Origin of the sequence: Methylobacterium sp. 77, from assembly GCF_000372825.1 — a bacterium.
In the GTDB taxonomy this organism is placed as follows: Bacteria; Pseudomonadota; Alphaproteobacteria; order Rhizobiales; family Beijerinckiaceae; genus Methylobacterium.
The window spans coordinates 1-50,000 of the sequence record NZ_KB910516.1 but is presented as its reverse complement, the minus strand read 5'-3'; the positions used below and the strand labels follow the sequence as shown (position 1 = coordinate 50,000).

The 50,000-nt window shown below is 67.2% G+C and carries 45 protein-coding genes, 1 other RNA gene and 1 pseudogene; 20 read left to right on the top strand and 27 right to left on the bottom strand.

Annotated elements, in window-relative coordinates:
* Window positions 1–371: 371 nt before the first annotated feature.
* The 4 genes from A3OK_RS0100230 to A3OK_RS0100215 all read left to right on the top strand — a co-directional run bounded on the left by A3OK_RS0100230 (window position 372) and on the right by A3OK_RS0100215 (window position 4,568).
* Window positions 372–1,049: a Crp/Fnr family transcriptional regulator gene (locus A3OK_RS0100230; protein ID WP_019902927.1), complete on the top strand. Its 678-nt coding sequence runs from the start codon at window positions 372–374 to the stop codon at window positions 1,047–1,049.
* A gap of 55 nt (window positions 1,050–1,104) precedes the next feature.
* Window positions 1,105–1,662 (top strand): FecR domain-containing protein, encoded by a 558-nt coding sequence (locus A3OK_RS0100225; RefSeq protein ID WP_019902926.1) that lies wholly within the window; start codon window positions 1,105–1,107, stop codon window positions 1,660–1,662.
* Complete coding sequence (locus A3OK_RS0100220; protein WP_019902925.1) at window positions 1,662–3,518, top strand: adenylate/guanylate cyclase domain-containing protein; 1,857 nt, start codon at window positions 1,662–1,664, stop codon at window positions 3,516–3,518. Before A3OK_RS0100225 ends, A3OK_RS0100220 begins: the two co-directional genes overlap by 1 nt.
* Window positions 3,519–3,653: 135 nt before the next feature.
* The gene (locus A3OK_RS0100215) at window positions 3,654–4,568 is read left to right on the top strand and encodes a calcium-binding protein (RefSeq protein ID WP_019902924.1); all 915 of its coding nucleotides are present in this window, start codon (window positions 3,654–3,656) and stop codon (window positions 4,566–4,568) included.
* 68 nt (window positions 4,569–4,636) lie between these two features.
* Here the strand turns inward: A3OK_RS0100215 and paoC are convergent, their stop codons facing one another.
* The 4 genes from paoC to ssrA form a co-directional block, all read right to left on the bottom strand.
* On the bottom strand, window positions 4,637–6,841 hold the full coding sequence (gene paoC / locus A3OK_RS0100210) for an aldehyde oxidoreductase molybdenum-binding subunit PaoC (protein WP_019902923.1): 2,205 nt from the start codon (window positions 6,839–6,841) through the stop codon (window positions 4,637–4,639).
* Between the two features lie 3 nt (window positions 6,842–6,844).
* Window positions 6,845–7,795, bottom strand: coding sequence for a xanthine dehydrogenase family protein subunit M (locus tag A3OK_RS0100205; RefSeq protein ID WP_019902922.1), 951 nt, complete (start codon window positions 7,793–7,795; stop codon window positions 6,845–6,847).
* Window positions 7,792–8,427, bottom strand: a complete 636-nt coding sequence (paoA, locus tag A3OK_RS0100200) for an aldehyde dehydrogenase iron-sulfur subunit PaoA (protein ID WP_019902921.1) — start codon at window positions 8,425–8,427, stop codon at window positions 7,792–7,794. The genes A3OK_RS0100205 and paoA overlap by 4 nt, the downstream gene beginning before the upstream one ends.
* Window positions 8,428–8,782: 355 nt before the next feature.
* Window positions 8,783–9,110: a transfer-messenger RNA gene (gene ssrA / locus A3OK_RS23415) on the bottom strand.
* A 148-nt stretch (window positions 9,111–9,258) separates the two neighbouring features.
* On the opposite strand from ssrA, the gene A3OK_RS0100190 reads away from it, so the two are divergent.
* On the top strand, window positions 9,259–9,828 hold the full coding sequence (locus tag A3OK_RS0100190; protein WP_026596780.1) for a peptidase S14: 570 nt from the start codon (window positions 9,259–9,261) through the stop codon (window positions 9,826–9,828).
* 102 nt (window positions 9,829–9,930) lie between these two features.
* Here A3OK_RS0100190 and A3OK_RS0100185 read toward each other — a convergent pair whose 3' ends face one another.
* Complete coding sequence (locus A3OK_RS0100185; RefSeq protein ID WP_019902918.1) at window positions 9,931–12,696, bottom strand: molybdopterin cofactor-binding domain-containing protein; 2,766 nt, start codon at window positions 12,694–12,696, stop codon at window positions 9,931–9,933.
* Window positions 12,693–13,520, bottom strand: coding sequence for an FAD binding domain-containing protein (locus tag A3OK_RS0100180; protein WP_019902917.1), 828 nt, complete (start codon window positions 13,518–13,520; stop codon window positions 12,693–12,695). The genes A3OK_RS0100185 and A3OK_RS0100180 overlap by 4 nt, the downstream gene beginning before the upstream one ends.
* 259 nt (window positions 13,521–13,779) lie before the next feature.
* Here A3OK_RS0100180 and A3OK_RS0100175 point away from each other — a divergent pair, with 259 nt between their 5' ends.
* Window positions 13,780–14,727, top strand: coding sequence for a hypothetical protein (locus tag A3OK_RS0100175; RefSeq protein WP_019902916.1), 948 nt, complete (start codon window positions 13,780–13,782; stop codon window positions 14,725–14,727).
* A gap of 108 nt (window positions 14,728–14,835) precedes the next feature.
* On the opposite strand, the gene A3OK_RS0100170 is transcribed toward A3OK_RS0100175, so the two are convergent.
* Genes A3OK_RS0100170 through A3OK_RS0100155 form a run of 4 tightly spaced genes read right to left on the bottom strand, consistent with a single transcriptional unit; the run spans window position 14,836 to window position 18,254 of the window.
* The gene (locus A3OK_RS0100170) at window positions 14,836–15,693 is read right to left on the bottom strand and encodes an alpha/beta hydrolase (protein ID WP_019902915.1); all 858 of its coding nucleotides are present in this window, start codon (window positions 15,691–15,693) and stop codon (window positions 14,836–14,838) included.
* On the bottom strand, window positions 15,693–16,472 hold the full coding sequence (locus A3OK_RS0100165; protein WP_019902914.1) for an ABC transporter ATP-binding protein: 780 nt from the start codon (window positions 16,470–16,472) through the stop codon (window positions 15,693–15,695). Before A3OK_RS0100165 ends, A3OK_RS0100170 begins: the two co-directional genes overlap by 1 nt.
* Window positions 16,465–17,310 carry an ABC transporter permease gene (locus A3OK_RS0100160; RefSeq protein ID WP_019902913.1) on the bottom strand — a complete coding sequence of 282 codons (846 nt, stop codon included), beginning with the start codon at window positions 17,308–17,310 and terminating at the stop codon, window positions 16,465–16,467. Before A3OK_RS0100160 ends, A3OK_RS0100165 begins: the two co-directional genes overlap by 8 nt.
* Window positions 17,307–18,254 (bottom strand): NrtA/SsuA/CpmA family ABC transporter substrate-binding protein, encoded by a 948-nt coding sequence (locus A3OK_RS0100155; RefSeq protein ID WP_019902912.1) that lies wholly within the window; start codon window positions 18,252–18,254, stop codon window positions 17,307–17,309. The genes A3OK_RS0100160 and A3OK_RS0100155 overlap by 4 nt, the downstream gene beginning before the upstream one ends.
* A 127-nt stretch (window positions 18,255–18,381) precedes the next feature.
* Between A3OK_RS0100155 and A3OK_RS0100150 the strand changes: the two genes are divergently transcribed.
* The 3 genes from A3OK_RS0100150 to A3OK_RS0100140 all read left to right on the top strand — a co-directional run bounded on the left by A3OK_RS0100150 (window position 18,382) and on the right by A3OK_RS0100140 (window position 21,119).
* Window positions 18,382–19,284 carry a LysR family transcriptional regulator gene (locus A3OK_RS0100150; protein WP_026596778.1) on the top strand — a complete coding sequence of 301 codons (903 nt, stop codon included), beginning with the start codon at window positions 18,382–18,384 and terminating at the stop codon, window positions 19,282–19,284.
* 243 nt (window positions 19,285–19,527) lie between these two features.
* Window positions 19,528–20,274 (top strand): PIG-L deacetylase family protein, encoded by a 747-nt coding sequence (locus tag A3OK_RS0100145; protein WP_019902910.1) that lies wholly within the window; start codon window positions 19,528–19,530, stop codon window positions 20,272–20,274.
* Window positions 20,271–21,119, top strand: coding sequence for a glycosyltransferase (locus A3OK_RS0100140; RefSeq protein ID WP_019902909.1), 849 nt, complete (start codon window positions 20,271–20,273; stop codon window positions 21,117–21,119). Before A3OK_RS0100145 ends, A3OK_RS0100140 begins: the two co-directional genes overlap by 4 nt.
* Before the next feature lie 382 nt (window positions 21,120–21,501).
* Here A3OK_RS0100140 and A3OK_RS23405 read toward each other — a convergent pair.
* From A3OK_RS23405 to A3OK_RS0100125, 3 genes are all read right to left on the bottom strand, one after another.
* A protein-coding gene (locus A3OK_RS23405; RefSeq protein WP_155911912.1) for an IS630 family transposase occupies window positions 21,502–22,457 on the bottom strand; the annotation gives its coding sequence in 2 pieces (ribosomal slippage) (window positions 21,502–22,106 and window positions 22,106–22,457; 957 coding nt in all).
* 147 nt (window positions 22,458–22,604) lie between these two features.
* Window positions 22,605–22,862, bottom strand: coding sequence for a hypothetical protein (locus A3OK_RS23825; RefSeq protein ID WP_155911911.1), 258 nt, complete (start codon window positions 22,860–22,862; stop codon window positions 22,605–22,607).
* 217 nt (window positions 22,863–23,079) lie between these two features.
* Window positions 23,080–23,511 (bottom strand): MarR family transcriptional regulator, encoded by a 432-nt coding sequence (locus A3OK_RS0100125; protein WP_019902906.1) that lies wholly within the window; start codon window positions 23,509–23,511, stop codon window positions 23,080–23,082.
* An 82-nt stretch (window positions 23,512–23,593) separates the two neighbouring features.
* Between A3OK_RS0100125 and A3OK_RS0100120 the strand changes: the two genes are divergently transcribed.
* Window positions 23,594–25,414 carry a chloride channel protein gene (locus tag A3OK_RS0100120; protein WP_019902905.1) on the top strand — a complete coding sequence of 607 codons (1,821 nt, stop codon included), beginning with the start codon at window positions 23,594–23,596 and terminating at the stop codon, window positions 25,412–25,414.
* A gap of 467 nt (window positions 25,415–25,881) precedes the next feature.
* On the opposite strand, the gene A3OK_RS0100115 is transcribed toward A3OK_RS0100120, so the two are convergent.
* From A3OK_RS0100115 to A3OK_RS0100100, 4 genes are all read right to left on the bottom strand, one after another.
* The gene (locus A3OK_RS0100115; protein WP_019902904.1) at window positions 25,882–26,958 is read right to left on the bottom strand and encodes a hypothetical protein; all 1,077 of its coding nucleotides are present in this window, start codon (window positions 26,956–26,958) and stop codon (window positions 25,882–25,884) included.
* Entirely contained in the window at window positions 26,955–28,070 is a 1,116-nt protein-coding gene (locus A3OK_RS0100110; RefSeq protein WP_019902903.1) for a glycosyltransferase family 2 protein, read from the bottom strand. Before A3OK_RS0100110 ends, A3OK_RS0100115 begins: the two co-directional genes overlap by 4 nt.
* The gene (locus A3OK_RS0100105) at window positions 28,063–29,172 is read right to left on the bottom strand and encodes a glycosyltransferase family 4 protein (RefSeq protein WP_019902902.1); all 1,110 of its coding nucleotides are present in this window, start codon (window positions 29,170–29,172) and stop codon (window positions 28,063–28,065) included. Before A3OK_RS0100105 ends, A3OK_RS0100110 begins: the two co-directional genes overlap by 8 nt.
* 238 nt (window positions 29,173–29,410) lie before the next feature.
* Entirely contained in the window at window positions 29,411–29,797 is a 387-nt protein-coding gene (locus tag A3OK_RS0100100; protein WP_019902901.1) for a 4-oxalocrotonate tautomerase family protein, read from the bottom strand.
* A gap of 120 nt (window positions 29,798–29,917) precedes the next feature.
* Here A3OK_RS0100100 and A3OK_RS0100095 point away from each other — a divergent pair, with 120 nt between their 5' ends.
* The 5 genes from A3OK_RS0100095 to A3OK_RS0100075 all read left to right on the top strand — a co-directional run bounded on the left by A3OK_RS0100095 (window position 29,918) and on the right by A3OK_RS0100075 (window position 34,590).
* On the top strand, window positions 29,918–30,859 hold the full coding sequence (locus A3OK_RS0100095) for a LysR substrate-binding domain-containing protein (protein ID WP_019902900.1): 942 nt from the start codon (window positions 29,918–29,920) through the stop codon (window positions 30,857–30,859).
* Between the two features lie 316 nt (window positions 30,860–31,175).
* Window positions 31,176–31,370, top strand: coding sequence for a hypothetical protein (locus A3OK_RS24440; protein ID WP_245259285.1), 195 nt, complete (start codon window positions 31,176–31,178; stop codon window positions 31,368–31,370).
* Between the two features lie 338 nt (window positions 31,371–31,708).
* On the top strand, window positions 31,709–33,208 hold the full coding sequence (locus A3OK_RS0100085; RefSeq protein WP_019902898.1) for an HWE histidine kinase domain-containing protein: 1,500 nt from the start codon (window positions 31,709–31,711) through the stop codon (window positions 33,206–33,208).
* A 58-nt stretch (window positions 33,209–33,266) separates the two neighbouring features.
* On the top strand, window positions 33,267–33,872 hold the full coding sequence (locus A3OK_RS0100080; protein ID WP_019902897.1) for a sulfite oxidase-like oxidoreductase: 606 nt from the start codon (window positions 33,267–33,269) through the stop codon (window positions 33,870–33,872).
* Entirely contained in the window at window positions 33,865–34,590 is a 726-nt protein-coding gene (locus tag A3OK_RS0100075) for a ferredoxin reductase (protein ID WP_019902896.1), read from the top strand. Before A3OK_RS0100080 ends, A3OK_RS0100075 begins: the two co-directional genes overlap by 8 nt.
* A 43-nt stretch (window positions 34,591–34,633) precedes the next feature.
* Here A3OK_RS0100075 and A3OK_RS0100070 read toward each other — a convergent pair whose 3' ends face one another.
* Both A3OK_RS0100070 and A3OK_RS0100065 read right to left on the bottom strand, forming a co-directional pair.
* Window positions 34,634–35,719 (bottom strand): NAD(P)/FAD-dependent oxidoreductase, encoded by a 1,086-nt coding sequence (locus A3OK_RS0100070; protein WP_019902895.1) that lies wholly within the window; start codon window positions 35,717–35,719, stop codon window positions 34,634–34,636.
* A gap of 14 nt (window positions 35,720–35,733) precedes the next feature.
* Window positions 35,734–36,840, bottom strand: coding sequence for a calcium:proton antiporter (locus A3OK_RS0100065; RefSeq protein ID WP_051092943.1), 1,107 nt, complete (start codon window positions 36,838–36,840; stop codon window positions 35,734–35,736).
* Between the two features lie 306 nt (window positions 36,841–37,146).
* On the opposite strand from A3OK_RS0100065, the gene A3OK_RS0100060 reads away from it, so the two are divergent.
* Window positions 37,147–38,862 (top strand): DEAD/DEAH box helicase, encoded by a 1,716-nt coding sequence (locus A3OK_RS0100060; RefSeq protein WP_019902893.1) that lies wholly within the window; start codon window positions 37,147–37,149, stop codon window positions 38,860–38,862.
* A gap of 113 nt (window positions 38,863–38,975) precedes the next feature.
* On the opposite strand, the gene A3OK_RS0100055 is transcribed toward A3OK_RS0100060, so the two are convergent.
* Together A3OK_RS0100055 and A3OK_RS0100050 are read right to left on the bottom strand one after the other, a co-directional pair.
* Window positions 38,976–39,659: a hypothetical protein gene (locus A3OK_RS0100055; protein ID WP_019902892.1), complete on the bottom strand. Its 684-nt coding sequence runs from the start codon at window positions 39,657–39,659 to the stop codon at window positions 38,976–38,978.
* Window positions 39,660–39,693: 34 nt separating this feature from the next.
* Complete coding sequence (locus tag A3OK_RS0100050; RefSeq protein ID WP_245259284.1) at window positions 39,694–40,578, bottom strand: hypothetical protein; 885 nt, start codon at window positions 40,576–40,578, stop codon at window positions 39,694–39,696.
* 440 nt (window positions 40,579–41,018) lie between these two features.
* Here A3OK_RS0100050 and A3OK_RS0100045 point away from each other — a divergent pair, with 440 nt between their 5' ends.
* Window positions 41,019–42,497, top strand: a complete 1,479-nt coding sequence (locus A3OK_RS0100045; protein WP_081631135.1) for an ATP-binding protein — start codon at window positions 41,019–41,021, stop codon at window positions 42,495–42,497.
* Entirely contained in the window at window positions 42,494–43,156 is a 663-nt protein-coding gene (locus A3OK_RS0100040; RefSeq protein ID WP_019902889.1) for a response regulator transcription factor, read from the top strand. The genes A3OK_RS0100045 and A3OK_RS0100040 overlap by 4 nt, the downstream gene beginning before the upstream one ends.
* 114 nt (window positions 43,157–43,270) lie before the next feature.
* On the opposite strand, the gene A3OK_RS0100035 is transcribed toward A3OK_RS0100040, so the two are convergent.
* The 5 genes from A3OK_RS0100035 to tsaD all read right to left on the bottom strand — a co-directional run bounded on the left by A3OK_RS0100035 (window position 43,271) and on the right by tsaD (window position 47,224).
* Window positions 43,271–43,687, bottom strand: coding sequence for an EVE domain-containing protein (locus A3OK_RS0100035; RefSeq protein ID WP_019902888.1), 417 nt, complete (start codon window positions 43,685–43,687; stop codon window positions 43,271–43,273).
* Between the two features lie 151 nt (window positions 43,688–43,838).
* Window positions 43,839–44,303, bottom strand: a complete 465-nt coding sequence (locus A3OK_RS0100030) for an opioid growth factor receptor-related protein (RefSeq protein ID WP_019902887.1) — start codon at window positions 44,301–44,303, stop codon at window positions 43,839–43,841.
* Window positions 44,300–45,289: an NAD(P)H-dependent glycerol-3-phosphate dehydrogenase gene (locus A3OK_RS0100025; RefSeq protein ID WP_019902886.1), complete on the bottom strand. Its 990-nt coding sequence runs from the start codon at window positions 45,287–45,289 to the stop codon at window positions 44,300–44,302. Before A3OK_RS0100025 ends, A3OK_RS0100030 begins: the two co-directional genes overlap by 4 nt.
* The gene (locus tag A3OK_RS0100020; RefSeq protein ID WP_019902885.1) at window positions 45,286–46,188 is read right to left on the bottom strand and encodes a GNAT family N-acetyltransferase; all 903 of its coding nucleotides are present in this window, start codon (window positions 46,186–46,188) and stop codon (window positions 45,286–45,288) included. The genes A3OK_RS0100025 and A3OK_RS0100020 overlap by 4 nt, the downstream gene beginning before the upstream one ends.
* Window positions 46,181–47,224 (bottom strand): tRNA (adenosine(37)-N6)-threonylcarbamoyltransferase complex transferase subunit TsaD, encoded by a 1,044-nt coding sequence (tsaD, locus tag A3OK_RS0100015; protein WP_019902884.1) that lies wholly within the window; start codon window positions 47,222–47,224, stop codon window positions 46,181–46,183. The genes A3OK_RS0100020 and tsaD overlap by 8 nt, the downstream gene beginning before the upstream one ends.
* 197 nt (window positions 47,225–47,421) lie before the next feature.
* On the opposite strand from tsaD, the gene A3OK_RS0100010 reads away from it, so the two are divergent.
* Window positions 47,422–48,129, top strand: a complete 708-nt coding sequence (locus tag A3OK_RS0100010) for a uroporphyrinogen-III synthase (RefSeq protein ID WP_026596776.1) — start codon at window positions 47,422–47,424, stop codon at window positions 48,127–48,129.
* Window positions 48,130–48,469: 340 nt separating this feature from the next.
* Here A3OK_RS0100010 and A3OK_RS23820 read toward each other — a convergent pair whose 3' ends face one another.
* Window positions 48,470–49,165 (bottom strand): hypothetical protein, encoded by a 696-nt coding sequence (locus A3OK_RS23820; RefSeq protein ID WP_155911909.1) that lies wholly within the window; start codon window positions 49,163–49,165, stop codon window positions 48,470–48,472.
* 19 nt (window positions 49,166–49,184) lie between these two features.
* Between A3OK_RS23820 and A3OK_RS23815 the strand changes: the two are divergent.
* Window positions 49,185–50,000, top strand: a pseudogene (locus A3OK_RS23815) (translation initiation factor 2); the annotation flags it as partial.

The following is a 50,000-nucleotide window of genomic DNA, read 5'->3' as shown; positions in this document are numbered from 1 at the left end:
CCGTCAATGCCAAAATCACAGACCTCCGAACTTTTCACGACAAACCCATGACGTGAGACCATGGCAGAAGACCATAACGCCCTGTCGCAGCGCCAAAATTCTCCGTCTTCTGAGGCCGCAAATCCACCACGACGTATCGTGAGTGCGATCGAGGGAGCCGACAGGGCAGCCTCAACAGAGGTCAAGCATCCACGCGGATCGCTCGGAGGAGCCCTCATCAAGGACCGGAAAGGAACGGCGCGGCTATGGACTTCGCCGCTTGAGTGACCCGTGTCACAGTATGGCGACGTGATCGTCGTACATGGCATGGCCGGCAGCGGTCACCGGCGGTGCCGAGGCCTGTCACGAATTCGGATGAGGGAGCCGCGAGCATGGCCGAACCATACGATCTTGTCGGGCTTCTTGCGGTGAACCCATTCTTTGCCGGCCTCGGAGACGAGACCCTGCGGGACATCGCCCTTCTCTGCGTCACGCGATCCCTCTCGGCTGGCCAGACGCTCTTCTTCAAGGGCGATGCCGGGGACGCGCTCTATGCAGTACGGCGCGGGCAGGTTCGGATCAGCAACGAGACCGAAGATGGACGCAGGACCACGTTGAACATGCTTGGCCCGGGCGACGTCTTCGGCGAGGTTGCCCTGCTCGATGGGCGGCCCCGGACGGCAAGCGCCATCGCCATCGAACCGACGACGCTTTTCGTCATTCTGCGCCGCGATCTCCTCGCCTTGATCGAGCGCCGTCCCTCCGTGGCGGTGCAGTTCATCGAACTTCTCTGCGACCGCATCCGCTGGATGAGTCAGCGCACGGAGGAAGCGGCTTTTCTGCCCCTCGAACAACGCCTTCTCCGCCGGCTCATCGCCCTCGGCCAGGATTTCGGTGACGAGATCGTCGTGTCCCAGGAAGAACTGGCCTTGTTCGTGGGCGCCACGCGCGAAAGCGTGAACCGGCAGTTGCAGACCTGGAAGCGAAGCGGTCTGCTTCGTCTCGGGCGCGGTAGAATCCAGCTGCTCGATCCCCAGCATATGGCTCGACTGGCGTCGGCAAAGGGCTGACGAAGACAACTCCAACGGTTCGACGACACCTTCGAGACGGCGTGAGGGCATTGCCATGACACCACCTTGCACAGACCGTTCCCGGCTCGGCGCCCATTTCCGGCTCAGTCACATTCGGCTCATCGGCCTGGCGCTCTGCTTCCTGCCGGGAGGAGCGGTGGCCCAGACCAAGGGCTGCAGCCTCGTCGATTACAGCGATCCACCGCGCTCGGTCCTGAGTTGCGACGACGGCCTCAAGCTGGTTGCCGAAAAGGGTGCCGCCTACCGTCTCATCGACGAAGACCGCGATGGCCGGCCCGACGCAGCCGAGTTGAAGAGCAAGGCTCTGCTCATCGAGTATCCGCCGGGCAGGCGTGGTGGGTTTCAGGTCCGAACGCCCCATGCCGTCGCCTCGGTGCGCGGAACCACCTGGATTGTGGATGCCGCCCCCGCCACATCGGCGGTGTTCGTCCAGACCGGACGGGTCGTGGTCGCCAGGGCGGGTGAGACCGCGGGCTCGGTCACCCTCGGAGCGGGGGACGGCGTCGATGTGGGGGCGGCGGACGGGCCACTCGCACCGAAATCCTGGCCTCGTGAACGGCGCCTCCATCTCCTCGCCCGTTTCGGCCGCTGATGCTGCGACGCGTCCCGCCGCATCTCGTCCTCGCCCTGGCGGCGATGGCATTCTGCTGCGGCTGGAGCCTCTGTCTCGTTCTGCCGCATCATCGCGGTGACGCAGCGCCCTTCGACCGGATCGAGGCGGCCCTCACCGATCTGCGTTTCTCGCTCATCGGCCCGAGGCCGGCGCCCGACAACGTGGTGGTGATCGCCATCGACGATGCGACCATCGCCGCCGCCGGGACCTACCCGCTGCCACGCAGCTATGTCGCCAAGCTCCTGCGCGCGCTGGCGGCGAAGGCCCCGAAGGTAATCGCGGTCGATATCCTGTTCGTCGATCCGGGAAAGCCGGAGGTCGACGCGGATCTCGCGGCTGCTCTGGCCGATGCGCCGACGGTCATCGGCATGGCGGCGAGTTTTTCGCGCAGCGGACCGGAAGCGCGGGCCAGCCAGGGCGCGGTCACGAACATCCCCGTCGCGCAGGCGATCCTGCGCCCGGTCGTGCCGTTGCGGGAATCGGCGCGCCTCGGCCTCGTCAACGTGGCTGGCGACGAGAGCGGGACGCCACGACACATCCCTCTTCTGATCGCCGAGGGGAACGCGCTCCACCCTGCCCTGCCGCTCCGGGCCGTCAGCATCGCGACGGGGAGCCAGCCGATCCTGACAGCGGATTCGATCACGCTGGCCGGGCGAGAGACTCCCGTCGATATTGGTGCCGGACTCGCATTACGGTTCTACGGCCCACAGGGCACGATCCGCACCGTGAGCGCCAGAAGCGTCATGGAGGGCGAGAGTGCCGAGAGCCTCGGCGGCAAGCTGCTCTTCGTCGGTTCGACCGCGCTCGCCAGCGGCGACACGCTCAGTACGCCCTTCGACCCGGTGCTACCGGGCGTCGAGCTGCTCGCCACCGCGGCGTCTCATCTGCTGCATGGCGATGCGTTGATGCGGACGTCGAGCGTGCGGCACGCCGATGCGGCCAACGCTTTCCTGCTGCCGATTGTTGTCGTGCTCGCCCTTTCCATCCGCCGGGTGGCCCTCGGCGTCGCCCTGGCGGCGCTCGTGATCGGCGCCGTCGTCATCGTCGCGTTCATCCTGTTCGCGCAGGGCATCTGGCTCGCCATGGCGCTTCCTCTCGTGGCGGTCTCGGTTCCACTCGTGCCGTTCATCGCGGCTCGGCTGTGGCTCGACCGGCACCGCGAGCGTCAATTGACGCAGGCCCGCGACGGCTTGCTGAGCTTCCATCCCCCGGCAGTCGCGGCGAGGCTTTCTGCGCAACCCGATTTCCTCGCGGCGCCGGTGGAGCAACGGGCGGCGATCCTGTTCGTCGATCTCTCCGGCTTCACCGGCATGAGCGAGAGGCTCGGACCCGTGCGGACGCGTGCGCTGCTCAAGGATATGCACGATCTCGTCGAGGACACCGCCACGCGCCGCGACGGTTCGGTGACGAGTTTCATGGGCGACGGGGCCATGATCCTGTTCGGTTTGCCGGAGGCTCGCCCCGACGATTCCGAGCGCGCCGTCACGACCGCCTTCGCCCTCATCACCGATCTCGAAGATTGGATCGGACGGCTCGCTGCCGAGACAGGGGCGGTGACCGGCCTGCGCATCGGCGCCCATGGCGGACCGGTCGTGATCTCGCGACTCGGAGGCGCTCGCAACCAGCACATCACCGCCACCGGCGATACGGTGAACGTCGCGAGCCGCCTCATGGATGTGGCGAAGGCGGAGGGCGTGGCGATCGTCCTGAGTATGGGCCTTGTCGCCGGTGTCGAACTGCCGGAGCCTGGACGGAGAAAGCGTGTCTCCCTGCGCGGGCGCAGCGAGCCGATCGACGTCGTCGGCTTTCGCCCGATTTCACCGCCTGTCGGGTGATGGACGCGCGACAGCGGCTGTCCAAGCTACCCCACCACGGCATGTTTGATCCACATCACGGAATGGTTTTATGCGGGAGTGCAATCTCTGGTCACGGAGATCGATCATCGATCACCGGCCCCGAGGAGGCACATCATGGCGACGATCCGTGGCGATCAGGACTGGTTCTTCAAGGATGACGAGCTCGTCGGCACAGACCGGGCCGACTGGATCTACGGTCTCGAAGGCAACGATCTGCTGCTCGGCGGGGACGGGAGCGACCACCTGTACGGCGGCAATGGCAACGATCGCCTCTACGGGTCGGACGGTCGGGACACGCTCAAGGGAGATTGGGGCAACGACCGGATGTATGGCGGCTCGGGCAACGACACGTTCGTGGACATCCACGGCACGGATGTCATGTCCGGCGGAAGCGGGACCGATCTCGTCGATTACAGCGCGTTCTACGGTCGCGTCATCGTCGATCTCAGGCGGGGCACCGCGGTTCAGGAAGACGCGGTCTACCACCTCGATTCCGGTTTGCTGTTCCACTTCGTCGATACGGATCGCCTCGCCGACATCGAAGACGTCAACGGCGCTCAATACGGTGACACCTTGTCGGGCAACAATTCGGCCAATCGACTGGCGGGCGGTGCAGGTGACGATACGCTGATCGGGAGAGGCGGGAACGACGTCCTGGTCGGAGGAAGCGGCCTGGACGTGCTCACTGGCGGGACCGGTGCCGACACGTTCCTCTTCGACACGGCACCGAACGGCAACAGCCCCGACAGGATCACCGATTTCCGGCACGCGGACGACACGATCCGGTTGGACGACGCGATCTTCCGGGCCCTCGGACGTGGCGAACTCTCGGCCAACGCCTTCAAGATCACCGACACCTACGATGCCAGCGACCTCGATGCGAGCGACAGGATCGCCGTCTCGACCTGGAACAACCTCGTCTATTACGATGCCGACGGGTCCGGTTCCGGCTTCGATCCCGTCGCCATCGCGAGGCTGGATTCGACGGCTGTCGCGTCCATCGCAGCCGATGACTTCTTCGTCATCTGAACACGGTTCACGATCGGGGAAACGATCGAGGGCGCGCCAGGCACGCGCCCTTGGCCGATCCAGTATCCTCAGGCCGCGTCGGGCATGCGGTCGAGGAGTTTGTCGAGGGTAACCGGGTAATCGCGAACCCTTATCCCCGTGGCGTTGTACACCGCGTTGGCGACTGCAGCGCCCACACCGCAAATGCCGAGTTCGCCGACACCCTTGGCCTTCATCGGCGAAGAGATCGGATCGGTCTCGTCGAGGAAGATCACCTCCTGGTGCGGAATGTCGGCATGGACGGGCACTTCGTAGCCGGCGAGGTCGTGGTTGACGAAGAAGCCGCGCTTCGTATCAACGGCCAGTTCCTCCAATAGGGCGGCACCCACCCCCATGGTCATGCCGCCGATGACTTGGCTGCGGGCCGATTTCGGATTGAGGATGCGCCCGGCGGCGCAGACCGCCAGCATTCGCCTCACTCTGATCTCGGCGGTGCTTGCATCGACGCCGACCTCGACGAAATGCGCGCCGAAGGTCGATTGTTGATAGGTCTTGGAGAGATCGCCGAACTCGATCGTGTCCTCGGCGACGATGTCGCCCCCTTTCGCCGCCTCCGCCAACGCGGCGGAGCGGTTGCCGGAGCGGACCTTGCCGTCTTCGAAAACCGCGTCGGCCGAGTTGAAGCCGAGGGATTGTGCCACCGCCTCGCGCAGCTTCACGCATGCCGCATAGACACCCGAGGTGGAGCTGTTGGCGCCGAACTGTCCACCCGAGCCCGACGAGACCGGAAACGTGGAATCGCCGAGCCTGACCATGACCTTGTCGAGGCCGAGTCCCATCATTTCGGCGGCCGTCTGGCCGATGATGGTGTAGCTGCCGGTGCCGATGTCGGTCATGTCGGTCTCGACCGTGACGACGCCTTCGCGATCGAGGCGGACGCGTGCGCCGGATTTGATCGTCATGTTGTTGCGGAAGGCGGCGGCGACGCCCATTCCGACGAGCCAGCGCCCATCGCGGACCTTACCGGGCTTCACGACACGCCTGTCCCATTCGAAGCGCGATGCGCCCTGGCGAAGGCATGCGATCAGGCTACGCTGTGAGAAGGGGCGCTCGGGCTTCTCGGGATCGACCTGGGTATCGTTGCGGATACGGAACTCGACAGGGTCGAGGCCGATCTTCTCCGCCATCTCGTCCATGGCGATCTCGAGCACCATCAGGCCGGGCGCCTCGCCGGGCGCACGCATGGAATTGCCCTCCGGCAGATCGAGCATTGCGAGCCGGGTCTGGGTCATGCGGTTCGCCCCCGCATAGAGCAAGCGCGTCTGCTGCACCGCCGCCTCCGGCTTGCCGCCCGGAAGGTTGCCGGACCAGCTCTCGTGGCCGATGGCGGTGATGGTGCCGTCAGGAGTCGCGCCGAGGCGGATGCGCTGGATCGTGGCGGGGCGGTGAACGGTGTTGTTGAACGTGAGCGGCCGCGTCAGCGCGACCTTCACGGGTCGCTTCGCGGCGCGGGCGCCCAAAGCCGCCATGACGGCTTCCGACCGCAGGAACAGCTTGCCGCCGAACCCGCCGCCGACGAACGGCGAGATGAGACGAACCCTGTCCTTCGGGATGCCGAGGGTCAGGGCAAGATCGCGCGTGCCCCAGGCAATCATCTGGTTCGAGGTCCAGACCGTCAGGCTGTCGCCGTCCCAGGAGGCGATGGAGGCATGAGGCTCCATCATCGCATGGGCCTGATCGGGCGTGGTGTAGGTCGCATCCAGCTGGATGGGGGCGGCGGCGAAGGCCCCATCGAAATCGCCGATGGACGTGTCCGACGGGGCGCCGGCCAGCTTCTCCGGCTTGCCGGTATCCTTCACCGCCGCCAGGTCGAACGCGCCCTTGGCCTCGGTGTAATCGATGCGAACCAGAGCGGCGGCGGCGCGGGCCTGCTCGAACGTCTCAGCCACCACCACGGCCACGGCCTGGTGGTAATGCTCGATTTCAGGGCCTCCGAGGAGCTTGGCGGCGTTGAGCTTGCCCTTGTCGAGAGGACCGGCATTCTCGGCCGTGACGATGGCGAGGACGCCGCGCGCGGCTTTCGCAGCCCTCAGATCCATCGCGTCGATCCGCCCCTTGGCGATGGTCGCACCGACGACGAATCCGTAGACCGCCTTCGATTGCGGATCGTGCCAATCATAGGCGTAATGAGCCGTGCCGGTGGTCTTGAAGGGACCATCGATCCGGTCCGTCGCCTTGCCGATGACCTTGAGCTGGTCGATCGGGTTTCGGCCGGCGGGAGTGTCGAACTTCATGGTTCAGGCCCTCGCTTCGGACAGGATCGCGCCGAGTGCACGCTCGGTGAGCTTTAGCTTGTACGCGTTGTCGTGGGTCGGCTTGGCCCCGGAGAAGAGACGCTCCGTCGCCGCCTTGGCACCCTTCGGCAGCTCCGCTTCGGCGGCCTCATCGCGCCACGGCTTCGGCGCGACGCCGCCCACGGCGATGCGCCCGGTTCCGTCACGCTGGACGATGCCCGCGATGGAGACGAGCGCGAAGGCGTAGGAGGCCCGGTCGCGAACCTTGCGATAGACATGCGTTCCCGCGACCGGCTTCGGGAGCGTGACGGCGGTGATGAGTTCGCCGGGCTGCAGGCTCGTCTCGATCTGCGGCGTATCTCCGGGCAGGCGATGGAAATCGGCGATGGGGATCGTCCGCGTGACGCCCTGGTCGTTCACCGTCTCCACATTGGCGTCGAGAACCCGCATGGCCACGGCCATGTCGCCGGGATGCGTGGCGATACACGCCTCGCTGCCACCGACCACCGCGAGCTGACGGCTGATACCGCCGATGGCCGAACAGCCGCTTCCGGGCTCGCGCTTGTTGCAGGGCTGCGCCGTGTCATAGAAGTACGGGCAGCGGGTGCGCTGGAGCAGGTTTCCGGCCGTCGTCGCCTTGTTGCGAAGTTGTCCCGAGGCACCGGCGAGCAGCGCCCGGCTCAACACGGCGTATCCACGCCGCACCCGCAGATCGGCGGCAAGATCGGTGTTGCGCACCAGGGCACCGATGCGAAGGCCCCCCTCCTCCGTCGGCTCGATCTTGTCGAGATCCAGGCCGTTGACGTCGACGAGATGGGTCGGCGTTTCAACCTGAAGCTTCATCAGGTCGAGAAGGTTTGTGCCGCCGGCGATGAACTTCGCCCCCGGCACACGTGTGACCGCTGCGGCGGCCGCGGCTGGCGAGGTCGCGCGCTCGTAGGTGAAAGACTTCATGCCTGCCTCCCCGCGACTTCCGTCATGGCGTCGACGATGTTGGAATAGGCGCCGCAGCGACAGATGTTGCCGCTCATGCGCTCGCGGATCTCGTCGCTCGTGATGGAGGCCGACGCGGTGAGATCGGCAGTGACGTGGCTCGGGATACCGGCCCTGATCTCGTCGAGGACGGCGATCCCGGAGCAGATCTGGCCCGGCGTGCAGAAGCCGCACTGATAGCCGTCATGCTTGACGAAGGCGGCCTGCATCGGGTGCAGGTCATCCGGCTTGCCGAACCCCTCGATGGTCGTGATGGCGTCGCCCTGATGCATGACCGCGAGGGTCAGGCAGGAATTGATGCGCCGTCCTTCGACGATCATCGTGCAGGCACCGCACTGCCCGTGGTCGCAGCCCTTCTTGGCACCGGTCAGGTGCAGATGTTCGCGTAACGCGTCGAGCAACGTCGTGCGCGTATCGATATCGATCTCGTGCGACGTCCCGTTCACCGTCAGCGATACTTTGGACATGACGGGATCGGACGAATCCGGGGTCGCGGCCCAGGCTGCCGACGGGCAGGCGGTCGCGACGGCACAGGCCGAAGCTCCGGCCATCAGATGACGCCGATTGAGTTCGAGGTCTTCAGGGCCATACATGGCATTCTCCGAACCTGTTCCAAAGACGTAGAAAATCCGTTGGGTCGAGTCGCGGAAGTTCTATGCGAGCCATCGGCAAACGCTCGATGGCGAAGAACTTTCCCTCGCGCTGCGATGTAGCGCAGGGCAATCCGGCAACAACTGGCTGGAAGGGTTCTAGATACTGCGTGTGCGGGCGCACACCCTTCGGTGCGACCAAGATCACACGGAAGGGACGTCTTCAGGATGTCGGCGCATCCAACGATCGCGCCCGTCGTCGATGGACTTGCGAACGCAAACACAGCCCTCTGCGGCATGGCCGGGGCTGTCGACGATACGTTCAAGAAATAATGGGAAAGGTGGGTCCCGGAGCCGAAGCCCCGGGTTCTGTTTCGACGGTTACCCTACCGCAAGATGCTTACGCCGCGAGGCGGGCATCCATGACAACGTTATCGTTGGCATTTAGAGTTTTGGCCAAATACTTGGAACAGGGGTTACCTGCGCCAAACCGGTCGAGTCCTTACCGACGCTCTCGCGATCCCTTTACCGCCCAGTCGATCCTATTTCGCCCCCATCAGAAGCGCATCACGATGCGCTTTTGGTGGAGGCGCCGGAGTACTGCCCTCCGGGTCCTGAAACGTTATTACGAACCGGTCATCAAACGCGGCTTTGATATAGGCGCGGTGGGGCGAAAAGTCCAGATCGGCCACCGGGGGACCGATCCGTTCGCGGACGATCCGGGGAGCGATTTTTTCTCAATCCGCGCAACCTCATGCGGCCCAGACGCTTCTTGATCCGGCACGAGCCATGCGGGGCCGTTTCCCGATATTCACCCATGGCCGAGGATCGATGATGGACACCACACTGCTTTCCGCCGCTGCCTTCAAGGGGCCTGCGATCCTGCTGTCGGGTCCGGTCGATTACGACATGTACCGGGATTTCCGGCGCCAGTTCGACGCCGCCTCGGACCTCGACCTCGTGGTAGTCGAACTCACCACCCTCGGCGGCGACCCGGAGGTCGCCCGGATGATGGGCGAGGATATCCGCTTTGCCAGCGAGATCACCCCGAACCGTCGCTTCGTCTTCCTCGGCAAGGCAGCGATCTATTCGGCCGGCACGACCCTCATGAGCTTCTTCGCCCGTCCCAACCGCTATCTCACGCGCGGCACGCGGCTGATGATCCACGAGCGCAAGATGGCAAAGAAGCTCGAGATCCACGGCCCCCTCACCACCTGCATCGCCACGCTCAAGGCGACCCTGCACGAGATCGAGACCTCCATCGCGATTCAGAACGAAGGCTTCGCCCACCTCGTCATCGGTTCGCAGGTCACCCTCGATGAAGTCATCGAGAAGGCGCCATACAATTGGTACATCGAGGCCGAGGAGGCCAAGAGCCTCGGGCTGATCGAGGCGGTACTCTGAAGGTTACTCGCCGGCAGGCGACGGCGCTTCGAAACCGGGCGGCGATCCTACCCGCCGCCTCGCCCCGATGTGACGGGTCGGAATTTCGAGGTCGGTCGGGATTCAAGCGGCGGGTTTCTCGCGATGCTGCGCAGCCTCCATCACCGCGAGATAGATGCGATCCGGCGCGAACGGCGTCGCGGTGAGCCGCGCTCCGGTCGCGTCGCGGATCGCGTTGGCGAGTGCCGGTGCGACGGGGTTGAATGGGCTCTCGCTCATCGACTTCGCGCCCAGCGGTCCGATGCTGTCATACGTATCGGCGAACATCACACGGGTGCGCGGCACGTCGGCGAAGGCCGGGATATGGTAGTTGCGAAAGGTCTGCGTGACGACGCGGCCCTCGTCGTCGATCCGCATCGCCTCATACAGCGCCGCGCCGATCGCCTGCGCGACGCCACCCTCGACCTGGCCACGGCACTGCATCGGGTTGATGACCCGGCCGGCATCCGCAGCGTGAACGCTGTCGAGGATGCGCACCTCGCCGCTGAGCCGATGCACCGCGACGCGGAACCCCTGGACGTTGAAGGCGACCGAACGCGGCGAGCCATCGGCCTTCGCCGAACACGCGATGATCCCGCCCGAGCAGATTTCGGCAAACCCGATCTCGCCGGCCGGGGTCGCGATGCCGTCGCGGTGTAACCGGCATTCGGACAGCGCCCCCCCTCCCCTCTCGGCGGCGGCCTCGCGAACGGCCTGCGCCAGAGCGAGGGACGCTTTCAGCGTGGCCTGCCCGGCCACCACGATGCCGGTCGAGCCATAGGCTCCGGTATCGTGGCCGACGCCGTCGGTATCGCCGTGGCGAAGGGCGATGCGGTCGGGCGTGGTATCGAGCGCCGAGGCCGCGATCTGCGCGTGGACGGTGGTGGTCCCGTTGCCGAATTCGGCGGTGCCGACATGGAGTTCGTAGATCCCATCCGCTCTCAACGCGATTCGCGCCTCGGCGAAATGTCCGCGCGGCGGGATCGTATCGATCATCGCGAGCGCCATACCCTTGCCGACGAGCCAGTCGGCGGAGGGCAACTCGGCCGGAGCCAGATCGTCCAGGGCTACTGCCGCGAGGTCGAGGCATTGGTCGAGCCCGTAGCTCCCATATTCCACGTCATGAGGCTCAAGGCTGTTCGACACCATCGGGTCGCCCGGCCGAACCACGTTCCTGCGGCGCATCTCAAACGGGTCCAGCCCGAGATCGCGCGCGAGCTCATCCATGGCCGATTCCACTGCGAAGATGGTCTGGCTGAGGCCGTAGCCGCGGAAGGCGCCGCTCGGCAGGGTGTGGGTGTAGACCGCGTAACCGTCGACGCGCTTGTTGGGGCAGCGATAAACGCCGATGACCTCGTTGCAGCCGTGATGGATGACGCCGCCGGCATGATTGCCGTAAGCGCCGGTATTCGACACCACATGCAGCGCAATCGCAGTCAGCGTGCCATCCCGGCGGGCGCCGATCTTCACGCCCACCCGCATCGGGTGACGGGTGGTGGTGGCGGTGAACTGCTCCTGGCGGGTCATCTCCCATTTCACCGGACGCCCGGTGGCGAGCACCGCGAGCGCCACAAGATCCTCGGTCAACATCTCCTGCTTGCCGCCGAAGCCTCCGCCGACCCGGCCGCAGACCACGCGCACCGCATCGCGCTCCAGGTCGAACAGGCTCGCCAGCGCATCGCGGGTGAGAAACGGCGTCTGCGTGCTGGAACGGATCACCAAGCGTCCCGCCTCGTCGCGCCAGCCGACGGCGCCATGGGTCTCGAGATGAGCATGCTGCACGCGCTGGGAGTGATAGGCCCCCTCGTGGATGACGTCCGCCTCGGAAAAGCCCGCCTCCACGCTGCCGACCTCGCCATGCACCTCACCGGCGAGGTTGGGATGCGAGCTGCGCGCAGGAGCATCCTCGCCTGGTCGGTCCGCGCCGTCATGGACGAGGGGGGCCTCCGGCTGCAGGGCGTCGTCCGGATCGAACACCGCCGCGCGAATCTCGTAATCCACGATCAGCGCGGCGCAGCCGGCCTCGGCCGCGGCCTCGCTCATCGCCACGATCGCCGCCACGCGCTGGCCGACGAAACGAACGACGGAATCGAGGATCCGCGTATCCGGGGCGTCGTCGAGCGGATTCTCGTGGCGCCCGGTGGAGAAGCTTTTGGCCGGCACGTCCTCATGCGTGAAGACGGCAACGACGCCCGGAACGGCGAGAGCGTCCGCGCGGTCGATCCGAAGAATGCGGGCATGGGCATGGGGCGAGCGCAGCACCTTCAGGTGCAGCAGGTCCGGCACAGCGAGATCGAAGGTGAAGGCGGCATTGCCCGAAACAATGCCCCGCCCGGCCGGGGCCGGGATGCTGCGCCCGCACAGGTCGCCACGTCCGGCCGATGCATCGCGCTCGACGCGGACCACATCCGCGATGGCATCTCCGATGGCGCCATAGCCGGTGCAGCGGCAGAGGTTGCCCTTCATCGCGGTAGCGAGGTCGCGCTTCTGGCCCTGGTCCAGCGCTGCGGCGGTCATGATCATGCCGGGAGTGCAGAATCCGCACTGGTAGCCTTGAGCGTCGAGGAAGGCCTCCTGCATCGGGTGGAGATGCGACGGCATCCCCTCCCCCGGCATGCAGGGGCCTGCGAGGCCTTCGATGGTGGTGACGCGTCTCCCTTCGGCGCGGAAGGCAGGCAGCAGGCAGCTATGCACCGGCTCCCCGTCGAGATGCACCGTGCAGGCCCCGCAATCCCCGGCATCGCACCCCTTCTTGACGCCGAACCAGCCGAGTTCGCGCAGCAATGTGCAAAGGCACTGGCCCGGTTTCGGTGCCGCATCCCACGCCTGTCCGTTGACGTGGAGGATCATGCGCCGGTCTCGCCATCGAACGCGCGCCGGATCTCCTCGGCGAGGGTGAAGGTCATGTGGCGGCGCCAATCCGGAGTGCCGTGGACGTCGTCGTGATAGAGCGCGGCCGGGACCGCCTCGGCGATCGCCGCCGCGAGGGTCGCGGCACCGGGACAGGCCAGGAATGTCAGGCGCAGTGGGCGCCGCGTGGAGGCCGTGATCGTCAGCGCGAAAGCGCCGCTGGCGTCGAGGGTGCCGATCACCAATGCGCCCGAGCGTCCGTTGGGGCTTAGGGAGACCTGGCGGAACGCGGTCCGGCGCTTCAGGGCGGCGAGTGGCAGGTCGATGCGCCTCAGGATTTCGCCGGGCGCCAGGGAGGCGCATTGCGAACCGAGGATGAGTTCGACGATGGGAACTTGGCGTTCGGTCCCCTCCGGCGTCCAGACGAGGCACGTCCCGTCCAGGGCGGTGGCGAGCGCGATCATCGGCGCGGCCGGCAAGGCGAGGCAGATGTTCCCGCCGACGGTGGCCATGTTCCAGATCTTGAACGACCCGAGCAGGGCCCTGCAGCATTGGGCGAAGAGCGGCGCCGCGCTCCACGACGCCGGGAGATCGAGCCGGAACAGTTCGGCGATGGTGCAGGTCGCGGCAATCGAGAGGCCCTGCTCGCTCACCTCATGAGGCTGCCAGCCCAGGCGCGAGAGATCGACGAGGCGGCGCACGCGCGGCTGCGGCTCCGAGAACAGCCACGTCCCGCCGGCCAGCCACGCATCGCCGTCCTGCCAATCGGACAGATCGGAGCGGTTTCGCGGCACGGCGACGGCGCCGATCGAATTCAGATCCATCGTCGAAATCCATGAGCCGTCGGAGAAGCCGGATGGGCCCGGTCGAGAATGCGAATTTATGGCTTTGAAACAGGCTAGCGCGTCCGTGCTCGGAGCAAAATCAGTGCCGTCCGGAGCCCGGCGTCGCACGCTTCGCCGCGCCCCGTAGGCGCATCATCCCCGAAAAGGGGGTACCGATTTTCGAAACAGACGACGCACCATGACAGCCTGCAGCTTCGTCCCCGATACCGTATCCAGGGCGATGCTATAGGCTGCCACCATGGAGCATGAGACAGACGCGCGTCCTCCGACGTGCCCATCGGCGAGTGCGCCGGAGACCTCCGCCGTCATAGATCTTCTGGCGAAGGCGCTCGGCGATCCGCTGACGACCTGGAGTCTCGGCAGTTTCGGTGCCGTCGCGGCCTTCCTGCGCGACCCCGACGAGCCGAAGACTGCCCTGCCCGATGCCCGCATCGGCCTTGCCACCGCACGGGGGGCCATCGCCCTCGACCCGGCCGCCGCACTTCGCCCGGTGGCCTACGAGACCGGCTTCGCCTCCGGCTGGAGCCACGCTGTGGCCCTGTGCCTCCCTCGGGACGCCTGCGCCATGAACGCTCGGTCCGCTATCACCGAACTCGGCCCGGATCGCGAGGCCGCCCGGATCGAGGATCGCGAGGGCATCGTGTTCGACCTCGGCCTGGGCCTTCTCGCGGTCGATGCCTGCATCAGAACGCGGGATGCCGGGTTGATCGCTCGCCTTCGAGATGTGGCAGGGCGGGGCTTGTTCGACCCCACCCATCCGATGGCTGCGGATCTCGTCGCCGCCGGCCCTCATCGCGTCTTCGTCACCCGGATCGGCCGGATCGAGGTGTTCGCGCCGATCCCTCCCGCCGCGGGAGCAGCCATAGTAGGCCCCCATACCCACATCCTGCCGCAGATCCTGCGGCTCGGCCGGACCCATGCCGCCACGGCTCCGATCCCGACCGGCTGGGTGCCCTGCGGCGCCTTCCATCCGCCTCATCCGTGCAAGGACGTGGCCGGCCGCTGCATCCCGTTCCGACGCGACCGCCACGATGCGTTCCAGGCTCTGCTCGCCGGATGGGGCGATCCGGACCTCCTTGCAGCGAAAACTGCGCCCGGAGGACAGACCGCCGGGCGCCACGCCAGAAGCGCGCGGCGGGCGGCGGACGCGCAGCAACCGTATCTGCGCGGCGAGACCGTTGGCTGATCCGAGATCGCGATCACCGTGGCCTGCGAACCCTGTCGCTCGTCAGGCGGAACGCGATCGAACCGCCGCGCAGCGAAACCCTGCAAGGCAGAGCGAGGAGGGATGACGTCAGCCCCTCCCCGTCGCCGCTCCATGCGCCAGATCCACGGCAAGTGCAGTCAGCGCGCCATCAGGGCGGATGAGTTCGTCGAGAATCGAGAAATGATCGTGGCCGGGAAGCTCCGCATAAGAGCCGGTATTGCCGCATGCCGCCCAGGCCCGGTCATACTCAGCCGATTGGCGTCGCAGTTCCGGCAGTTCACGCGCCCCGCAGACGATGGCGAGAGGCTTGTCGCCACGCGGCACGCACCGGATCGGCGAGAGGGCGGCGACTTCACCCTCGGTGAGATGCAGCCGATCGTCGAGATGGGTTTCGCGGATCGGCGCGAGGTCGAATACGCCGCTGATGGCGAGCCCGGCATCCACGTCCGGCCATGCCATGGCGAGGGCAGCGAGGTGACCGCCGGCCGACCAACCCGAGACGACGAGGCGTCGAGGCCCCCTCCCCTCGTCCCGCTCGCGCAAACAGCGCAGACCCGCTCGTATCTCGGCGGCGATCCCGGTGAGGCTAGCCTGTGGTGCCAGGGTATAGCCCACCAGCGCCACATCGATCCCGTGGGCGAGCGGCCCCTCCGCCATGCAGGCGAAGTCCTGGCGGGAATTGCGCATCCAGTAGCCGCCATGGATGAAGACGAAGAGCGGCGCATCAGCCGCGCCACACCGGAACAGGTCGAACCGGTTCCGCTCGCCTGGTCCATAGGCGAGGTCGAGTTCGCTCGGGTGCACAGCCCGCAGCCCGGCGCTTCTCTCGCGCCAGCCGGCCAGCCGTTCGGCACTGTCGGCGACGGCACCGGTATTGTCGTAGGCGCGGCTGAGCTGCTCGCGATCCATCCGCCGCCAGTCGTCGGAGAGCGACACCGCCTCCATCATGCCGCAACGGGGGCGTGATGGCTGTGGAGTTGGGCGGAGAGCATCCGCCGCACGTCGTTGAAGGCGGGGCTCGACACGTCGCGGCGCCGGCTCAGGTCGATGCCGTGGATCGCGTCGATCCGGCCGGGGCTCGGCGACATGACCACGACCCGGTCTGCGAGGAAGATCGCCTCCTCGATGGCATGGGTCACGAACAGCACCGTCAGCCCGGTACGGCTCCACAGGTCGAGCAACTCGTCCTGCAGACGCTCGCGGGTCATGGCGTCGAGGGCGCCGAACGGCTCGTCCATCAGGACGACTTCGGCATCGTTCGCCAAGACCCGCGCAATCGCGACCCGCTGCTTCATTCCGCCGGAGAGTTGGTGAGGAAAGGCATCGGCGAAACGCTGCAGGCCGACGAGGGCGATATAGCGCTCTACCGTGTCACGGATCTCCGCCGCCGGGCGGCCGCGGGATTTCGGGCCGAAGCCGATATTGTCGCGCACCGTCAGCCAGGGGAACAAGCCGTAATCCTGGAACACCATGCCACGGCTCGGGCCGGGGCCTTCGATGGGCTTGCCCCACATAAGCGCCTCGCCGCCCGTGGCGGATTCGAACCCGGCGACGATGCGCAGCAAGGTGGACTTGCCGCAGCCCGAGGCGCCGAGCAGGCAGATGAATTCGCCCTTGGCGACCGTGAGGTTGGCCCCGCTCAGCGCCTGGACGCTGCGGCCCTGGACGGCGAAGGATTTCGACACGCCGCGAATGTCGAGGATCGGCACGGTGGCATCAGCCATGGGACGGGCTCCAGGCGAGAAGGCGCTGGCCGATCAACATGACGGCACGGTCGCAGAGGAAGCCGGCAACGCCGATGACGATCATCCCGCAAATCACGATCTCGGTGCGCGAGAGTTGGCGCGCCTCCATGATGATCGCGCCGAGCCCGGTGGGGACGCCGGTCATCTCGCTGACGACGATCACGACCCAGGCAAAGCCGAGCCCGAGACGCAAGCCGGTGAAGATCGAGGGTAACGCCGCCGGCAGCACGACGCGGGCGAACTGAGCCGAACCGCGACAGCCGAGCATGGCGGCGGCCTCGAACAGGCGCGGCTCCACCGAGCGCACCCCGAAGATGGTGTTGACCAGGATCGGATAGAACGCGCCGAGGAAGACCAGAAAGTAGGCCGAGCGCGGTCCGAGGCCGAACAGGATCATCGCCAGGGGAAGCCAGGCGGTCACCGGCACCGGGCGGAGGATCTGCAGTGTCGGGTCGAGAACCTGACGCGCCAGCGGCACCCGGCCGATGAGCAGCCCGAGCGGTACCGCCGCCAGAGCCGCGAGACCGAACCCGCCGAAGACGCGGCTGAGCGAGGCGATGAGATGCGTCAGCAACGTCCCGCTGAAGGCGTCGCCGTCCGGCCCGCCGATGGCGAGGTCGACCATCGCCGCCCAGACCTCGGAGGGCGGCGGGATCAGGCTATAGGGCTTGCCCACCGTGAGGAGATGCCAGGCGAACCCCATGGCGACGGGCAGCGCGAGCGCGAGCAGGGGCTGGCGCAGGCGCGCGAGGCTCGGGAGCGCGCGGCGCGGAGAGGTCTCCACCACCGCCGGGGCAGACACGGCCGGGGCGCTCATGAATCCCTCATGGCGTCGACGAAGCGGGTATCGATGAAGGTGGAGAAATCGGGCAGGCGCTTGATCTGCTTGGCCGCCAGCATGTGCTCGGAATAGGCCTTGGCCTGTTTGACCTCGGTCTCCCCGAGCCGCCACTTGAACTCGACATTGGGCACGGACAGCTCGATCGCCTCGCGCTTCTGGCCGAGCTTCTGTACCGCCATCGCCACGGTGGCCTCGCGGTTGGCTTGCGCGAAATCCGACCCCTTGCGGTGGATGTCCAGCATGGTCTTCACCACCTCCGGCCGCTCGGCGAGGGTGTCGCGATGGGCGCCGAAAACCATGTTCAGCGCACCCATTTCGGTGCCGTAGGGATATTCCACCAGCGTGCCGATGCCGGTGGACAGGCTGACGCCGGGGGCGGGCTCGGCGCCGACATAGGCGTCGACATCGCCGCGCGCTAGGGCGATGTGCATCTCGCTGAAGGAGATGCGCACGGGCGTGATGTCCTTCACGCTCACCCCCTCCATGCGCATGCGCTCGAGAGCGAAGACTTCCTGCGTCGAGCCGGGCCAAATCGCCACGCGCTTGCCCTTGAGGTCGGCGACCTTCTCGATGCCGGAACCGGTCTTGGCGATGATCGCCATGCCGCGATTGCAGGTCGAAGCGATGACGACGATGGGCTCGCCGGCCGCCGCTCCGAGGGTGCCGGCGGCGATGCCGAATGTCCCGAAATCCACCGACTTCGTCACCACCGCATTCTTGCACTCGGTGGGGCTCTCGAACGGGATCACCTCCACGGTGACGCCGGGCGGCGCGAACTGCGCGTAGAAATACGGCGCGATCGAGTGGATCAGCTTCAGCGATCCCATCCGGATCACGGTGGGCGTCTCGGCCCGCACGGCGGAGGGCCCGACGAGGGCGCCGGCACCGAGGCCGGCGAGGAAGGTGCGACGACGAATCATCTGTGCCGGCTCCGTGATGCTGCGAACACCAGGAGGTTACGGCGCCAGGCCGTTGCAAACGAGTGCTGCTTATCGACTAATGCGTTGCGATTTTCGCAACAGCCGCCGCACCGTGGAGATCTCGCCGATGAAGCATCTGCGGACCCTCACCTACGTCTCCGAAGTGGCCCGGCGCGGCTCGATCCGTCGGGCGGCGGAGGGTCTCAACATCACACCCTCCGCCCTCACCCGTCAGATTCAGGATCTCGAATACGAGCTCGGCACGCCGATCTTCGAGCGTCTGGCGCAGGGCATGCGCCTCAACGCGGCCGGCGAGCTGCTGGTGCGCCATATCCGCGATCAGGTCTCGGACCTGGAGCGCGTGCGTTCGCAGATCGCCGACCTGTCCGGTGTGCGACGCGGACACGTGGCCCTCGCCTGCAGCCAGGCCTTCGTGAACCAGGTGGTGCCGGACGAGGTGAGGGCCTACCGCGCGCGTTTCCCCCTGGTCTCGTTCACGGTTCAGGTCCGCGACCATGCCCAGGCCGTGGCGGCCCTCGCCTCCTTCGAGGCCGACCTCGCCCTCGTCCTGCAGCCGCCGCCCTCCGCCGATCTCCATGCCCTGTTCACCTGCCGGCAGATTCTCTGCGTCGTGATGCGGGAATCGCATCCGCTGGCGCGCGAGGACGGGCCGGTCCGGTTGCGGGAATGCCTCACCCATCCCCTCGCCCTACCCGACCGGTCGCTCGCGATCCGCCACCATTTCGACGATGCGCTGGCGCGTCGGGGGACGCCCGTCCGCCCCGCCGTGGAGTCGAGCTCGCTCGAATTCCTGCGCAATCTCGCCCTGCGCGAGGACGTGGTGAGCCTGCAGGTGCCGAGCGGCATTCCCAATGACCCGCGCCTCGTCAACCGCCCCATCGACGAGCGCGACCTGTCCCCGATGACCCTGATCCTCGGCCAATTGCGTGGTCGGATGCTACCCGTCGCCGCCGCGAAATTCGCCGACGGCCTCGCCGTCAGCCTGAACGAGCGCTACGGCGCGGCGTGACTTGTTCAGGCGGCATTCCGGTTCGACGGGTTAGGAGATGCGCAGTCACCGGCGCGGGTTTGACCCAGCATGGTCCTCATCCTGAGGTGCCGCAGCGAAGCGGAGGCCTCGAAGGAGACGTCCAGGGATCGCCGCGCGAGCTGGAGGTCTCCTTCGAGGCCGCTTCGCGGCACCTCAGGATGAGGGTCGCGGATGGGGCGGCCGGGTCCAGTCGCGGGTTCTTCGAAAGGTTGATTCCCACTCATGCATGCCGATGCCTTTCTCGCCGCCGCAGAAACCCTGCCCGTCGCCGATCTCGATGCCCTGACAGGGGGACGAGGGCTCGTCGTCGTTGCTCCGCATCCGGACGACGAGAGCCTCGGATGCGGCGGGCTCATTGCCGAGGCCTGCGCGCGCGGCCGTGACGTGCGGCTCGTCATCGTCAGCGATGGTTGCGGTTCGCACACCCATTCCGCGCTCTATCCGCCGCTGAGATTGCGGGCCCTGCGCGAGGAGGAGACGTTGGAGGCGGTCGCGGCTCTCGGCCTCGCGGCCACCAACGTCACCTTCCTGCGCCTGCCCGATGCGGGCGTGCCGAGCTCCGGCCCGGTCGCGCAGGCGGCGGCGGATGCCGTGGCGGCGGCGGCCAGGGAGAGCGATGCCGGTGCGGTCTGCGTGACCTGGGCGCACGATCCCCATTGCGACCATCAGGCCGCAGCGGCCATCGTCCGGCTCGCCCAGCCGAAGCTCGGCACGACGAAGGCCTTTGCCTATCCGGTCTGGGGCTGGACCCTTCCCGAGGGCACGGAAGTCGGCGCCTCTCCCGTCGGTTACCGCGTCGATGTCAGCGCCCATGTGCCGGCGAAAGCCAGGGCGGTGGCGGCGCATCGCTCGCAGACCACCGACCTCATCTCCGACGATCCGACCGGCTTTCGTCTCGCCCCGGAGATGATCGCGCGCTTCCTCGGCCCCTACGAGATCTTCGTCTCGATGCCGGCGGACGCGACATGAGCCCGACCGTCATCACCCTGAACAAGGGCCGCGACGCGCATCTGGCGCGTCTCCTCGAAGGGCTCAGCCGGGGAACGCCGCCGGCCGAATGCATCGTGGTCGAGATGGGGACGGCACCGGCCCCTCTCTCCGATTACGGCTTCCCCATTCGCCGCATCGTCCTCGACAGCGAAGGTCTGCCCCTCGCCCGCGCCCGCAATGCCGGGCGCAAGGCGGCATCGGGCGATCACCTCGTCTTCCTCGACGTGGATTGCATCCCCTCCGCGGATCTCGTCGGCCGCCTCGACGCGGATCTCGGGCAGGCCGATGGCCTGATCTGCTGCGAGGTGAGCTACCTCCCGGCGAAAGCCGTCGCCGATGATTGGACCGAGGCGGGCCTGCGCTCCGTGGGGCACACCCATCCGGTTCGGAACTTCCCGAAGGTCGGTCTCGCCCGCACCGACAATCCCGGCCTGTTCTGGTCCCTCGCCTTCGGCGTTCGGGCAACGACCTTCGACCGGCTCGGTGGTTTCGACGAGGCGTTCGACGGCTACGGCGCCGAGGATACCGACCTCGCCTTCCGCGCCGATGCCGCCGGCATCCCGATCCTGTTCAGCGCCGGAGGCCACGCCTTCCATCAATATCACGGCGCCTTCGACCCGCCGCTCCAGCATTTCGCCGATATCATCCGCAACGCGGCGCGGTTCCGGGCTCGCCACGGTCTCTGGCCGATGGACGGCTGGCTCGACGCCTTCGCCCGCCTCGGATTGCTGCCGCCGCACTGGCGTGAAGCACCGACGATCCTGCGCATGCCCACGGCGGAAGAGATGGAGGCCGCGCGCGTGCCGATGGATCAACCGTTCTGACCGCAGCGTGTCGCGGTCGATGCCGAACAAACGCCGCGTCCCGCCCCTCGGCTCAAAATCTGCGCCCGACTCCGTTCGGGTCGGGACGGGTCTCAAACCCATCGTTCTGTAGCGCGCTTCTTCGCCGAATCCTGAGCCGCTTCGACGGAGAACGTTCAAGTGGTCAAAATTGGATAGGTGGCACCCCTACACTGGGGCCGCTACCGACCCTTCTCGGACCCTCGGAAGGTCCGCTTCCAGGCTGTTGAAACAGACGGCAACGTCCGGGTTGGGTGGATTCCTGCCTGTCCGCTTTCGGGCGATAACTGGGTAAAGCAGAGATCTCAGTCGCGCCGACGTCGCCAACATCACGACGCCCAGGTTCGGCTAGAGCCGTTCCCATTCATGTTGGGTCGAAGGCATCGTATCCGGCGGCAGCGACGTAGTTTCGGCATTCGCGAGGATGGAAGGCTTTGAAGGCGTTTCGGATCGCGCGCCGTAGGTCTGGGACTGTGCGCGCGGCGGCCGTTCGCAGGAGCGCTTTCAGCTTGGCAAAGGCTTGCTCAATCGGATTGAAGTCCGGGCTGTAGGCCGGGAGATAGAGGAGGCGGGCACCCGCCGCCTCGATGGTCTCCCTCACCCCAGCCACCTTGTGGACGCTCAGGTTGTCGAGGATGACCGTGTCGCCACGCTTCAGCACGGGGACCAGCGTGTCGGAGACGTAAGTCAGGAAGCGCTCGCCGCTCGTCGCTCCGTCGAACAAGGTGGTGGCGACGAGGCCGCTCGTGCGTAGGGCGGCGGTGACGGTGATGGTCTTGTAGTGCCCGTGCGGAGCGGAGATGCGGCAGCGCTCGCCCCGTAGGGATCGGCCATAGGGCCTCACCATGTTGGTGGCGGCTGCCGTCTCGTCGATGAAGACGAGGCTGTCCGGATCGAGATCGAGCTGGCCGTCGAGCCACGCGGTCCGGGCCGCCCTCACGTTCTCGCGCTGTTGCTCGTCTGCGTGAAGAGCCCCTTTTTACGGGTGATGCCGTGGCGACCGAAGAACCGCCACAACCCGCTCGTGCTGGTTCGGACACCCCGCTCGGCCAGCGTGTCGCGCAACTCCCGGAGGAAGATCTGCGGATGCGCGCGGCAGATCTCCAGGATCGTCTCGGCATGGGCTTCGATGGCAGGCGGGGACCCGTCGCCGCCCGCGGGCTTGGGCGCGATCTCGCCCTCGTCGCGGAAGCGCGCGTGCCAACGGATCGCGCTGGCCTTCCCGACACCGAAGCGCTCGGCCGCCTGCCGCCGCGACGATCCCGCTTCAACCGCTTCGATGACACGCTCGCGCAGATCCACTGACAGAGCTGACGGCATGGTGCTCTCCTTCGAAAGCAAACCATCGAATCAGAATGCGCCCGTCACCGCTACCCCCGACTCAATCCAGAAGGGAACGGCTCTAGCGTGAGATCGATCCTACCGCAGAGGTTCGGCCATGAGAGTGTGCAAGCATACCTCTCAAAACTAAGATTTTGGAATGCTTTCGTTGCCAGGATCTAGAAATTTTGCATTCCGTAACCAGAGTTTTAAGGCGTTGAGAGCCAGCAAAGCGGCGGTTCTGGCTTCAGTTTGGAAGAAGCCTGTCCGATCCAGATCTTGAGCTAGCGCGTCGGAAGCGTGTAACGCATTCCACACCGCGGTTTCGATGGGAGATGTAATTTGCAACAGACGCCAGAGGAATGCCGCGGTGTTCTCGGCCGTCAGGCGCAGCTGGCTACCCATCCCGGCCCCGCCCATCTCAACGACATCAATCCAAGGCCATAGGGCGGCTGCAGGGGGCCCGGGAAGGGAAGAAGTATCGAGAGCACTCGCCATACCCGCGCACCATTAACGCAACTGCGCAATAAATATGCATGATGACAAATTTCCAGCAGAGCCATTGCTGAAGTTATAGCCAAAATGCGAAAATCAAGGGTACTCAAGCTACCGGCTCAAGCACTCATGCGTCGGCGCCCTGGCGATGCAGGCGCGTCAGAGCCCTGGCGAGGGTAGGTTCCAGCGTCCGAAGCTCCTTAAGATGCACCGCCGTCAATTGCTGCAGGAGATCTGCAGCGCGAGGCGTCAGTGTGAGGGCTGAGCGGCGGCGGTCTTCCGGCGATGTGGTCTTCTCCAGCAGTCCCGCATCGATCATGCGCGAGACGAGTTCGGTCGCGGTGTGGGGCGCGATGAGCAGCTGCTCCGCGATAAATCCGATCGTCGGCGGTCCCTCACATCCGGCGATCGCTAGCAGGGCTTGATGCTGTTGGGCGCGAAGACCGACCTTGCCCGCTGCTGCCTCACTGAAGGCAAGGAAGCGGCGCAGCTCCAGTCGAAACGCTGCGATCGCCGCGTAGGCCTCCCTGCTCAAACCGGACGCCGTTTCCTCGCTCATCGCGCATTTTTCCTGACTGGCCTTGAAGTATCGTATCACGATATATATTCCGATTGCCGCTTCGGTTGAAGGAGGATCCCGCATGGCCATCGAGAAAGCGACCACGCCGGGAGAGCGCCGCGCCCTTGCGGACTTCCGCGCCGACCGGCGGCTGCTCATGTTGGTCGCCAAGGCCGTCGTGATCGCCGTCGCGGGCACGGTGGCGGCCTGGATGCTGCTGGCCCTCATCGCCCTTGTCACTAACCTCTTCTGGTTCGGAAAGCTCGATGCGGGGGCGGTCTCCCTGTCAAAGGCGACACCTTCCCTCTGGATGGTTTGCGTTCCGATACTCGGAGGGCTCGTGATCGGCTTGATGGCTCGCTTCGGCTCCGAGAAGATCCGGGGCCACGGCATTCCCGAAGCTATCGAAGCGATCTTGATCGGCGGAAGCCGCATGTCGCCGAAGGTCGCCGTTCTCAAGCCGATCTCCTCAGCGATCTCGATCGGCACCGGCGGCCCGTTCGGCGCCGAGGGTCCAATCATCATGACCGGCGGTGCGATCGGCTCACTCTTCGCGCAGTTCTTCCATCTGAGCGCGGCGGAACGGAAGACCCTTCTCGTGGCCGGTGCCGTCGCGGGCATGACTGCGATCTTCGGCACGCCCGTAGCCGCAGTGCTGCTCGCCGTCGAGCTGCTGCTGTTCGAATGGCGACCGCGGAGTTTCATCCCGGTCACCGCGGCGGCCGTCACAGCCACGATCCTCCGGCCGGCCCTGTTCGGTACTGGCCCGCTCTTTCCTTTCACGGCCGATCCGACGCTACCCTGGTGGGGTCTCCTAGTCTGCGTCGGCCTCGGCGCTCTGACGGGCCTCGTGTCCTGCGCGCTGACAACATTGCTCTATGCCTGCGAGGACCTGTTTGAGCGGCTACCGATCCACTGGATGTGGTGGCCGGCGCTCGGAGGGCTCATGGTTGGCCTTGGCGGGATGATCGAACCCCGGGCTCTCGGTGTCGGCTACGATGTCATAGCCGACCTGCTGGGCGGCCACATCGTGATGTCCGCCGTCCTGCTGATCCTTTGCGTGAAGACCGCAATCTGGCTCGTCGCCCTCTCCTCCGGAACCTCCGGCGGCGTGCTTGCGCCCCTTCTGATCCTCGGCGGAGCGATGGGTTGGCTGGTCGGATCGGCACTGCCGGGCGAGCCGGGTTACTGGGCGCTCCTCGGCATGGCGGCGATGCTCGGCGGCACCATGCGCGCACCGCTGACCGGCGCCCTCTTCGCGGTCGAGCTGACTGGCGACATGCATGCGCTGCCAGCCCTTCTGGCGGCATCGGCGGCGGCCTATGCCGTCACCGTTCTGCTCCTCAAGCGCTCGATCCTGACCGAAAAGATCGCCCGGCGCGGGCAGCACATCACCCGCGAATACGGCATCGATCCGCATCAGTTCACCCGCGTCTCCGACGTGATGACCTGGCACGTCGAGACCCTGCCGGGCCACATCCCGGTGCGGGAGGCCGTCGCCGTTCTGGAGACCGGTCGACACCAGGCCTATCCCGTCGTGGACGAAGAGGGCCGCCCCATCGGCTTCGTCACCCGCGCCGACGCCTTGCTCTGGGCGACGCAGATCGGCCATGCGGATGAGCGGGTAGATGAAAGGGTGTCGGACGCAGCGCTACCCTTCGTACATCCCAACGACGTGACCGCCCAAGCCATCGATTTTATGCTGTCCTCGGACTTGGGACGTCTGCCGGTCGTTGATCCACAGAGCAGCATTCTGGTCGGTCTCGTCACGCGCAAGGACTTGCTGAAGGCCCAGGCCGCCTTCAGCAGGTCTGAGACCGAGCGCCAGGCTTACTTCGGTGGCTGGAAGATGCGGCCCAGATCGCAAAAGGTGACGGACGCGAAAGCTGCCTCGAGCTCGTAACTTCGCAAACGTGGATCACCGCAGATCCTCATGGTCGGATCTTCTGTGAACGTCGCACCGGATTGGCTCCCCAGTTCAGGTGAGGACCATGCTCTGACGCGGGCCGATGTCTGCGCGGGGATGCTAACGAAGATCGACTAACGCTCAAAAGCATCACGCAATCGCCGAGGTTCCGGGCGCGGGCGCGGGCGCGTCCGCTTGCGGGCGCTATGCAATCGCCCGTGTGCGACTTGCTTTGGTCGAACACCGAACGTCCGCTTCCGGGCGGATGGCTAAAGCCTGCTTCCCACCCCGAGCGGAAGTTGGTGGACGACCGACGAATGGCCACTTTCGGGAAGCGCCGATGGCTGTCGGTACGGCTGGCATGGGTCGCATGCGGAACGTTAGCTTACGGACTCAAGGCCGGGGTCCGCTTACCACCCCTCTCGACCGTTTAGAGTTAGGGACCAAGCGCAGGATCTCAACCACTAGGGTCGCGGCGGGCAGCTTCGCTCGATACCCAGAATGACCTCTTCGATGATCGCAGCCGTGTGGCCGACGGCATCGTCCTCGACCAATCCTCCGATGATGGCCGGATTAAGGGCCAGCCCGGCTCGGACCAGGCCCGGCCATTCAGATGCGTCCGGCCATGCCGGGCGAACGACGGCCGCGCCGAGAGCACCGAGCGCATCGGCTTTCGCCGTCTGCTCATCGAAAGCGCGGGGTTCCGGCAGGCAGATGAAGCGCTTCGCGCGCGTCGCCACCGCCGCGACCACGCCGTCGCCGCCGCCGCCGACGACCAGCGCGGCGCGGTCGAGATAGGGTCCGGTGTCAGCGACCCAGCCATGGAGATGCAGGTTCGGCGGTGCCTCGACGGGACCCCCTTCCACCGGACCGAGCACGTGCCAGTGCCGGTCGGGCACGGCGCGGGCCGCGGCCACGAGGTCCGACGCCGAGCCGCCATCGCCGCCGCGACCGTAGATTACCACGATGGAGCCGTCATCGGGCACTCCGGCACCCGAGGCCTCCGCCAGGAATCCGGCATAGACGGTCTTCTCCCTCACCCAATCCGGTGTCCCGGCCGCTTCTAGCTGCGGCGGATAGAAGGAAAGAAGGCGCGCCGCCGAGCGGAAGGCTTCGAGATGGGGCGTATCGGTTCGATTGCCGGCCAGCCGCACCACGAGCGTCGGAACCGAGAGCAATCGGGCGAGGAGCGCCACTTCGACGGAGACATCGACGATCAGCAGGGCCGGATCGTTCTCGGCCATCCAGGCGGACAGTAGCCCCATCCGGGCGCGGATGCGGTCGATCCCGACGGGCACGTAGTGGAAGCAGTCGGGCCGTGCCGCCTCGCCGTCCTGCCCGTCGAACCCGGAGATGCGGTCGTCGGGCAGGTCGAGGACGGCGCCGTTTGCGGCCGAGGTATCGATTTCCGACAGTGTGCCGATCAGGGTCACTGGCCGCTGCAGGCGGTAAGCGATGAGGTTCGCGCGCTGCCAATGCCCTGCGCCCTGGTGGTGGACGTAGTAGCCGATCGGCCGTTGACTCGCCGCCGGAGAGCTCACGCCACCCGCGCGGTCGGGCGATCGATCATTTCGGCGAGCAGGGCATCGAGCCCAGCAATGGCCTCGTCGAGGGGGACATGCGCCGGCTCGGGGCCGATCTCACCGATCCGCTCGCCGACACGCTCGGCGAAGGCGATGGCGTTGACGCAGGTCGCCGGATCGACGGCGGCGATGTCCGCCGCCGTCACCCCGAGCGCGCGCAAACCGGCTTCCGGGCCGCCTTGAGCGGTCCAAGCGAGACGGAACGCACGCTGCCGCTCGATCACGGCGAGCCAATGGCGGGCCGGCGGCAGGCGATAATCCTCTTCTCCCGCGACGACCCGCGCGCGACGGGCCATCTCGGTGGCCATGCCCCCGGTGACCCGGCCGGTGCCCCGGTCGGAGACCGAAATCGACACGTTGGGGCAGTGGCGGACGCGGCCGCCGGCGAGGCGGACCTTGGCGACGAGGGCGTTGTCTTCCCCGCAAGGGATAGCAGGCAGACCGCCGACCTCGCGATAGAGAGCGGCGCGCAGCGCGATGCTCGCCGCCACATGGTCGCCATGGCGCGGCGCCGGATCGTGGGCCGGCGGATCGACGGCCTCCTCCAGGGCGCGGACGGCGACCCAGTAGCGTTCGATCATGCGATGAAGGGCGTGGATCTCGGGGTCGCGGTTCTCGCTCTCCTCCGTCTCGATGACGAGGCGGCCGCCCACGAGCTCGGCATTCTCCAGCGCCGCCAGGTTGGCGCGCGCCCAGCCGGGTGCGGCGACGGCGTCGGCATCGGTGCTTAGCAGCACCCCGTCGCGGATTCCGTCGGCTTCGAGCCAGTCGGCCCCGGCATCGAGGGCGATGCGGCGCGCGGTGCCCACATGGGCCACCTCGCGCGGAACCACCGCCTCGATCACGCGAAGATCGAGATGCCGGGTCTCGCCGTTCCGCTCCATCTCGCGGATCAACGACACCGTCTCGTCGGTGCAGTTATTGGCCAGGATGACGAGGCGCAGCAGCGCGCCGTCGCCGGAACCGATCTGGCGGTTGAGCGAGCGGACGAGGCGCGGCAGCACCTCCGCTTCGTTGCGGGCGGGGACGCAGACGACGGCCCGGCCGAGGGAGAGCGGGTTGTTACGCATTGTCAAGCAGGGGTGCGCGAGCGCCGGCCGGGACCGGACGCACGGTGACGGGGGTGGACCAACGACGGATTTCGGCATGGTACATCGCCTCGTAGCGGTCGGTCATGGTGTCGGCATCGAACAGGTGCTCGGCGCGACGACGGCAATCGTGGCGGTCGAGACGAATCGCGCGGGTCAATGCCCGTCCGAGATCGACCGGATCGTCGGCCTGGGCGAGGACGCCCGAGGTCTCGTCGAGGATGTCGGGAATGGCGCCGCGGGCGAAGGCCGCGACCGGCGTGCCGCAGGCCAGGAACTCGGCGAGGACGAGGCCGAACGGCTCCTCCCAACGCGGCGTGCACAGGGCCACATGCGCCTCGCCGACGCGGCGGGCGAGATCCGCATGGCCGAGATGGCCGAGATAGGTGATGTCGGGGCCGAGACGCGGCGCGATCTCCGCATCCCAATAGGCGCGGTTGCTCTGCGGGCCGGCGAATTTCAGGGGAATGCCTGCGACGCGGGCCGCATCGATGGCGAGATGCGGGCCCTTCTCGGGAACGAGGCGCCCCATCCAGATCGCATGGGGCTCACCCTTGGGCACGGGCGAATAGGCGAAGGCATCGAGGTCGATGCCGTTGCCGATCACCAGCGGCTCGTCGATGAGCGGCAGCCATTCCCGCGCCAGGGATTCCGACACGGCGGCGAAGGTCATGTCGTTGGCCCGCGCCTTGACGCCGCGCACGAACGGCTCGAACGGCGGGGTGTGCAGTGCCGTCACCATCGGCGCACCGAGGTCTCTCGCACGCAGCAGCGGAAGGAAATGCAGGCTGTTATTGTGGATGATGTCGAAATCACCGCGCGCCACATCCGCCACCATCGCCTCGTAGGCGGCGAGTTCGGCGCGGTCGATGCGCAGGCCGGACTCGTCGTCGAAGGCGCTGCCGGTGGGCGGGCACATCGCCTTCAGGCATCCGCGCGCATCGGACCCTTCCGAGGCGTAGAGCGTCACTTTGTGCCCGCGGGCACGCAAGGTGCTCGCAAGCAGATGAGTATGCATCTCGAGCCCCCCGGAGAAGGGCTGTGCGATGGGGTATTTCAGGTGTGCGAGGAGGGCGATCTTCACGGGGCTGCAGACATCACTTCTCGAGTGTCCCACGCCGCGAGAGACGCGGCCGGAAGACACGTGAGTGCCCCTACGGTCTCGTTCGACGCGACAGTGAGGCCGGCTAGGGCCTCTCTCACCCTCATCTAGGGGAGGACAGGTGAACGTCGCCCGAACGACCTCGCCGATATCGCCTTTGTCCGAACCCGTACTTTTCGCGGGCCAGCCTTCGCGGCTCACTCTCGAGGACGAACCGGCCTCAGCGGGCGACCTGCCGGTGCGCCTGCGTCTGCCCATCGTATCCCCAGGCATCGGCAGCGATCTCGGTGACGACGACGTAGGTCGCCAGGGGCAATTCGTCTCCGAGCACACGATGCAAGAGTTGGTTGGCCTGCGCGATGAAGCGCGCCTTCTCCTCCGCGCTGTTGGTGCCTGCCGTCACCGACGCATCGATATGCGCGGCGCAGGTCACCGGCCGGCCTGCGACCTGCCAGCCGCCGACAGCGACGTCTTCGATCAGGACGGCCGTGAGAGCGGCCTTCTTTCCGAGCACGTCGGCCATCAGCCCTGTCACCTCACGGTGCAGAATGGCGACTTGCTCCGCGGCGAGGCCCGGACCTGCGATTTTCACGTTCACGAACGGCATGGCCGCTTCCTTCTGCTCGTTCTCTCGCAGGCGATCTGCGATTGACGAGCACAGGCTACCGGCGCAATTTGGTTTGGAAAATCTCGTAATTACGAAGTCATAATTCGGAAAATCTCAATCATGCTGCCGGTGAACCTCGACATGGACGTCCTGCGCTCCTTCGTCGTCGGGATCGATCTCGGGAGTTTCGCGAAGGCGGCTTCTCGCCTCGGCCGGTCCCCTTCCGCGATCAGCCTGCAGCTGCGCAAACTCGAGGATCAGGTCGGGCATGCCCTGGTGCAGAAGCAGGGACGTGGGCTCGTCCTCACCGAAGCGGGCGAGACGATGCTCGGCTACGCTCGCAGGCTGCTCGATCTGAACGATGCCGCCCTGAGCGCACTCGGCTCGCCGGCACTCTCCGGTTGGATCCGTATCGGCCTGCCCCAGGACTTTGCCGAGACCTGGCTTCCCGACACGCTCGGACGCTTCTCGCGCCTCCACCCGAGCGTCAGAATCGATGTGCATGTGGACCGCAACGCGGTCCTGCGCTCACGCCTCGATACCGGCGAACTCGACCTGGCTCTCCTCTGGGACGAAGACGCGAGCGATCAACGCGGCGTCGTCATCGGAACCCTGCCGATGGCCTGGATCGGCCCCCGTGGCGGGGTCCAGCGAAACCCGGATCTTCCCCTCTCCGTACCGCTTTCGCTGGTCCTGTTCGGATCGCCCTGCATCTTTCGCCATGCCGCGACGACTGCCCTCGATGCGGCCGGAATTCCCTGGCAGATCTCATTCAGCAGTCCCGGCCTCACGGGCCTTTGGGCAGCCGTCTCGGCGGGACTCGGCCTGACCTTGCGGACGCCACACGGCCTGCCCGGCTCGCTCAAGGCTCTCGATCCGCAGGAAGCGGGCTTGCCGATGCTGCCGTCGCTCTCGCTTCGCCTCCTCAAGGCTTCGCCGCAGACCAACGTCGCCGTCGACCGCCTCGCCTCGCTTATCAGCGAGGTCTTGATCGACGTCATCGACCAGTTGGATCTCCCGACCAAGAGGCCGAGACGGGAGGCCGAGACATCCCAGGCCTGAGCGTTGAGTTGACGAAGTTCGGCGTTGTTGTGCGCTGCAAAATGAAAAGCTCAAGCAACATCGCGCCGCATTCCATGAGTCTCAAGCTTGTCCAGAACGGCTGTTGGAGATTTGTCCTTCCGCAGGCGGGACAAATCAGAAAAATCCGGGAACGAATGAAGCCGCGCCTCTGTTATGACCGCAGAAGTACTCTCTGGAGGAATAAATGCGAAAGATTTCCAAGCTCGTCGGCGCCGGCGCTATCGTGATTCTCAGCTCGGCAATGGCCATGGCCGCTCCGTGTTCGACCGGGTCAACCGCTGGTTCGGATGGGAAGATGGCCGCAAACGATAAGAGCTCGAAGGTCGAGCCGGGCTCGACCGGTAACGTGAGCCCCGGCGCGAAGGCCGAGTCGCCCGGGACCGTCGGCGCGATGAACAATGTCGGCGCCAACACGGCGACCTCGGCCAATGACGTGGCCAAGCAGCAGGACGGCAAGCCGACCGCCGCGGATGCAGCCAAGGGCTGCTGAGCCCTACTTGGGATCGAGATCAGGACGCCCGCCCGGTTCAGCCGTGGCGGGCGTTCCGCGTTTGTGGTCTCGCGCTTTTCAAGTTTGAGATCGAGCTCGATCTCCGGAATGATCCAAGAGGTCGTCATCCGAAGTCTGTATGATAACGTACATAAATTAAGGCAGACCTGCCGGTCTTTTGAAATCTCCTGACTCTAAAGCTCAGACATCGACGCAGAGCCTTGCTTAGACTTGGCCGCGGCGTAAAACGAAACGAATCCGGGCCAGGGCTCGGTGGATCGAATAGAATCGACGTTGAGGCGATAGGTGGGGCACTCGATCATCTCAAGTGACGCTCGGTGACACGAACGCCGGAACAAGAGCGGATCGCGGCGGAGATCGTGCGCACGGTCAACGGGCCGGACCCGTTCGCGGCGGCGCTGCGGGCAACGCGGATGCCGATGGTCATCGCCGACCCGAACCTGCCGGACATCCCGATCGTCTTCGTCAATGCCGCCTTCGAGCGAGCCACCGGCTTCTCGCGGGAGGAAGTCCTCGGTCGCAACTGTCGCTTCCTGCAGGGACCGAACACCGATCCGGCGGATGTCGCCCGCATTCGCGAAGCGATCGCGCAAGCTGTTCCGATCGAGATCGATCTCCTGAACCATCGCAAGAACGGCGAGGTTTTCTGGAATCGCCTTCTCATCGCCCCGGTCTTCGATTCCGACGGCAAGGTTGCTTATTTCTTCGCCTCGCAGTTCGATGTGACCCTGGAAAAGGACTGGTTGGTCCGCCTCCAGAACGATCGTGACGCGCTGGAGACCGAGGTCGAACGCCGTACCCTCGAATTGCGCCGCAGCGAGATGAACCTGCGTTTCGCGTTGACCGCGGGTCGGCTGGGCTCCTGGACCCTCGACCTCGTCGCGAACGACCTGGAGACGTCGGACCATTGCCGGATGAATTTCGGCCGGGATCCGGACGTGTCGTTCGGGTACGACGATCTGCTCGCCATGGTCCATCCGGGAGACCGTGAACGGATGCAGGCCCAGGTGCGCCGCTCCATCGAACAGAACGTCGATTACGACATCGAGTACCGGGTGATCACGCCGTCGGGCGAACTACGCTGGGTCCACGTTCGCGGACAGACCTTCTACCGCGCCGATGGCACTCCGCTCAGCATGGCCGGCGTCTCGCTCGATATCACCGAGCGCAAACATGCGGAGGAACATCGCAACCTGCTCGCGGGCGAGTTGACCCATCGGGTGAAGAATACGCTCACCCTGATCCAGTCGATCGTGCGGCAGACCCTGCGGACCGCCCCTTCCCTCGAAGAAGCCGGCGAGGCCCTCGAAGCGCGCGTAGTCTCCCTCGCCGCGGCGAACGACGTCCTGACCGAGGAATCATGGGACGGTGCCTCCATCGCCGACATCGCGGAGCGAGCCCTGGCGCCGTTCCAGAGCAAGGGGCGAGAGCGCGTCGACCTCGAAGGCGGCGAGATCAGGCTTCCGCCGCGCGGAGCGCTGGCCTTGGCCATGGCCCTGCACGAGCTCGCCACCAACGCCGTCAAATATGGGGCCCTCTCGAACGATACCGGGCGGGTGCGGTTGTCATGGTACCTGCTCGACGGAGTCCCGCATCACTTCCGCATTCTCTGGGAAGAGACGGGCGGTCCCACGGTGGCGGTGCCGACGCGAACCGGGTTCGGCTCGCGCCTGATCGAGCGCGCGCTCGCTCAGGAAATCGACGGTACCGCGAAGATCTCCTACCGGCGGGACGGAATCCTGTTCGTCGCCGAGGGAATCCTGCCGGGACGCCTGCAGGACGAGGGTGATGGCCCGTCCGACGCCGGCGCCGCTTGACCCGCCTGGGCTGAGGCTCGAAGGAGGGAACAGGGCGGGCGCGCGTACGGAGACAGGCATGACGACACGCGGTTTCACGGGACGGCGGCCACCGGAGGCGACGCGCGAGCGGCTTCCGCCCGGCCAGTATCTCGAACAGGACTTTCCCGTCCTGCAGATTGGTCCGAATCCGCGCATCGACTTGGCGAGCTGGCGCTTCACCCTGCGCGAAGGCTCGCGACCGCTGAAGAGCTGGAACTGGGACGAATTCTCCGCCCTGCCTCGCACGGCATGGCGTGGCGACATCCATTGCGTGACGAAATGGTCGAAGTTCGACACCGGCTGGGAGGGTGTCAGCGTCGACGACATCCTCGCTGCCGCCGGGATTGCGGCGCCGACCGAATTCCTGCTCGCCGAGGGCTATGACGACTACACCACCAACGTCCCCGTGGCCGATCTCGCCGGCCCCAAGGCCATGGTGGCGACCCATTACGAGGGTAAGCCGATCGAGCCCGACCATGGCGGCCCCGCGAGACTTCTCGTGCCGCATCTGTACTTCTGGAAGAGCGCGAAATGGGTGAAGGGCCTGCGCTTCACCAAGAAGGACGAGGGCGGGTTCTGGGAAATGCGCGGTTACCACATGTACGGCGATCCCTGGCGCGAGCAGCGCTTCACCGGTGATTGAGGCCGCGCCGCGTCCGCTCACCTGGCACACGGCCACGATCGTCGCGATCACCGCCGTCACGACACGGGTGAAGAGCTTCCGGTTTCGGGTCGCCTTCGATCGACCCATGCTCGCCGGACAGCATGTCGAGGTGCGGCTGACCGCGCCGGACGGCTATCAGGCCCAGCGCAGCTATTCCATCGCCTCCGCTCCGAGCGACGACGGAGTGATCGAGCTGATGATCGAGGGCCTGGCCGAGGGCGAGGTGTCCGGTTTCTTCGCGGCGGTGGCCGAAATCGGCGACACGATCGAGTTACGCGGCCCCATCGGCGGCTCGTTCGTCTGGCGCCCGGCCGATGGCGGCCCATTGCTCCTCGTCGCCGGCGGCTCGGGTGTCGTGCCCCTGCTCTCGATGCTGAGACACCGGGCGGCGCGGGCGCCGGACGTTCCTGCCCTGTTGCTCTATTCCGCCCGCGACGCCAGAGAAGTCATCGCCCATGACGAACTCCTGCAGCGGGCGCGGGACGAGGTCGGCTTCGACCTGATGCTCAACCTGACCCGAGAACGGGGAGGTCGTAGGATCGACGTTGCGCTGGTCGCGAAGGCGTTGGAGAGGATCGGCACACCCCGTCACGCCTATCTCTGCGGCGCCAACGCCTTCGTCGGAACGGCCGCCGACCTCCTCGTCGATGCGGGGCTAGAACCTTCGACGATCAGGACCGAGCGGTTCGGCGGCTGAACCCACGCGAGAACAGGGTGAGGGCGATCCTCGGCGCGGACGTTCACGCCTCCAGCCGGTCCGCCACCTCCTCCGCCAGCGAGAGGCTGGACGTCAGCCCAGGGCTCTCGATTCCGAAAAGGTGGACGAGGCGCGCCAGACCGTGCTCGGCCGGGCCGTCGATTCGGAAATCCGCGGGCACTTCGCCCGGACCGGTGAGCTTGGGCCGAATGCCGGCATAATCCGGCGTCAGCGCATCGTCGGGAAGGCTCGGCCAGTAGCGACGGATGGCCTGCGCGAAGACCTGCGCTCGGCCCGGATCGACGACGTAATCCGGCTCGTCCACCCATTCCACGTCCGGCCCGAAGCGCATGCGTCCGGCGAGATCGAGGGTGAGATGGATGCCGAGGCCACCCTCCATCGGTGCGGGGTAGATCAGCCGCGAGAAGGCGGGACGCCCGAGACATCCGAAATAGCTGCCCTTCGCCAGGATCTGGCGCGGAATCCGCTCCTCAGGATAGGGCTCGACCTGCCGCGCCAGCGCCTGCGCACCGAGCCCGGCGGCGTTGACGACGGCATCGAAGGGGAGTCGCTCGCCGCACACCTCGACCTGCCAGACTTCGCCGCCGCGCCGCATCGTGCCCACCGGGCTGTGGAAGGCGATGGCGCCCCCGCCATCCTCGACTTCGCCCTGCAGTGCCAGCATCAGGGCATGGCTGTCGACGATGCCGGTCTGCGGCGAATGGATTGCCGCGACGCAGGAGAGGTTCGGCTCCAGGGCCTGCGCCTCCTTGCCCGTCAGCAAGGCAAGATCCTCGACGCCGTTGGACCTGCCTCGCTCGGCGATTCCCTCCAGCGCGGCCCTCTCGCCCTTGGAGGTGGCGACGATGAGCTTGCCCAGACGGGCATGGGGCACGCCGTGGCTCTCGCAGAAGGCATAGAGCAGCCGCCGGCCAGCGGTGCAGTGTCGGGCCCGTGACGAGCCGGCGGGGTAGTACATTCCGCCATGGATCACCTCGGAACTGCGCGACGACACGCCGGTCCCGATCGCTCCCTCGGCTTCGGCCACCACCACGGAATGGCCGCGCCGGCTCAGCGCCCGCGCCGCCGCGAGCCCGACAATTCCAGCGCCGACGACCAGGACATCCATGGAGCGGCTCCGGCCTACGGGCTGAAGATCAGCACGACATAGACGAAGAAGATCACCAGATGCACCGCGCCTTCGAGCACCGTCGTGCGCAGGCCCGAGAAAGTCAGCGTGCTCAAGATCAGCGTCACGACGAGGAGCGCCATTTCCGCCGGTGCGAGGCCGAGCACGACCGGCTGACCCGAGATCAGGCCGACGGCGAGCACCGCCGGCACGGTCAGGCCGACCGTGGAGGTCGCCGCGCCGAGACAGAGGTTGATCGCCCGCTGGAGTTCGTTGCCGACGATGGCCTTCAGCGCGCTGATCCCTTCCGGGGTGAACACGATGGCGGCGATCAGCACGCCGCCGAGGGCGGTCGGGGCCCCGAGCACCTCGATACCGTGATCGAGGATCGCGGCGAGGCTCTTCGAGAGCAGGACGATGGGGAGGATGTTGGCGATCAGGAGGACGAGGTGGATGGCGAGCGCGCGTCGATCGACCGGGCCGCGCGGCTGCTCCTCGGCTGCGATGATGGCGGCGGTCTCCTTCTCGTAGATGAAGAAGCTGCTGTGCCGCCCCGTCTGGATGAGGATGAAGATGACGTAGAGCGCCACCGTGAAAATCGAGAACGACACGGCCTGAAGCGTCGTCAGCGTGCCGCCGCTGGTGGAGGTGGTGAAGTTCGGGATGATGAGCGCGATGGTGGTGAGCGGGATGATCACCGACATGAAGGCCGAGGCGCCCTGAAGATTGTAGGATTGCTGGTGATGCCTCAGGCCGCCGATGAGCAGGCCGAGTCCGACGATGCCGTTGAGCACGATCATCAGCACGGCGAACATCGTGTCCCGTCCCAGCGTCGGCACCGCCTTGGCGGACAGCATGACGGCCGAGACTAGCACCACCTCGATGATGACGATGGACAAGGTGAGAATCAGCGTGCCCAGCGGCTCGCCGAGCATATGGGCCAGTTCCTCGGCCTCGTGGACGACGCCGAAGGCCGCCCACAGGATCACCGAGAACAGCCAGACGAAGAGGAAGGCGGCCCAGAGCGGCGAATCGAGGCTCGCCAGCCACCCGGACCCGAACACGGCGAAGGCGGCGACGCTGCCCCAAGCCACCACGAGCCTCAAGCCCGCACCACTCATCGCCGCGCCCATTCCCACCCGCCTTCCGATCCGATCGACAATTGCGACCCTTGTGGCATCAAGGGCTTGCGGAGGACACCCCGCGGAAACGACGTTTGTCGGGTATCGTCAGGCGACGTTGGGTATGCGCAGACGACGCTTGGAAGCATTGCACCATGGGGCGTGGCGTAAGCGCGGCATTCCCGCTAGAAGCAGCCTCTCCGTAACCGAACGAGGCCGGACCCACGACCGGATGAAGCGACGTCGCCACACAGGGCGAGTCGAATCCGCAGGGTTTGCCTTGTCTGCCTGCAAGGCCCCTGCCCCGTGCCCTTTCCTACCCTGCCGGCCCCGCTCGTCCGAGCGCTGGAAGCCCGCAACTACGAAGACCCGACCCCCGTCCAGAGCGCCGTCATCGAAGCGGCCGCGCAAGGAAGAGACCTGCTGGTCTCGGCCCAGACCGGCTCCGGCAAGACCGTCGCCTATGGCCTCGCCTTCGCGGAGACGCTTCTCGGAGAGGCCGACAGGCTTCCGCCGGCCGGTCCGCCGCTCGCCCTCGTCATCGCCCCGACCCGCGAACTCGCGCTCCAGGTCCAGCGTGAGCTGGAATGGCTCTATGCCGAGACGGGCGCGCGCGTCATCGCCTGCGTCGGCGGAATGGACCCGCGCCGCGAGAGCCGGGCCCTGGCGGACGGCGCTCATATCGTCGTCGGCACGCCGGGCCGCCTGCGCGACCATCTGGAACGGCGCAACCTCGCCACCCAGAACCTGCGCGTCGCCGTCCTCGATGAGGCCGACGAGATGCTCGATCTCGGCTTCCGCGACGACCTCGAATTCATCCTGTCCGTGACTCCCAAGGAGCGGCGCACGCTGCTGTTCTCGGCGACCTTGCCGAAGGCGATCGCGAGTCTCGCCGAGCGCTACCAGAACGACGCCCTGCGCATCGCCGTGAAGGGTCAGGAGCGCGGCCATACCGACATCACCTACCGCGCCGTGCGCGTGGTGCCGCGCGAGATCGAGCACGTGGTGGTCAACACCCTGCGCTACACCGATGCGCCGACGGCTATCGTCTTCTGCAACACCCGCAACGCCGTGCGCCATCTCCAGGCCGTGCTCACCGAGCGCGGATTCTCGGCGGTCGCCCTCTCCGGCGAACTTGGCCAGGGCGAGCGCAACGCCGCGCTCCAGGCCCTGCGCGACGGCCGCGCCAAGGTCTGCGTCGCCACCGACGTCGCCGCCCGCGGTATCGATCTGCCCACCGTGAGCCTCGTCATCCACGCCGACCTCCCCCACGACGCCGAGGTGCTGCAGCATCGCTCGGGTCGTACCGGCCGTGCGGGCCGCAAGGGCACCAGCGTCTTGCTGATCCCCGCCTCGAAGCGCCGCCGGGCCGAGCAGATGTTCGCCATCGCTAAGATCAATGCCGACTGGGCCGGGCCGCCCACGGCGGACGAAATCCGCCGTCTCGACGGCGAGCGCATGTGGCAGGATCCGCTCTTCACAGAGACGCCGGCCGAGGAAGACCTCGCCATGGGCGAGGCGCTGCTGGCCCAGCGCACGCCGCAGGAACTCGCCGCCGCTCTGGCGAAGATCTACCGCGCCCGTCTGCCCGAGCCCGAGGACGTCACCGATCCGGGTGCCGGCCCCGAGCGCAAGGAGCGCCGCGTCTACGATCCGGCCGAGACGGCGCGGATCGATGCGGAAGGTCCCTCGGTCTGGTTCCGGCTCAATCTCGGACGTCGCGACAATGCCGACCCGCGCCGCCTGCTGCCGATGCTGACCCGCCGCGGCAATATCGGTCGCCAGGAAATCGGAGCGATCCGCATCTTCGACCGCGAGACCAAGTTCGAGATCCGCGGCGGTGCCGCCTCGCGCTTCGCCTCGACCTTCGCCAAGAACGGCTCGCCCGAAATCCAGGTCGAGGCGTTGCTGAACGGCGAGCCCGACCGCGAGGCAGAGGGCCCGAAGGGGTTCAAGAGCCCGCGCGCCTCACGCCACGAGCGTGAAGCCGGCAAGAAGCCGCCGCAGCGCAAGCCGCGCTGACCGGACCGCGCCGCGCGTCCGTCTCCCCGCAAGGGGGAGGATAACCGCGCATTCCGTGACATGGGTGGATTCGCAGCGCGTCGAGGGAGACGGGCGCCGACAAAGGCGCTCGGTCACTCGAACGATGCGGTGACGAACCGGTCTATCTCGTTCGCGGGCCGGTAGGGTTCCCGGCGCAGGGTCACGGAGCGTTCGGCGAAATCGGAGTCGTCGTCCCGCATCGCCAGAACCTTGCCATCCGCCGAGACGTGGCTGAACGCGAAGAGCGAGACCGCGAGGTTGTCGAACGCGGCTTCGGTGGAGCGGAACCGGCCGGGGGCACCGTTTGCCCGCTCGAACAGCCGCAGCACCTCCCGTGCCGTCAGCGTGAAGATGCGCACGTTCTGGAAATGCGTCTCGGCATGACGGGATTCGACCGTCACCCCGTCGAGCCGGCCGTCGCGGTATTCGAGGAGGATCGGAATGCGATCCTTCTCGAGGTTCTGCCGGTCCAGGCCCGCCAGGTCCCTGACGGCCTGCCTCATGGCCGAGATGTCGGCCGCCGATAGGGAGGTGCGCATTCCGGCGATCACGGCGTCGGCATCGGCGGCGGCCTCCGCGCCGCGGATGAGGGGAGTCGGTGTTCCATAGACGGGGTCTGCCGCCGCGGCGACCTCCTCCGGCGTGAGCCCGAAGACCAGACGGCCGATGCCGGAACGAGGCACCACGAGCCAGTCGGGGTTCATCGTCGTCCCTTGGCGATCGAGCGGGTCGGCGAGGGCCGACACTGCCGCGAGGAGAAAGGCCAGGACGGCCATGCGCCGTCGCGTGGCTCGCATCACGGTTCGACCGTCAGAACTGGTTCGGCAGGTTCTTCACGGCGTTGCCGAGGGCTTCCACGCTCTCGGCGATCTTGCGGCCGGCAGGCGCCAGAGACGGCACCTTCAGGCCGAAGATCTCGCTCTGCTCCGGCTCAGGCGCCGCGACGGGGGAAGCTGCGGGCTCTGCGCTGGCCTCCTGCACGGGCTTCGCAGTCTTGACCGGCTTGGGCTTGGCCACGGCCACACTCGGCTTGGCGACGCTGGCGGCGGGCTTCACGACGACGCTGGCGCCGGGCTTGACCGGGGCCTCGGCCTGGGCCGGCTCGGCGGGAAGCGACGCGAAACTGATGGCGGCCGAGCGCGCCCGGATCGTCTGAGCCGCGCTCGGTGCGATCACGGCGGCGACGCGGTTCGGCACGATGGGCGAGAGCGCGTTGGGCGGCAGGGCGAGGCTCACAGGCTCGATCGGCGGCAGCGCCTTCGACCGGGGCGCCTCGGGCTGGGCGACGGGGGTCGCCGCGGCCAACGTCACCGGTGCGTCGACCGTCACGGCAGGACCGACCTTGGCAGCGGTGTCGACCGATGCGGGACTCTGGACCTTCGAAGACGCCTCGACCTTCGCCGGATCCTCGACGATGGCCCGCTTCTCGACGAGCTGGACGCCGGCATCACGGGTCGGCGCCGACGAGCCGGCGGCCGAGGCCAGGGCCGGAATGCCGTCACGCAAGTCGGGCCAATCGGAGGCGCTGGCCTGAAGGGCTTGCGCCTTCTGCATCTGGTAGAGGTTCGGCCGCACCAGCTGCGGACCGGCGAGGCTGCCCATCGCCGAATAGGCCGCGACGGACAAGCCGGCGACCGCCACGCAGCCCAGCGTCCCCAGGACGATGGTGCGACCGCGCGCAGCGGGCTTCGCCACGGACTTCACCGGCCGCGGCAGTGCCGGCTTGACCGGACCGTGCTTGGCTGGACCAGCCTTATGGGAGCCGGAGTCGCGCCTTTCGCTCGGGTCGATGGCAACCTGCATCATCGGGCGAGTTCTCTAACAATGCTCGAAAAAACGTTTGACCGTCACGGAATCGCGACGGCGTTGAGCAGACGTGAGGCTGACATTCGGGCACAAAGATGTCCTCGGACACCTCGCCAGTCACGCCCGTGTCGTCGCTCACATGAATCTGGATAAAGCATTGCCGCTTAACGCTCGGTATCCATCGAGCACTTGAAGGCCGGAGGCCATTTTCAAATGGCCCGGGCGGCGGGACGGGCGAGGTGCGCTCCGTCGCGCATGCACGCATTCCAAGCCGGCCGGATATCGCTACAAGCTCGACAAACGGCCCGACCCATCCGGTGCAACCCACGATGAATCTCCACCCCTCCGGTCTTTCGACCGTGGAAACGGCACGACGCCGTTCCCGACGCCCGAGTTGGGCCGCTCTCCCCACGCGTGCGCGCCTCGTGGCGCTCGTCCTCGCCATCGATCTGCTGGCCGCCCTGGTGTCGTTCAGCCTGATCGTGGTGAATGCCCGCTCGGCGGTGAAGGTGGAGATGCAGGCGGCGCTGGCCAATATCGAACTGATCGTCTCGGACACGATTGGCCTCGCCCAGTCGGCGTCGCCCGCGAGCCTGCTCGAGACCCTCGAATTGCGGGTTCAGGGCCTCCGCCACGTCCGGGTCGCGGTGTTCGATGCCGAGGGCGGGAAGGTATCGCTGGCCACCCCGCGCCCGCGCCGCGAGAATTATCTCGCCCCGCGCTGGTTCGCCGCCCTGATCGCGCCGTCGCCGCAGCGCGACGAACTAGCCATCGTGGCGCAGGACAAGCGCATCGGCACGGCACTGATCACGACCGAACCCCTCGACGAAATCGATGAGGTCTGGGGTTATACCGTCTCCCTGTCGCTCGCGAGCCTGTGCCTGAATCTCGGCATGCTCGGCGCACTCTACATCGCCTTCGGCCGCGTCCTGGCACCCCTGACCCAGCTTGCCGACGGCCTGACCCAGCTCGAGCGGCATGATTACACGGTGCGGCTCGAACCCCCGGCGTCGCGCGAGCTCGCGATCATCGCGGGGCGCTTCAACAGTGTCGCCGAAGCGCTCTCGGAATCGCGTGCCGCCAACGGCCGTCTCAATCGCCAGCTTCTCACGGCGCAGGATGACGAGCGGCGGCGCACGGCCCTCGAACTCCACGACGAGTTCGGCCCCTGCCTGTTCGCGCTCGAAGCAAACGCGGCCTCGGTGACGCGGATGGCGCAATCAGCGAGTGAACCGGACAGAGCGAAGCTGTCGGCCCGCGCCGACGAGATCAGCACCATCGTCGGGCAGGTCCAGGGACTGAACCGCGACCTCCTCAACCGCCTGCGCCCGCACGCGCTGGGACAGGTGCCGCTGACCGAGTGCCTGCAGCTCCTGCTCCGCAACTTCCGCAGCCGGCATTCCGCCACGGTTTTCGAGGGCACGTTCACCGATCTTTCCCGCGGCTACGGCGATCTCGTCGATCTCACCGTGTTCCGCTGCATCCAGGAGAGCATGACCAACGCGGTCCGCCACGGCAGCGCGAGCCGGGTCAGGGCGGAGGTCAGCGAGAGCCACGCCGCGAATGAATTGCGGGTCGTGATCCGCGATAACGGGACCGGCCTGGATCCCGGACACGCGGAGAATCAGCAGGCCGGGCTCGACGGAGGTTTTCGCGGAGGAATCGGATTGTCGGGGATGCGCGAGCGGGTTGAAGCCCTGAGCGGCACATTTCAACTTGACAACGCGGCGCCGGGGACGGTTGTCCGGATAGTGATACCGCTCGATCCCGAGCGGGCCGAGGACACGAGCCCGATCGTTTCCGTATGAATGCGCTGACACCGACATCGACCCAAGCGCCCGTTCTCGTGATCGACGATCACCCGATCGTCCTCCAGGGCTGCCGCCGCGTCCTCGAAGACGCCGGTATCGAGCGGATCGCCGAGGCGACCAGCACGGTCGCCGGCTATCGTCTGTTCTTCCGCCTGCGTCCGTCGATGGTGATCTGCGACCTCACCTTCCAGGGCAGCGGCCTCGCCGGCCTCGATCTCATCCGCCGGATGCGCAGCGCCTCACCGGGCATCCGCATCCTCGTCTTCAGCATGCATAACGACCCGGTGATCGTCTCGCGGGCGCTGGAGGCCGGGGCGCTGGGCTACGTGCTGAAGGACCACGCATCGGTGGAGCTGTTCGAGGCATTCGAGCGAGTCCGAGCCGGCCAGGTCTATCTCGACCGACGCCTGGCGACCGAGGTCGCGATGCTGCGCACCGACCCGCGCCGCACGCCCGAGGCCCAGCTGACCCCGCGCGAGCAGCAGATCCTCACCCGGCTGGCCCAGGGCAAGTCCTACGGCGCCATCGCTGCCGACCTGTCAGTGAGCTACAAGACCGTGACCAACGCCTGTTCGCAGATGCGCCAGAAACTCGGCGTGCGGACGCTGGCCGAGCTGATCCACGTGGCAGTGACGCAGGCGCAGCGGCAGGGATAGACTGCGCGGTCAAGCGCAGCTCCCCCTCCTTACCGGTCAGCCGCAGCCGATCGGCCGCGGCGCGTCAATTTCGGCGAGGCTCCGGGTCGGCGCTCGGGGAAGGCGGAACGGGCCTCAGGAGAGCCCGCCCATCTCCCTCACGATCCCCCATTCCTCGCCTGTCACCGGCTGGACCGACAGGCGGGAATTGTTGACCAGAACCATCGCCTTCAGGCGCGGCTCGGCCTTGATCGCCTCCAGGGTCACCGGGCGCCGGAAGGGCTCCACGGCACGCAGGTCGACCATGCCGAAGCGGCCCGTCGGATCGGTGTCGTCGGGATAGTAGGGACGGATCACTTCGACGATCCCGACCACTGCCTTCCCCTCGTTGGAATGGTAGAAGAACCCGCGCTCGCCCACCTGCATCGCCATGAGGTTGAGTTTGGCGACGTGGTTGCGCACCCCGTTCCACGACGTGCCGTGCTCCCCCGCCTCGACCTGCTGGTCCCAGGACCAGGTCGAGGGTTCGGATTTGTAGAGCCAGTACGCCATCGGTCGCCTCGTTGAACGGGAGGCATCCTTAGAACATCGCCTCGAAAGGTGGGAACCGGTTTTCGGAAAAGACGGTGCATCATCAAGAGGCTACGGCACTGGCCGGGAGGCCGTGTCCGGGGCGCTGCCGTAGCGAGACGAAGCATGGCCGTCAGGCGCCGTGAAGCGCCGTTTCCCAATAGCCGAGGCTGTCGGCGTTGATGGGTGAACCGGCCTCGTCGTTGCGGGCCGTCACGAAGGCATGGAACGCGTCGGCCTCGTCGGGGCCGAGCAGGCTTCGGGTCGCGGTGACGATCCGGGTGATGCGCAGGTGGTTGTGGTCGTAGGCGCGCAGCCAGCCATCGGTGCGGGTGTAGAAGAGCGTCATCCGCGCGAGGGCGGCGCGCAGCCCGTCCCGCGCGGTCGGATCGGCGCGGATCGCCTCGGCTTCGTCGCTTCCAAGGATCGGTGCCCCCGGCACAGCGCGGCTCGCCTCCGAGAGGGGGAAACACCATTGGATGTAATTGTGGACGCCCTCGATCCTGGCATCGTCGAAGGCGAGGATATCGGCGAGCTTGCGCCGCGCGCCGTCGCGTCCGGTGCCGGCGAGGAAGGCGTGGATCGGGCCCTGGCTCATTCGGCCTCCCGCTTGAGGGGACGGGCGAGGAGACCCGCGACCACCGCGTCGACGCTCGCCTCGCCCGAGACGATGGCGGCCACCGCCTCGGCCACCGGCATCTCGACCGCGTTGCGCCGTGCCAGGGCGATAAGGGCGGCGGCGGTGAAGGCACCCTCGGCGAGCTTGCCGCCGGACGCCTCCTCGGGCGTGGCTCCGGCGCCGAGGCGCTGGCCGAAGGCGAAGTTGCGCGATTGCGGCGAGGAGGCGGTGAGGACGAGGTCGCCGAGACCGGACAATCCCATCAGCGTCTCCGGGCGGCCGCCATAGGCACGGGCGAAGCGCATGAGTTCGGCGAAGGCCCGCGCGATGAGGGCGGCCCGGGCGCTCTCGCCGAGGCCCCGCCCCGCGACGATGCCGGAGGCGATGGCGAGCACGTTCTTGCCGGCCCCGCCGATCTCGACGCCGCGCACGTCGTCGGTGTGATAGACGCGCAGGGCCGGCCCGGACAGGGCAGCGGCGAGGCGGCCGGCGAGCTCGGCATCGTCGGCTGCCAGGGTCACGGCGGTGGGCAGGTTGCGGGCGACGTCGGCGGCGAAACTCGGGCCGGACAGCACCGCCACGGCCGCGCCGGGCATCGCTTCGGCGGCGACCGCGCTCATGAAGGCGTCGCTGCCGCGTTCGATCCCCTTGGCGCAGAGCACGATCGCGGCTTCTCGGTCGATGGACGATTTCAGGCTGCCGAGGACCCCGCGCAACGTCTGAGCCGGCGTGACCAGAAGGACGATTCCCGCACCGGACAGGTCGCCTGGTTCGGCGGTGGCACGGATGTCGTCATGCAGCTTCACGCCGGGCAGATAGCGTGCATTCTCGCGGGCGTCCTGAAGTCGTTGCGCGGCCTCCCCGTCGCGCAGCCACAGGGTGACGGGATGTCCGGCCGCCGCCGCCGCGTTGGCGAGCGCCGTTCCCCAGGCGCCGCCGCCCACTACCGCAATCCGGTCGCTCATGCTCGATGATCCTGTGACGACTGCTCCCCATCTCCGAATGGCCCGTGAGCCTCCCGTCGATAAAGGACGTGCGGCTGCAGGCGGTCGCCCACCGGCAGGCTCGGATGGAGGAAATCCTCGGAGACAACCATGCCGAGCCGTTCCATGACCCGCCGCGACGGAGCGTTTCCGACGGCCGTGAAGGCGACCACGGCCGGCACGAGGCAACGTCCGAACAGGTCGTCGAGGGCGAGCCTCGCTGCGCGTGTCGCGAGGCCCCGGCCCCAGGCCGAGCGGGCGAGGCGCCAGCCGATCTCCACCGTAGACCCCGCGGTTTCACCGCCCGCGAACGGCATCGGCCGGATCAGCCGCATGGCGCCGACAAAGCCGACGAACCCCTTCCCCGGGACCTCGACGGCCCATGGCCCGAAGCCGTCGACCTCGAAACGTCGATCGAGGCTGCGGGCCTCGATCAGGCTCTCCGCCCGCGTCTTCGTGGAGGGGAAATGGCGCATCACCTCGGGATCGGCGTTGAGGTCGGCGAAGGGTCCGTCATCCGCCCGCGTCCAGCGCCGCAGGACGAATCCCTCCCCGATCAGCGAACGTGGTGCGGCAGGGGCGTGTCCGATGCGGCCTTTGCCGCGCCAGACGAGGGACCGCCGGTTCAGAAGTCCGAGATCGGCCTTTGCCGCCAGCACCGCCTCGCCGAGATCGATGGCGAAGGCGAGCCGTTCGGGCGGCATGTTGGCCCAGGCCGGAGGGGCCACGCTCTCGCGCCAGGGACCGCCGCAGGCATTGTCGAGAAGGATGCGTGCGAAGCAATGGTCGAGACGCACCGGCCATTCCGGCCGGGCACGGGCCGCATGAGGCAGGCGCCGGTCGACGAGGTCTCGCCAGCGCCGCTGAAGCCCCTCAGGCAAGCGCTGCCGCCTCGGCGAAGGGCCAACGGGCGCGGGCCGGCGCGGTGAGATCGTCGACGAGGCCGAGGCGCAGGCGTTCGATTCCCGCCCAGGCGATCATCGCGCCGTTATCGCCGCACAGGGATAGGGGCGGCGCGACGAAGGCGAGGCCGGCCTCGTTGGCCTGCGTCGTCAGCGCCCGCCGGATCGCGCCGTTGGCGGCGACGCCACCTGCCGCCACGAGGGCGGTCGGATGGCCGGCGATGGAGCCGAACTCGCGCAGGGCGACGCGGACCCGGTCCACCACCACATCCACCACTGCCGCCTGGAAGCTGGCGCAGAGATCGGCCACATCCGCGCTCGAGAGCGGCGCCAAGCGCTCGGCCTCGATCCGCAGGGCGGTCTTGAGGCCGGAGAGGGAGAAGTTCGGCTCACGCCGCCCCAGCATCGGGCGCGGCAGGGCGAAGCGCTCAGGGTTTCCGGTCTCGGCCACGCGCTCGACTTCCGGGCCGCCCGGATAACCGAGGCCGAGGAGCTTCGCCACCTTGTCGAACGCCTCTCCGATCGCATCGTCCACGGTGGTGCCGAGGCGGACGTAATCGCCCACGCCCTTCACCGCCACGAGCTGCGTATGGCCGCCGGAGGCGAGGAGCAGCAGGTAGGGAAAGCCGATCCCGTCGGTGAGCCGCGCCGTCAGCGCATGCGCCTCCAGATGGTTCACCGCGATGAGGGGCTTCCGCGCCACCAGCGAGAGGGTCTTGGCGGTGACGAGGCCGATCAGAACTCCGCCGATCAGGCCGGGGCCTGCCGCCACCGCGATTCCATCCACCTGCGACAGGCTCATTCCGGCGCCGTCCAGGGCGCGGGCGACGAGCCGGTCGAGAACCTCCACATGGGCACGGGCCGCGATCTCGGGCACGACGCCGCCATAGGCCGCATGCTCGGCGATCTGGCTCAGAACCTCGTTGGACAGGATGCGGCCGCGCCCGTCCTCACCCGGCGTCACGACCGAGGCGGCCGTCTCGTCGCAGGTCGTTTCGATGCCGAGGACGTTCATGACGATGCTTTGAGTGTTGGAAGCGGGAGCATTGCCCCACCCTAGCCGGCCAGCACCGCCGAGGGCAACGACGGGCTGTCTCCGGCAAGGCCATTCGCGGGGCTCGGCCTTCCAACGAAGCTCTCGCCATCGAGGTTCTTGCCTTGGAGGTTCTTGCCTTCGCGAGGGAGAGAGGCGATTCCGGAACGATGGTGGCGATGCGGATATGGATCGCGCGGCCCGAGCCGGGGGCGACGCGCACGGCGGAACGGCTCGTCGGGATGGGGCATGTGCCGCTGGTGGCGCCGGTCCTCGTCGTCGAGGCGAACGACGCGTCTCCGCCGCAAGGCCGTTTCGACGGCGTTCTCGTCACCAGCGCGAATGCGCTTCGACAAGCCTCGCGCTGGCGGCACCTTCACGACGTTCCGGTCTTCGCGGTCGGTGCCCGGAGTGCGGCGCTCGCTCGCGAGAGCGGCTTCTCCTCGGTGAGAAATGCCGAGGGAGATGCCGTCGCTTTGGCCGCGCTCGTCAGGAGGGAAGTATCGCCGGGATCCTCGCTGCTGCATGCGGTGGGCGAGGATCGTAAGGCGGAACCGGGGGCCTCCCTGACCGAGGCCGGGTTTCGGGTGACGACGTTCGTCGCTTACGGCGCCCGGCCGCTCGCATCCCTTCCCGCCGAGGTCGCGATGGCGTTCGGCGGGCCCGGCGCGCTGACCGGCATGCTTCATTATTCGCGCCGAAGCGCCGCGACGGCCTGCGAACTGTCCATGTCGGCCGGTTATGGCGGAGCTTTCGCGGCGCTCAGGCATTACTGCTTGTCGGCGGACGTGGCGGCACCTCTGGCCCAGGCCGGGATCGCACCTTACTTCGTCTCAGAGCAGGCCAACGAAGATGCACTTCTCGCGGGCTTGAAATCAGGTTTCTGACAAGCGGTCTCGCCGAGGCGGCTGCCTCGGTGCTAGGACGAAGAAATACGCTGTGACCGCAGGCCCGCACCCGGAGCGCGAATGCGCCAGGGTTGCGGTTAGCGGCAGACGAAAGTCGGGAAGGGAGCAAGAAGCCCGTGAATCCACCCAACAGCGATGGCAAAGGTCCGGGAATTCCGACTGGCGCGGGCATTCCCAAGCCTGATTCCAACAAGCCAGAGGCGAGCAAGCCCGAGTCGAACAAGCCCGAGGCCGTCAGGCCCGATGCGCTGAAGCCCGGCAGCACGAATTCCCCGTCGACGAGTGCCGATCCGGCGAAGCCCGCTTCGGCATCCCCGGCTCAGCCGACCAGGGTCGACGTGCCGAAACCCGCCGTCTCGCCCGTGACGACGGCGCCTAAGCCTTCCGACGTGTCCAAGCCTGCCGACCTGTCCAAGCCTGCCGATGTGAAGGTCGGCGAGGTGAAGCCCGACATCGCGAAAGCGGAACCCGGCAAGGCGGATTCCGGCAGGACCGAGCCCGCCAAGCCCGGTGCTCCGACGGCTGACATTTCAAAGACAGACGCTCCCAAGCCGATGGCTTCGAGCTTCGACGCCGGCAAACCCGGAGCTCCCAAACCCGATCTATCCAAGCCTGAGCCATCGAAGTCCGAACCATTTAAGTCCGAACCGCCGAAAACCGCGAGTTCAGGGCCGACGGGGTCGAATCCGGCGGGCGCCGGTCCGTCATCGACCAGGACCGAGCCGCCGAAGCCCGGCGCGGCCACCGGCAACACCCAATCCACCGTGCAGAAATCCACTCTCACGGACGGGCCGATCATCGATCTGACGGCGAAGCGGATTCCGGATCCGGCGGAGGCAGCGAAAGCCGCCGCGGCATCGGGCGCGACGAAGCCCTCCGGCTCCACCACTTTCACATCGCGCACCGACAAGGCTCCTTCCGCCTCCGATACCAAATCGGCCGATGCGAAATCCGCTGGGTCGACGACGCCCAAGATCGGCCCGACCGGTGCCGCGACCAGCGAGCCGGAGCGCAAGGGCGCGGGGTTCGGCTCGATGGCGGCAGCCGGTCTGATCGGCGGCGTCCTCGGCGCCGGTTTGCTCTTCGCCGTCGAGCGCTCCGGTGCTCTCGGCGGGGCCGAGGATACGCGCTTTGCCGCCCTCGATCAGAAGATCGCGGCCCTCGCGCCGAAGGATGCCCTCGCGGCCCTCGATAAGCGCATCGGTGCGAACGAGGCTGCGTTGAAGCCGCTGCCGGAGGCCATTCGCTCGGCGGATGCCGCCGCCAAGGATGCCCTGCAGAAGGCAGGAGCGACGCCTGCGGCCCCCGCAACCGAGGGTTCCGTCCCGGCCGATGGATCGGCTCCCGACGCCGCGACCCTTCCGGCGGACCTGATCGCTCGCCTCGATGGTCTCGACCAGCGTGTGGCGGCCCTGCAGGAGGAACCGGGCCGCGACCAATCCGGCAATGCCGGTCTCACCGCCATCAGCCCCCAGGCCCTCGCCGGCTTGGATGACAGGCTGAAGAGCGTCGAGGGCAAGGTGGATAGTGCTGCCAAGCCCGAAGCCGCCACTGCGCTGGCCGCCACGGTCGCCGCGCTGAAGAGCGACATCGACACCCGCACCAAAGCGAATTCCGAGGCGGACGAGGCCCTGACCCAGAAGGTCGCCGGCCTCCAGCAGAGCCTCGAAGCACGGGTTAAGGCGGCGACCGAGGCGGTCCAGGCAGCGACACAGGCCAGCCAGCAGGCGGTCGATGCCAACAAGGCCCAGGCCGCGGAAGCCGCCAAGGGCGTGGAGCGCCTCCTCCAGGCCCAGTCAGAGAAGATCGCCGGCCTCGACAAGGCCGTGGCGAGCCGCGCCGAAGCCGGG

Bases quoted from the DNA above. Each gene is read 5' to 3' on its own strand.
- A3OK_RS0100110 (WP_019902903.1), bottom strand. From the start codon at position 28,070: ATGCGTAACAACCCGCTCTCCCTCGGCCGGGCCGTCGTCTGCGTCCCC.
- A3OK_RS0100145 (WP_019902910.1), top strand. From the start codon at position 19,528: ATGCATGCCGATGCCTTTCTCGCCGCCGCAGAAACCCTGCCCGTCGCC.
- A3OK_RS0100170 (WP_019902915.1), bottom strand. From the start codon at position 15,693: ATGGAGGCGGTGTCGCTCTCCGACGACTGGCGGCGGATGGATCGCGAG.
- A3OK_RS0100205 (WP_019902922.1), bottom strand. From the start codon at position 7,795: ATGAAGTCTTTCACCTACGAGCGCGCGACCTCGCCAGCCGCGGCCGCC.
- A3OK_RS0100230 (WP_019902927.1), top strand. From the start codon at position 372: ATGGCCGAACCATACGATCTTGTCGGGCTTCTTGCGGTGAACCCATTC.
- A3OK_RS0100100 (WP_019902901.1), bottom strand. From the start codon at position 29,797: ATGCCGTTCGTGAACGTGAAAATCGCAGGTCCGGGCCTCGCCGCGGAG.
- A3OK_RS0100220 (WP_019902925.1), top strand. From the start codon at position 1,662: ATGCTGCGACGCGTCCCGCCGCATCTCGTCCTCGCCCTGGCGGCGATG.
- A3OK_RS0100125 (WP_019902906.1), bottom strand. From the start codon at position 23,511: ATGAGCGAGGAAACGGCGTCCGGTTTGAGCAGGGAGGCCTACGCGGCG.
- tsaD (WP_019902884.1), bottom strand. From the start codon at position 47,224: ATGAACGTCCTCGGCATCGAAACGACCTGCGACGAGACGGCCGCCTCG.
- A3OK_RS0100045 (WP_081631135.1), top strand. From the start codon at position 41,019: ATGAATCTCCACCCCTCCGGTCTTTCGACCGTGGAAACGGCACGACGC.
- A3OK_RS0100025 (WP_019902886.1), bottom strand. From the start codon at position 45,289: ATGAGCGACCGGATTGCGGTAGTGGGCGGCGGCGCCTGGGGAACGGCG.
- A3OK_RS0100150 (WP_026596778.1), top strand. From the start codon at position 18,382: ATGAAGCATCTGCGGACCCTCACCTACGTCTCCGAAGTGGCCCGGCGC.
- A3OK_RS0100055 (WP_019902892.1), bottom strand. From the start codon at position 39,659: ATGGCCGTCCTGGCCTTTCTCCTCGCGGCAGTGTCGGCCCTCGCCGAC.
- A3OK_RS0100155 (WP_019902912.1), bottom strand. From the start codon at position 18,254: ATGATTCGTCGTCGCACCTTCCTCGCCGGCCTCGGTGCCGGCGCCCTC.
- paoC (WP_019902923.1), bottom strand. From the start codon at position 6,841: ATGAAGTTCGACACTCCCGCCGGCCGAAACCCGATCGACCAGCTCAAG.
- A3OK_RS0100160 (WP_019902913.1), bottom strand. From the start codon at position 17,310: ATGAGCGCCCCGGCCGTGTCTGCCCCGGCGGTGGTGGAGACCTCTCCG.
- paoA (WP_019902921.1), bottom strand. From the start codon at position 8,427: ATGTATGGCCCTGAAGACCTCGAACTCAATCGGCGTCATCTGATGGCC.
- A3OK_RS0100010 (WP_026596776.1), top strand. From the start codon at position 47,422: ATGCGGATATGGATCGCGCGGCCCGAGCCGGGGGCGACGCGCACGGCG.
- A3OK_RS0100095 (WP_019902900.1), top strand. From the start codon at position 29,918: ATGCTGCCGGTGAACCTCGACATGGACGTCCTGCGCTCCTTCGTCGTC.
- A3OK_RS0100035 (WP_019902888.1), bottom strand. From the start codon at position 43,687: ATGGCGTACTGGCTCTACAAATCCGAACCCTCGACCTGGTCCTGGGAC.
- A3OK_RS0100190 (WP_026596780.1), top strand. From the start codon at position 9,259: ATGGACACCACACTGCTTTCCGCCGCTGCCTTCAAGGGGCCTGCGATC.
- A3OK_RS0100140 (WP_019902909.1), top strand. From the start codon at position 20,271: ATGAGCCCGACCGTCATCACCCTGAACAAGGGCCGCGACGCGCATCTG.
- A3OK_RS0100215 (WP_019902924.1), top strand. From the start codon at position 3,654: ATGGCGACGATCCGTGGCGATCAGGACTGGTTCTTCAAGGATGACGAG.
- A3OK_RS23825 (WP_155911911.1), bottom strand. From the start codon at position 22,862: ATGGGTAGCCAGCTGCGCCTGACGGCCGAGAACACCGCGGCATTCCTC.
- A3OK_RS0100030 (WP_019902887.1), bottom strand. From the start codon at position 44,303: ATGAGCCAGGGCCCGATCCACGCCTTCCTCGCCGGCACCGGACGCGAC.
- A3OK_RS0100120 (WP_019902905.1), top strand. From the start codon at position 23,594: ATGGCCATCGAGAAAGCGACCACGCCGGGAGAGCGCCGCGCCCTTGCG.
- A3OK_RS0100080 (WP_019902897.1), top strand. From the start codon at position 33,267: ATGACGACACGCGGTTTCACGGGACGGCGGCCACCGGAGGCGACGCGC.
- A3OK_RS0100225 (WP_019902926.1), top strand. From the start codon at position 1,105: ATGACACCACCTTGCACAGACCGTTCCCGGCTCGGCGCCCATTTCCGG.
- A3OK_RS0100185 (WP_019902918.1), bottom strand. From the start codon at position 12,696: ATGATCCTCCACGTCAACGGACAGGCGTGGGATGCGGCACCGAAACCG.
- A3OK_RS0100070 (WP_019902895.1), bottom strand. From the start codon at position 35,719: ATGGATGTCCTGGTCGTCGGCGCTGGAATTGTCGGGCTCGCGGCGGCG.
- A3OK_RS24440 (WP_245259285.1), top strand. From the start codon at position 31,176: ATGGCCGCAAACGATAAGAGCTCGAAGGTCGAGCCGGGCTCGACCGGT.
- A3OK_RS0100040 (WP_019902889.1), top strand. From the start codon at position 42,494: ATGAATGCGCTGACACCGACATCGACCCAAGCGCCCGTTCTCGTGATC.
- A3OK_RS0100165 (WP_019902914.1), bottom strand. From the start codon at position 16,472: ATGGCTGATGCCACCGTGCCGATCCTCGACATTCGCGGCGTGTCGAAA.
- A3OK_RS0100065 (WP_051092943.1), bottom strand. From the start codon at position 36,840: ATGAGTGGTGCGGGCTTGAGGCTCGTGGTGGCTTGGGGCAGCGTCGCC.
- A3OK_RS0100175 (WP_019902916.1), top strand. From the start codon at position 13,780: ATGGAGCATGAGACAGACGCGCGTCCTCCGACGTGCCCATCGGCGAGT.
- A3OK_RS0100180 (WP_019902917.1), bottom strand. From the start codon at position 13,520: ATGGATCTGAATTCGATCGGCGCCGTCGCCGTGCCGCGAAACCGCTCC.